The organism is Glycomyces sp. L485 (assembly GCF_022548875.1).
Lineage (GTDB): Bacteria > Actinomycetota > Actinomycetes > Mycobacteriales > Micromonosporaceae > Glycomyces.
Genome location: NZ_JAKZEW010000027.1, coordinates 4,595 through 60,738 on the forward strand (window position 1 = coordinate 4,595; position 56,144 = coordinate 60,738).

At 69.5% G+C, this 56,144-nt stretch carries 56 protein-coding genes and 2 pseudogenes (1 of these 58 cut by a window edge); 42 read left to right on the plus strand and 16 right to left on the minus strand.

Annotated features, from left to right (window positions below):
* The 16 genes and pseudogenes from L0U85_RS13700 to L0U85_RS13775 form a co-directional block, all read left to right on the plus strand.
* Positions 1–354 (plus strand): annotated as a pseudogene (locus L0U85_RS13700) (cell division protein DivIVA); the annotation flags it as partial.
* Positions 355–584: 230 nt separating this feature from the next.
* Positions 585–1,220, plus strand: coding sequence for a hypothetical protein (locus L0U85_RS13705; RefSeq protein ID WP_241378321.1), 636 nt, complete (start codon positions 585–587; stop codon positions 1,218–1,220).
* A 277-nt stretch (positions 1,221–1,497) separates the two neighbouring features.
* A complete protein-coding gene (locus L0U85_RS13710) occupies positions 1,498–2,025 on the plus strand; it encodes a TraR/DksA family transcriptional regulator (protein WP_241378322.1) in 528 nt (175 codons plus the stop codon).
* Positions 2,026–2,051: 26 nt separating this feature from the next.
* The gene (lspA, locus tag L0U85_RS13715) at positions 2,052–2,627 is read left to right on the plus strand and encodes a signal peptidase II (RefSeq protein WP_241378323.1); all 576 of its coding nucleotides are present in this window, start codon (positions 2,052–2,054) and stop codon (positions 2,625–2,627) included.
* Positions 2,627–3,568 (plus strand): RluA family pseudouridine synthase, encoded by a 942-nt coding sequence (locus L0U85_RS13720; protein WP_347177440.1) that lies wholly within the window; start codon positions 2,627–2,629, stop codon positions 3,566–3,568. The genes lspA and L0U85_RS13720 overlap by 1 nt, the downstream gene beginning before the upstream one ends.
* A 508-nt stretch (positions 3,569–4,076) precedes the next feature.
* Positions 4,077–4,850, plus strand: a pseudogene (locus L0U85_RS13725) (chromosome partitioning ATPase); the annotation flags it as partial.
* A gap of 58 nt (positions 4,851–4,908) precedes the next feature.
* Positions 4,909–5,583 (plus strand): DUF2567 domain-containing protein, encoded by a 675-nt coding sequence (locus tag L0U85_RS13730; RefSeq protein WP_241378326.1) that lies wholly within the window; start codon positions 4,909–4,911, stop codon positions 5,581–5,583.
* 45 nt (positions 5,584–5,628) lie between these two features.
* Positions 5,629–6,936, plus strand: a complete 1,308-nt coding sequence (gene hisD, locus L0U85_RS13735; RefSeq protein WP_241378327.1) for a histidinol dehydrogenase — start codon at positions 5,629–5,631, stop codon at positions 6,934–6,936.
* The gene (locus tag L0U85_RS13740; protein WP_241378328.1) at positions 6,933–8,066 is read left to right on the plus strand and encodes a histidinol-phosphate transaminase; all 1,134 of its coding nucleotides are present in this window, start codon (positions 6,933–6,935) and stop codon (positions 8,064–8,066) included. Before hisD ends, L0U85_RS13740 begins: the two co-directional genes overlap by 4 nt.
* A complete protein-coding gene (hisB, locus tag L0U85_RS13745; RefSeq protein WP_241378329.1) occupies positions 8,067–8,675 on the plus strand; it encodes an imidazoleglycerol-phosphate dehydratase HisB in 609 nt (202 codons plus the stop codon).
* Positions 8,672–8,833, plus strand: coding sequence for a hypothetical protein (locus L0U85_RS13750; protein WP_241378330.1), 162 nt, complete (start codon positions 8,672–8,674; stop codon positions 8,831–8,833). The genes hisB and L0U85_RS13750 overlap by 4 nt, the downstream gene beginning before the upstream one ends.
* A 9-nt stretch (positions 8,834–8,842) precedes the next feature.
* A complete protein-coding gene (gene hisH / locus L0U85_RS13755; RefSeq protein WP_241378331.1) occupies positions 8,843–9,460 on the plus strand; it encodes an imidazole glycerol phosphate synthase subunit HisH in 618 nt (205 codons plus the stop codon).
* Complete coding sequence (priA, locus tag L0U85_RS13760) at positions 9,457–10,185, plus strand: bifunctional 1-(5-phosphoribosyl)-5-((5-phosphoribosylamino)methylideneamino)imidazole-4-carboxamide isomerase/phosphoribosylanthranilate isomerase PriA (RefSeq protein ID WP_241378332.1); 729 nt, start codon at positions 9,457–9,459, stop codon at positions 10,183–10,185. Before hisH ends, priA begins: the two co-directional genes overlap by 4 nt.
* 35 nt (positions 10,186–10,220) lie before the next feature.
* A complete protein-coding gene (locus tag L0U85_RS13765) occupies positions 10,221–10,604 on the plus strand; it encodes a Rid family hydrolase (RefSeq protein ID WP_241378333.1) in 384 nt (127 codons plus the stop codon).
* A gap of 95 nt (positions 10,605–10,699) precedes the next feature.
* Positions 10,700–12,427 (plus strand): methylmalonyl-CoA mutase family protein, encoded by a 1,728-nt coding sequence (locus tag L0U85_RS13770; RefSeq protein ID WP_241378334.1) that lies wholly within the window; start codon positions 10,700–10,702, stop codon positions 12,425–12,427.
* A gap of 655 nt (positions 12,428–13,082) precedes the next feature.
* Positions 13,083–13,880, plus strand: coding sequence for a SigB/SigF/SigG family RNA polymerase sigma factor (locus L0U85_RS13775; RefSeq protein WP_241378335.1), 798 nt, complete (start codon positions 13,083–13,085; stop codon positions 13,878–13,880).
* 193 nt (positions 13,881–14,073) lie between these two features.
* Here the strand turns inward: L0U85_RS13775 and L0U85_RS13780 are convergent, their stop codons facing one another.
* From L0U85_RS13780 to L0U85_RS13790, 3 genes are all read right to left on the minus strand, one after another.
* On the minus strand, positions 14,074–14,640 hold the full coding sequence (locus L0U85_RS13780) for a hemerythrin domain-containing protein (protein WP_241378336.1): 567 nt from the start codon (positions 14,638–14,640) through the stop codon (positions 14,074–14,076).
* Positions 14,641–14,986: 346 nt separating this feature from the next.
* Entirely contained in the window at positions 14,987–15,403 is a 417-nt protein-coding gene (locus L0U85_RS13785; protein WP_241378337.1) for a CBS domain-containing protein, read from the minus strand.
* A gap of 103 nt (positions 15,404–15,506) precedes the next feature.
* Positions 15,507–17,351, minus strand: coding sequence for a transketolase (locus L0U85_RS13790; protein ID WP_241378338.1), 1,845 nt, complete (start codon positions 17,349–17,351; stop codon positions 15,507–15,509).
* Between the two features lie 200 nt (positions 17,352–17,551).
* On the opposite strand from L0U85_RS13790, the gene L0U85_RS13795 reads away from it, so the two are divergent.
* The 5 genes from L0U85_RS13795 to L0U85_RS13815 all read left to right on the plus strand — a co-directional run bounded on the left by L0U85_RS13795 (position 17,552) and on the right by L0U85_RS13815 (position 20,291).
* Complete coding sequence (locus L0U85_RS13795; RefSeq protein WP_241378339.1) at positions 17,552–18,034, plus strand: DUF4383 domain-containing protein; 483 nt, start codon at positions 17,552–17,554, stop codon at positions 18,032–18,034.
* A 112-nt stretch (positions 18,035–18,146) separates the two neighbouring features.
* Positions 18,147–18,569: a CBS domain-containing protein gene (locus L0U85_RS13800; RefSeq protein WP_241378340.1), complete on the plus strand. Its 423-nt coding sequence runs from the start codon at positions 18,147–18,149 to the stop codon at positions 18,567–18,569.
* 355 nt (positions 18,570–18,924) lie between these two features.
* On the plus strand, positions 18,925–19,260 hold the full coding sequence (locus L0U85_RS13805) for a plasmid stabilization protein (RefSeq protein WP_241378341.1): 336 nt from the start codon (positions 18,925–18,927) through the stop codon (positions 19,258–19,260).
* A gap of 24 nt (positions 19,261–19,284) precedes the next feature.
* Positions 19,285–19,761 carry a phage holin family protein gene (locus L0U85_RS13810; protein WP_241378342.1) on the plus strand — a complete coding sequence of 159 codons (477 nt, stop codon included), beginning with the start codon at positions 19,285–19,287 and terminating at the stop codon, positions 19,759–19,761.
* Complete coding sequence (locus tag L0U85_RS13815) at positions 19,758–20,291, plus strand: hypothetical protein (protein ID WP_241378343.1); 534 nt, start codon at positions 19,758–19,760, stop codon at positions 20,289–20,291. The genes L0U85_RS13810 and L0U85_RS13815 overlap by 4 nt, the downstream gene beginning before the upstream one ends.
* Positions 20,292–20,294: 3 nt before the next feature.
* Here L0U85_RS13815 and L0U85_RS13820 read toward each other — a convergent pair whose 3' ends face one another.
* Positions 20,295–21,140, minus strand: a complete 846-nt coding sequence (locus L0U85_RS13820) for an SDR family oxidoreductase (RefSeq protein WP_241378344.1) — start codon at positions 21,138–21,140, stop codon at positions 20,295–20,297.
* A 162-nt stretch (positions 21,141–21,302) separates the two neighbouring features.
* On the opposite strand from L0U85_RS13820, the gene L0U85_RS13825 reads away from it, so the two are divergent.
* From L0U85_RS13825 to L0U85_RS13845, 5 genes are all read left to right on the plus strand, one after another.
* Complete coding sequence (locus L0U85_RS13825; RefSeq protein ID WP_241378345.1) at positions 21,303–21,719, plus strand: DUF2267 domain-containing protein; 417 nt, start codon at positions 21,303–21,305, stop codon at positions 21,717–21,719.
* A gap of 218 nt (positions 21,720–21,937) precedes the next feature.
* Positions 21,938–23,602, plus strand: coding sequence for a ribulokinase (araB, locus tag L0U85_RS13830; protein WP_241378346.1), 1,665 nt, complete (start codon positions 21,938–21,940; stop codon positions 23,600–23,602).
* On the plus strand, positions 23,599–24,288 hold the full coding sequence (locus tag L0U85_RS13835; RefSeq protein ID WP_241378347.1) for an L-ribulose-5-phosphate 4-epimerase: 690 nt from the start codon (positions 23,599–23,601) through the stop codon (positions 24,286–24,288). The genes araB and L0U85_RS13835 overlap by 4 nt, the downstream gene beginning before the upstream one ends.
* Positions 24,289–25,785: an L-arabinose isomerase gene (gene araA / locus L0U85_RS13840; RefSeq protein WP_241378348.1), complete on the plus strand. Its 1,497-nt coding sequence runs from the start codon at positions 24,289–24,291 to the stop codon at positions 25,783–25,785.
* Positions 25,786–25,888: 103 nt separating this feature from the next.
* On the plus strand, positions 25,889–26,122 hold the full coding sequence (locus tag L0U85_RS13845) for a CsbD family protein (protein WP_241378349.1): 234 nt from the start codon (positions 25,889–25,891) through the stop codon (positions 26,120–26,122).
* A gap of 9 nt (positions 26,123–26,131) precedes the next feature.
* Here the strand turns inward: L0U85_RS13845 and L0U85_RS13850 are convergent, their stop codons facing one another.
* Positions 26,132–27,286 (minus strand): ROK family transcriptional regulator, encoded by a 1,155-nt coding sequence (locus L0U85_RS13850; protein ID WP_241378350.1) that lies wholly within the window; start codon positions 27,284–27,286, stop codon positions 26,132–26,134.
* A gap of 70 nt (positions 27,287–27,356) precedes the next feature.
* On the opposite strand from L0U85_RS13850, the gene L0U85_RS13855 reads away from it, so the two are divergent.
* The 7 genes from L0U85_RS13855 (at position 27,357) to L0U85_RS13885 (ending at position 34,225) form a co-directional block, all read left to right on the plus strand.
* Entirely contained in the window at positions 27,357–28,580 is a 1,224-nt protein-coding gene (locus L0U85_RS13855; protein WP_241378351.1) for an MFS transporter, read from the plus strand.
* Positions 28,577–29,794 (plus strand): MFS transporter, encoded by a 1,218-nt coding sequence (locus tag L0U85_RS13860; RefSeq protein WP_241378352.1) that lies wholly within the window; start codon positions 28,577–28,579, stop codon positions 29,792–29,794. The genes L0U85_RS13855 and L0U85_RS13860 overlap by 4 nt, the downstream gene beginning before the upstream one ends.
* Before the next feature lie 170 nt (positions 29,795–29,964).
* Positions 29,965–30,543: a TMEM165/GDT1 family protein gene (locus tag L0U85_RS13865; RefSeq protein WP_241378353.1), complete on the plus strand. Its 579-nt coding sequence runs from the start codon at positions 29,965–29,967 to the stop codon at positions 30,541–30,543.
* A 10-nt stretch (positions 30,544–30,553) separates the two neighbouring features.
* Entirely contained in the window at positions 30,554–31,018 is a 465-nt protein-coding gene (rnhA, locus tag L0U85_RS13870) for a ribonuclease HI (RefSeq protein WP_241378354.1), read from the plus strand.
* Positions 31,019–31,092: 74 nt separating this feature from the next.
* Positions 31,093–32,007, plus strand: a complete 915-nt coding sequence (locus tag L0U85_RS13875) for a tetratricopeptide repeat protein (RefSeq protein WP_241378355.1) — start codon at positions 31,093–31,095, stop codon at positions 32,005–32,007.
* 136 nt (positions 32,008–32,143) lie between these two features.
* On the plus strand, positions 32,144–33,052 hold the full coding sequence (locus L0U85_RS13880) for an arginase family protein (RefSeq protein WP_241378356.1): 909 nt from the start codon (positions 32,144–32,146) through the stop codon (positions 33,050–33,052).
* 84 nt (positions 33,053–33,136) lie between these two features.
* Positions 33,137–34,225, plus strand: a complete 1,089-nt coding sequence (locus tag L0U85_RS13885) for a PP2C family protein-serine/threonine phosphatase (protein ID WP_241378357.1) — start codon at positions 33,137–33,139, stop codon at positions 34,223–34,225.
* 51 nt (positions 34,226–34,276) lie between these two features.
* On the opposite strand, the gene L0U85_RS13890 is transcribed toward L0U85_RS13885, so the two are convergent.
* The gene (locus tag L0U85_RS13890) at positions 34,277–35,110 is read right to left on the minus strand and encodes a class I SAM-dependent methyltransferase (protein ID WP_241378358.1); all 834 of its coding nucleotides are present in this window, start codon (positions 35,108–35,110) and stop codon (positions 34,277–34,279) included.
* Between the two features lie 110 nt (positions 35,111–35,220).
* Here L0U85_RS13890 and L0U85_RS13895 point away from each other — a divergent pair, with 110 nt between their 5' ends.
* Together L0U85_RS13895 and L0U85_RS13900 are read left to right on the plus strand one after the other, a co-directional pair.
* Complete coding sequence (locus L0U85_RS13895) at positions 35,221–35,718, plus strand: GNAT family N-acetyltransferase (RefSeq protein WP_241378359.1); 498 nt, start codon at positions 35,221–35,223, stop codon at positions 35,716–35,718.
* A gap of 103 nt (positions 35,719–35,821) precedes the next feature.
* The gene (locus tag L0U85_RS13900; protein ID WP_241378360.1) at positions 35,822–36,346 is read left to right on the plus strand and encodes a VOC family protein; all 525 of its coding nucleotides are present in this window, start codon (positions 35,822–35,824) and stop codon (positions 36,344–36,346) included.
* A 25-nt stretch (positions 36,347–36,371) separates the two neighbouring features.
* On the opposite strand, the gene L0U85_RS13905 is transcribed toward L0U85_RS13900, so the two are convergent.
* The 6 genes from L0U85_RS13905 to L0U85_RS13930 all read right to left on the minus strand — a co-directional run bounded on the left by L0U85_RS13905 (position 36,372) and on the right by L0U85_RS13930 (position 40,504).
* Positions 36,372–36,791, minus strand: a complete 420-nt coding sequence (locus tag L0U85_RS13905; RefSeq protein WP_241378361.1) for a hypothetical protein — start codon at positions 36,789–36,791, stop codon at positions 36,372–36,374.
* A gap of 88 nt (positions 36,792–36,879) precedes the next feature.
* The gene (locus tag L0U85_RS13910) at positions 36,880–38,460 is read right to left on the minus strand and encodes a polyamine aminopropyltransferase (RefSeq protein ID WP_241378362.1); all 1,581 of its coding nucleotides are present in this window, start codon (positions 38,458–38,460) and stop codon (positions 36,880–36,882) included.
* Complete coding sequence (locus L0U85_RS13915) at positions 38,457–38,882, minus strand: DUF350 domain-containing protein (protein ID WP_241378363.1); 426 nt, start codon at positions 38,880–38,882, stop codon at positions 38,457–38,459. Before L0U85_RS13915 ends, L0U85_RS13910 begins: the two co-directional genes overlap by 4 nt.
* 28 nt (positions 38,883–38,910) lie before the next feature.
* Positions 38,911–39,372, minus strand: coding sequence for a DUF4247 domain-containing protein (locus tag L0U85_RS13920; RefSeq protein WP_241378364.1), 462 nt, complete (start codon positions 39,370–39,372; stop codon positions 38,911–38,913).
* Positions 39,373–39,401: 29 nt separating this feature from the next.
* Positions 39,402–39,902, minus strand: coding sequence for a DUF2617 family protein (locus L0U85_RS13925; protein WP_241378365.1), 501 nt, complete (start codon positions 39,900–39,902; stop codon positions 39,402–39,404).
* Complete coding sequence (locus L0U85_RS13930) at positions 39,899–40,504, minus strand: DUF4178 domain-containing protein (RefSeq protein ID WP_241378366.1); 606 nt, start codon at positions 40,502–40,504, stop codon at positions 39,899–39,901. Before L0U85_RS13930 ends, L0U85_RS13925 begins: the two co-directional genes overlap by 4 nt.
* Positions 40,505–40,750: 246 nt before the next feature.
* Between L0U85_RS13930 and L0U85_RS13935 the strand changes: the two genes are divergently transcribed.
* Positions 40,751–45,574: an NAD-glutamate dehydrogenase gene (locus L0U85_RS13935; RefSeq protein WP_241378367.1), complete on the plus strand. Its 4,824-nt coding sequence runs from the start codon at positions 40,751–40,753 to the stop codon at positions 45,572–45,574.
* Between the two features lie 65 nt (positions 45,575–45,639).
* On the opposite strand, the gene L0U85_RS13940 is transcribed toward L0U85_RS13935, so the two are convergent.
* Together L0U85_RS13940 and L0U85_RS13945 are read right to left on the minus strand one after the other, a co-directional pair.
* A complete protein-coding gene (locus tag L0U85_RS13940) occupies positions 45,640–46,650 on the minus strand; it encodes an ABC transporter permease subunit (protein ID WP_241378368.1) in 1,011 nt (336 codons plus the stop codon).
* Complete coding sequence (locus L0U85_RS13945) at positions 46,647–47,672, minus strand: ABC transporter ATP-binding protein (protein WP_241378369.1); 1,026 nt, start codon at positions 47,670–47,672, stop codon at positions 46,647–46,649. The genes L0U85_RS13940 and L0U85_RS13945 overlap by 4 nt, the downstream gene beginning before the upstream one ends.
* A gap of 131 nt (positions 47,673–47,803) precedes the next feature.
* On the opposite strand from L0U85_RS13945, the gene L0U85_RS13950 reads away from it, so the two are divergent.
* On the plus strand, positions 47,804–48,595 hold the full coding sequence (locus tag L0U85_RS13950) for an ABC transporter ATP-binding protein (protein WP_241378370.1): 792 nt from the start codon (positions 47,804–47,806) through the stop codon (positions 48,593–48,595).
* A gap of 48 nt (positions 48,596–48,643) precedes the next feature.
* Positions 48,644–50,023, plus strand: coding sequence for an alpha/beta hydrolase (locus tag L0U85_RS21360; RefSeq protein WP_241378371.1), 1,380 nt, complete (start codon positions 48,644–48,646; stop codon positions 50,021–50,023).
* Here L0U85_RS21360 and lipB read toward each other — a convergent pair.
* A complete protein-coding gene (gene lipB, locus L0U85_RS13960; RefSeq protein ID WP_241378372.1) occupies positions 50,020–50,673 on the minus strand; it encodes a lipoyl(octanoyl) transferase LipB in 654 nt (217 codons plus the stop codon). The genes L0U85_RS21360 and lipB overlap by 4 nt on opposite strands.
* Positions 50,674–50,918: 245 nt before the next feature.
* On the opposite strand from lipB, the gene L0U85_RS13965 reads away from it, so the two are divergent.
* From L0U85_RS13965 to L0U85_RS13980, 4 genes are all read left to right on the plus strand, one after another.
* Positions 50,919–51,908, plus strand: a complete 990-nt coding sequence (locus tag L0U85_RS13965) for a TAXI family TRAP transporter solute-binding subunit (RefSeq protein WP_241378373.1) — start codon at positions 50,919–50,921, stop codon at positions 51,906–51,908.
* A 140-nt stretch (positions 51,909–52,048) separates the two neighbouring features.
* Positions 52,049–54,364 (plus strand): TRAP transporter permease, encoded by a 2,316-nt coding sequence (locus L0U85_RS13970; RefSeq protein ID WP_241378374.1) that lies wholly within the window; start codon positions 52,049–52,051, stop codon positions 54,362–54,364.
* Positions 54,365–54,496: 132 nt separating this feature from the next.
* Positions 54,497–55,465, plus strand: a complete 969-nt coding sequence (locus L0U85_RS13975) for an ATP-binding protein (RefSeq protein ID WP_241378375.1) — start codon at positions 54,497–54,499, stop codon at positions 55,463–55,465.
* A gap of 98 nt (positions 55,466–55,563) precedes the next feature.
* Positions 55,564–55,974 (plus strand): SCO5389 family protein, encoded by a 411-nt coding sequence (locus L0U85_RS13980; RefSeq protein ID WP_241378376.1) that lies wholly within the window; start codon positions 55,564–55,566, stop codon positions 55,972–55,974.
* 104 nt (positions 55,975–56,078) lie between these two features.
* On the opposite strand, the gene L0U85_RS13985 is transcribed toward L0U85_RS13980, so the two are convergent.
* Positions 56,079–56,144, minus strand: the final stretch of a protein-coding gene (locus L0U85_RS13985; protein ID WP_241378377.1) for a TetR family transcriptional regulator. Its footprint extends 642 nt past the window's final position; only the last 66 of its 708 coding nucleotides appear in the window; the start codon falls outside the window, past its right edge; it ends in the stop codon at positions 56,079–56,081.

The window sequence follows — 56,144 nt, forward strand, 5'->3', positions numbered from 1 at the left end:
GCCGAGAGCACGGTCTCCGAGGCCCGCGCGCAAGCCGAGGACCTCGTCGGTCAGGCCCGAGACAAGGCCGAGCGGCTCGAGATCGAGGCCGAGAAGGAGCGCCAGAAGGTCATGGGCGCGCTGGAGAACAAGCGCGCCTCGCTGCTCAAGCACATCGAGGAGCTGAAGACGTTCGAGCGCGAGTACCGCACCCGTCTGAAGCTGTACCTGGAGAGCCAGTTGCGCGACCTCAACGGCCAGCAGGGCGTCGACGAGTCCGCGGAGGAGATCGCGGCCCAGCCGGTGGAGAACGAGCGGACGGGCAAGACCGCGGCACGCTCCGGCGGATTCGCCGGACTCCCGACGCGCGGGTGACCTCTGCCGCTCGTTTGGCCCGCCTCCAGGCCATAACCTGAACGGGCATCGCCTCGTTAGACATGAGTGAGCAGGTGAGGGCGTCCTCCGTCGTCCTCGGCGAAGCTCGCGAGCCATGAAACGGCCCGTTCGCCCTCACCGCCACGCATGCGTTCGGATTCGGCGGCCCCTCGGCCGCTCGGGACTGCGCGGGAAGGTGGAGACCGCCCGCGCTGGGGAGGCGACTCGTCGTGTTCGTCAGCAGCCTGCTGATCCTCGTCACTGCGGCGGTCTTGTTGACCATCGGCCTGACCTCGGGCAACGACCAGCTGCTGTTCTCGTCCATAGCGGCGAGCCTCGCGGCCGGCGTCGCCCTCTATATGGGGGCTCGCAGCCGCCCACCGCGCCCGCGTGTGCCCCGGCATCGCCCCGCCGCGGACGACGCCCCGCGTCGCCCCGCCGCGGACGACACCCGGCAACTCACCCGGATCGGCGTCGACGACAGGCCGACCCGTGAAATCCCCGTCGTCGCCGGACGCGTCTTCGAACCCACCGACTACGCGGTGGACCGCGAACCCGAGATCCGGTTCGAGACCCCGCCTCGGCGCGCCGCCGGCGGCTCACACGCCGCCTCCGGCCCCCTGGAGCTGCGCGACGAGCCCATCGAGCAGCACATGACCAGCGTCGAGGCCGCCGCGCTCATGCGACTCGACGCCGAGGTCGCCGTCGTGGACGGGCGCCCCCGCTTCCACCATGCGAACTGCGTCCACCTGGTCGGACGCGACTTCGAACCGCTCGCCGTGGCCGAGGCCGTAGGACTGGGCTTCACCCCTTGCGCTCTGTGCGAGCCCGCCTCGCGCCTGCTCATGGCGCCGGCCGGGCGCTGACGGGTACGCACAGTCGGGAGTCAAGTTCCCGAAGTAATTGACCTGGTTGCAGGTGTTGCGTATCCTGTGTGCTTAATTGCGCGGCGTGCGCCCGTCTCAGCGGTCGTATCCGCGCATTGTCCTCGTCTTGACGAGGTGTCATGAGGTATGCGACCTGGGGAGCCACGATGCCGAACGCCGCCGCTCTGAGCACGGCCGGGGAGGACCCGCGTTCGGCAGCGCGGTCAGCCCCGCGCCGACCGGAACCAACACCGACACACCCCTCCAGAGGCCCGTCATGAGTGCAGCCAAGAAGGTCCAGAAGCAGGCCGCCGCCAAGAAGGCGGCCAAGAAAGCGCTGAAGAAGACCACCGCGAAGGAGTCCACCGCCAAGAAGGCGGCGAAGAAGACCACCGCCAGGCAGGCCGCCGCGCCCGCCGTCGAGTCCGAGTCCGCGCCCCTGCGCACCGACTCCGAGCAGGCCGAACTGCGCGCCGCGCTCAAGGAACGCCTCGACGAGCTCGTCGATGAGCAGCAGCGTTTCGTCGAGTCGATCGCGACCGCGCAGCGCGATCGCCTGTCCGACACCGCCGGGGACGACCAGATCGACTCCGGCTCCAAGACCGTCGAGCACGAGCACGAGGTCACCGTCGCCAATGCGATCTCCGAACGGATCCGGCAGGTCAGCCACGCGCTCGACCGGCTCGACGACGGCGACTACGGCATCTGTGAGAAGTGCGGTAAACCCATCCCGGCGGCTCGTCTCGCCGCCTTCCCGTCGGCTACCCTCTGCGTCAGTTGCAAACAGCTTGAGGAGCGACGCTGAGCGAGGAAACGCAGCCCGACACCGAGATGAACGGTCGCACGGAGCGAGACGACGACACCCCTGACCGCGCCCCGAGACGCAGACCGGCGCTCATGCTGGCCTGCTATGTCATCGCGGCCGTAGCGATCGGTCTCGACCAATGGACGAAGACGCTGGCGGTGAACGGGCTCGACCCGGCCGAGCCGGTGCGGCTGTTCGGCGGCATGGTCTACCTGAGCCTGACGCGGAACCCGGGCGCCGCGTTCAGCATCGCCACCGACTACACGTGGATTCTCGCGATCGTCGCCTCGGCCGTGGTCGTGTTCCTCGCCTTCCTGGCGCGCAAGATCGTCTACCCGGCGTGGGCGATCGCACTCGGCCTGGTCCTCGGCGGCGCGGCCGGGAACCTCATCGACCGGATCTTCCGGGAACCGGGCATAGGGCTGGGCCACGTCGTCGACTTCATCAGCGTGCTCCAGCCGCACGGGAGGGCGTTCCCGATCTTCAACGTCGCAGACTCCTCGCTGGTGTGCGGCGTCATCCTCATCGTGCTGCTGGAGCTCACCGGGCACGGCTTCTCGCCGGCCGCGCGCCGGGCCGCGGGGAAAGAGGACGAGCAGTGATCGCCGAGCGCCCAACGCGCTCGCTGCCGATCCCCGAGGGCTTCGAGGGCCAGCGCGTCGACCAGGTCGTATCTCGGTTGCTGGGCCTGTCTCGCACGGTCGCGGCCGAGCTCGTCACCGCAGGGGACGTCATCGTGGACGGCCGCGCCTGCGCCACGAAGTCCGAGCGGGTGAGCTCCGGAGCCTGGCTCGAAGTGACGCTCCCGCCGCCGCCCGAGGACGTCCAGGCGGTCGCGCCCGAACCGGTCGAGGGCCTCGACGTCATCCACTCCGACGACGACATCGTCGTGGTCGACAAGCCCGTCGGCGTCGCCGCCCACTCGAGCCCGGGCTGGACCGGCCCGACCGTCACCGGCGGCCTCGCCGCCGCGGGATACCGGCTGTCCGTCCACGGCGCCGACGAGCGCCAGGGGATCGTCCACCGGCTCGACGTCGGCACCTCCGGCCTGATGGTCGTCGCCAAGAGCGAGCGCGCCTACTCAGAACTCAAGCGCGCCTTCAAGGAACGCCGCGTCTCCAAGCGCTACCGGGCTGTAGCGCAGGGCCACCCCGATCCGCTGTCGGGCACGATCGACGGGCCGATCGGGCGCCACCCGCGCCACGACTACAAGTGGGCGGTCGTCGCCGACGGCAAGCCGAGCGTCACCCACTACGACACCATCGAGGTCTTCCCGGGCGCGTCCCTGATGGACATCGTCCTGGAGACCGGTCGCACCCATCAGATCCGCGTTCACTTCTCGGCTCTCGGCCACCCGCTCGTCGGCGACGCGACCTACGGCGCCGACCCGACCATGACCGAGAAGCTGGGGCTGACCAGGCAATGGCTGCATGCCTATCGGCTGGAGTTCGTCCATCCCGGAACGGGGCGTACCGTCACCTTCGAGAGTGAATACCCCGAGGATCTCCAGTCGGCGCTGGCACGGTTGCGGGTCGAGCAATGAGAACCCACTAGACTTCAGTTGTACTGGACGCCCGGCGCAGGGTCGCGCGGGGTAACGCATGTCTCTCCGAGCCGCTCCGCGCGCCCGCGATTCACGACGGGCCTTCAGAAATCGTTGTGTTCTAATGGTCGCGGGTGGTAGTTGTAAGGCGCCGGAACGTGCGGTATTCAGAACGGCCGAGAGGAGGTTGCGCATGGGCTCACCCGAAGCTTGGAGCGAACGCCCGGATGCAGGTTCGCGATGGCGGAACTTGCTGGGACGAGGACGCGGCCGAGGTGGCGCGCAGCAGGCGCCGACACCGCCGCCGCGTGAGGCGTACGCCTCCCCTCCGGTCGCGCCGGCTCCGCCTCCGCCTCCGACCTCCGCGCCCTCCGCCGGGCGCAGGCCCGTCCCGCAGCAGATGCCGCCGCAGACCCCGCCGCGCGCGCCGCACCAGGGGCTTCCGCCCTCCTCGATCAGGCACCAGGCGCCGCCGAACGCCGGACCCAATCCGGCCACCATGGAGCGTCTGCGCCGCGACCTCGGCCGAAGCCAGGTCGTCGCGTTCATCAACCCGAAGGGCGGGGTCCACAAGACCACCGCCACCGTGCTCTCGGCCGCGGCCATGGGCACCGCCCGCGACGGCGGCGTCATCGCCTGGGACGACAACGAACTGCGCGGCACGCTCGGCCTGCGGGCCGGCTCGGCCCGGCACGGGCGCACCATCCGCCACCTCGTAGAACACCTGAACGAGGTGGAGGCGGCGGGGGTCCACCTGCCCGAGCACCTCGACGAGTTCCTCCGGCACTCGGCCGACGGCTCGTTCGACGTCCTCGCCGGCGACGAGGACCCGAAACTCCAGCGCCACCTCGACCCGACCACGGTCCTGCGGGTGCTCGACATCCTCACCCGCACCCACCAGGTCGTCTGCATCGACACCGGCAACAACGTCGAGTCCGCGAACTGGCGCACCGTCGTCTCCTCGGTCGACCGGCTCGTCGTCACCACCGTCCCGCGTGAAGACGCCGCGTTCTCCGCCGACTGGATGCTCGACCTGCTGGAGGAGAACGGCTACGGACACCTCGTCCAGAACGCGGTGACCCTCCTGTCGATGCCCACGCCGAACCAGGGGCCGCTCCTGGAGGACCTGCGCAAGCATTTCGCCTCCCGCACCCGCGCCGTCGCCGTCGTGCCCTACGACCCGGCTCTGGAGCCGGGCGCCAAGATCGAGTTCTCGGCGCTGCGCCCCGGCACCCGCACCGCCTGGTTCGAGGCCGCGGCGACCATCATCGACGGACTCTGATCCCTTATACGCCTGCGCCCCCGGGCGGTCGTTTCACCGCTGTGGCAGGATCGTGCCCGTGACTGACGAAGCCGAGCGCACCGCCGAACTGCGGCCCGCCGAGTCCGGGCAGACCCAACGCTCCGAGGGCACCGCCGGAAATCGCCGCGGCCGCACCCTCGGCCGCGACCTGCTCGCGGCCGGGACGCTCGCCTTCATCCTCACCGCGCTCGGCTTCCCGTTCGCGATGCTGTGGCAGATCATCACGCCCAGGGTCGAGTTCGTAGCGACCGAGGCCGCCTGGGTCGGCGTCGAGATCTACCCCGACGGCTATGTCCTGGCGGACCTGTACTTCGCCGGCATGGGCCTGGTCCTCGGCGTCCTCGCCGCGATCGTCTCTTGGACCGCCATGCGCGAGCGGCGCGGCCCGATCGCGCTCCTCGGCCTGGTCGTCGGCTCCGTGGGCTGCCAGGTGGTGGCCTGGCGCATCGGCCAGGCCGAATGGGAGGCGTTCTGGGACGCCATGCGGAGCGCCACGCCCGGCGTTCACATGTGGCGTCCGCCGTCGGTCCTGTTCGTCGAGCTCGACCCGGGCGCAGCCTGGGAGGCGCTCAAGGTCGGGCATTTCACAGAGGCGCTCTCCTCGCTGCAACTCGGCGCGCTCGCCGTCATGGCCCTCGCGGCGGTCTTCACCTACACCGTTTGCGCAGGTTGGTCGCGTCGGTCCAGCCTTCGGTCGGACGTTCCCGAATAGCGGTATCCCCGTCGCGCGCGAATCGGCGGCCATTACGCTTGTAGCGTGCTCAGACGCATCGATCTTTCTGGAGAAGTAGCCGATCACCCGGTCCGCGCCCTGCGTGGACTGCTGCCGCGCGCCGCCTTCGACGTGAACGCGGCCGTGCGGGAGAACCAGCCGCTCCTCGACGACATCGCCGACCGAGGCAAGGCCGCCGTCGTCGAACTCGTCGAGAAGTGGGACGGTGTGCATCTTGAGCACCTGCGCGTCCCCGAGTCCGCGATCAAGTCCGCCGTCGACGGCCTCGACGAGAGACTGCGCCGCGCCTACCAGACCTCCATCGATCGAGTCCGCGCCGCACACGAGGCCCAGCGCCTCCCCGAGGTCGTCACCGAGATCGCCCCCGGCGGGACCGTCACCGAACGCTACGTGCCGGTCGGCCGGGTCGGCCTGTACGTGCCCGGCGGCCTGGCCGTGCTCGCCTCCTCGGTGATCATGAACGCCGTCCCCGCCCAGATTGCCGGGGTCGGCTCCATCGCGCTCACCAGCCCCGCCCAGAAGACCAACGGCGGCCTTCCGGACAACGGCATCCTCGCCGTCGCCGGGATGCTCGGCATCGACGAGGTCTACGCCGTCGGCGGCCCCACCGCGATCGGCATGTTCGCCTACGGCACCGACGAGTGCGACCCGGTCGACATGATCACCGGCCCGGGCAACATCTACGTCACCGCCGCCAAGCGAGCCGTCAAGGGCCTCGTCGGCATCGACGCCGAGGCCGGAACCACTGAGATCGCCGTCATCGCCGACGGCGGCGCCGACCCCGCCCACGTCGCCGTCGACCTCATCAGCCAGGCCGAGCACGACCCGGCCGCCGCGAGCGTCCTCATCACCGACTCGGCCGAGCTGGCCGACGCGGTCGACGCCGAACTCGTCGCCCGCGTCCCCGCCACCCGCCACTCGGAGCGCATCGCCACCGCGCTGGCCGGGGAGCAGTCCGGGACGATCCTCGTCGCCGACGTCGACGAGGCCGTCACCGTCGCCGACGCCTACGCGGCCGAGCACCTGGAGATCCAGTGCGCCGACGCCCGCGCCGTCGCCGACCGCGTCCGCAACGCCGGGGCGATCTTCGTGGGCGCCTACTCGCCGGTGTCTCTCGGCGACTACTGCGCCGGGTCGAACCACGTGCTGCCCACCGGCGGGTGCGCCCGCCACTCGGCGGGGCTCAGCGTCCACACCTTCCTTCGCGGCGTCCACATCGTCGACTACTCGCGAGAGGCGCTCGAAGCCGTCGCCGCCGACGTCGTGACGTTCGCGAACTCCGAGGACCTGCCCGGCCACGGCGAGGCGGTCTCGGCGAGGTTCGCCCGATGACGGAGATCGAAGACCTGCTGCGCGAAGACCTGCGCGGCAAGACGCCCTACGGCGCGCCGCAACTCGACGTGCCGGTGCAGTTGAACACGAACGAGAACGCGTACGCGATCCCCGACGACGTCGCCGCCGTGATCGAGCAGTACCTGTCGCGCCAGGTCCGCAGCCTCAACCGCTACCCCGACCGCGACGCGGTGGCCCTCCGGGAGGACCTCGCCGCGTACCTCGGGCAAGGCCTGACCGTCGACCACGTGTGGGCCGCCAACGGCTCCAACGAGCTCCTCCAGCAGCTGCTCCAGGCGTTCGGCGGGTCCGGCCGCACCGTCCTCGGCTTCATGCCGTCCTATTCGATGCACCCGCTGCTGGCGCGCGGCACCGGCACGGCCTTCGTCGACGCCGGACGCGAGGCCGATTACACGCTCAGTCCGGCGTTCGTGCGCGACGCGATCACCGAGCACGACCCCGACGTCGTGTTCCTGGTGAGCCCGAACAACCCGACCGGGACCGCGCTCGGCGCCGACGTCATCGACGCCGCGTACGAGGCGGCTCGCGGGATCGTCGTCATCGACGAGGCCTACGCCGAGTTCGCCCGCGACCCGCGCTCGACCGCGCTGAACCGCCTCGAAGGCCGCCCGCGCCTCGTGGTCACCCGCACCATGAGCAAGGCCTTCGCCTTCGCCGGGGCCCGCGTCGGCTACCTCGCCGCCGACCCCGAGCTCATCGAGAAGCTCCTGCTCGTGCGCCTGCCGTACCACCTGTCGAGCCTCACCCAGGCCGCCGCCCGCGGCGCCCTCGCCTGCGCCGCGCAGCTCCAGGCCGAGGTCGACGAGCTCAAGCACCAGCGGGACCGCATCGTCAAGAACCTGCGCGCCAAGGGCCTGCCCGTCGCCGACTCCGACGCGAACTTCGTGCTCCTGGGCGGCCTCGCCGACGCCGCCGCCGTCTGGCGGGCCGTCCTCGAGGAGGGCGTCCTCATCCGCGATGTCGGCCTGCCCGGGCGATTGCGGATCACCGCCGGCACCGAGGAGGAGACCACCGCTCTCCTCGACGCCTTCGACACCGTCATGGGCCGACGGCCCGAGCTATTCTGCGCCAATTTATGGTTCGCAAGCTTCACCGAGAAGGAGCAGTAAATGAGCCGCACGGCCCGCATCACCCGCACGACCGGCGAGACCGCCGTGGACGTCCACGTCGACCTCGACGGCGCCGAGAGGACCGTCGAGATCGCCACCGGTGTCGGCTTCTATGACCACATGCTCCACCAGCTCGGCAAGCACGGCGGCTTCGACCTCAAGGTCGATGTCAAGGGCGACCTGCACATCGACGCCCACCACACCATGGAGGACACCGCGATCGCCCTCGGCCAGGCCTTCGCCGAGGCCCTGGGGGACAAGGCCGGCGTCGTCCGCTTCGCCGACGCCTCCGTGCCGCTCGACGAGGTCCTGGCGCGCGCCGTCGTCGACCTGTCCGGGCGGCCCTACATGGTCCACGAGGAACCGGTCGACATCGCCCCGATGATCAACACCGACTACCCGACGTCGATGACCCGCCACATCCTCGAGTCCTTCGCCTACCACGCGCGGATCTGCCTGCACGTGAGCGTGCTGCGCGCCTCGAACCCGGGCCAGAAACCCGACGCGCACCACGTTATCGAGGCCCAGTTCAAGGCCCTCGCCCGTGCGCTCAAGGCCGCGACGAGGATCGAGGGCGACGAGATCCCGTCGACCAAGGGCGTGCTGTGAACGAATACGTCGGCCCCGTCCTGCTCATGGCGCTCGCCGGGATCCTCATCGGCGGCGCGCAGAGCCTGCGCAAGAACGAGAAGTACGTCCCCGCCCTCATCTGCGCCCTCGCGGCCGCGGTCGCGTTCATCGGCGGCGTCTTCCTCATCTACGGCTAGGAGCCCGAAGTGTCCAAACCAACCGTGGCGCTGTTCGACTACGGCTCCGGCAACCTCCGGTCGGCCTTCCGCGCCCTCGAGCGCGCCGGCGGCGACGTCGAGCTCACCAGTGATCCCGACTCCGCCCGCAGCGCCGACGGCCTCGTCGTGCCCGGCGTCGGCGCCTTCGCAGCCTGCATGGACGGCGTCGTCAAGCACGGCCTCGACGTGCTCGTGCGCGAGCGCGCGGCCGCACAGGCTCCGGTGCTCGGCATCTGCGTCGGCGAGCAGGTCATGTTCGCCGAGGGCGTCGAGCACGGCGTCGAGACCGCCGGCATCGGCGTCTTCGAGGGCCGCGTCGACCACCTCAAGGCCGACCGCGTCCCCCACATGGGCTGGAACACCGTCGAGGCGGCAGAAGGCATGCGCCTGTTCGCCGGGATCGACCCCGCCGAGCGCTTCTACTTCGTCCACTCCTACGCGGCCAAGACCGCCCCGCCCGGTTCCCTGGTCGCCACGACCGTTCACGGTGAGCCGTTCATCGCCGCCGTCGAGCGCGGCCCGGTCTCGGCCACCCAGTTCCACCCCGAGAAGTCCGGCGACGCCGGAGCCGCCCTGCTCGCCAACTGGATCAAAGGATTGAAATGAGTACACTGCAACTCCTTCCCGCCGTCGACGTCACCGGAGGCAAGGCCGTCCAGCTCGTCCAGGGCGTCGCCGGCTCCGGCAAGCAGTACGGCGACCCGCTCGAAGCCGCCCTCGAATGGCAGCGCCAAGGCTCCGAATGGCTCCACCTGGTCGACCTCGACGCCGCCTTCGGGCGCGGCACCAACCACGAGCTGCTCGCCCAGGTCGTCGCGAAGGTCGACATGCAGGTCGAGATCTCCGGCGGCATCAGGGACGACGAGACCCTGAAACGCGCCTTGAACTCCGGGGCCCGCCGCGTCAACATCGGCACCGCCGCGTTGGAGAATCCCGAGTGGTGCGACCGGCTCTGCGGCGAGTACGGCGACCGCGTCGCCATCGGCCTCGACGTCAAGGGCGGGCGCCTGGCCGCGCGCGGCTGGACTCGCGAGGGCGGCGAGCTGTTCGCGACCCTGGAGCGCCTGGAGCGGGCCGGGTGCGAGCGCTACGTCGTCACCGACGTCAAGAGCGACGGGATGCTCTCCGGTCCCAACCTCGACCTGCTGCGCAGCGTCTGCGAGGCCACCGACAAGCCCGTCATCGCCTCCGGCGGCGTCTCCTCGCTCGAGGACCTGCGCGCGCTGGCGGGTCTGACGGACCTAGGCGTGGAAGGCGCCATTGTCGGAACGGCGCTGTATGAGCGTAACTTCACGGTCGCTGAGGCGTTGAACCTGCTGAAGGAGCTCTAAACCCTCAGGAGGCGCGCGTGGCTCTGGTTCATCGAGTGGAAGAAACAGGGCCGTGGGCGCAGCTCTACGGCTATTCGCGCGCGGTGGCGGTGGGGCCGCTGGTCGTCACCAGCGCCTGCACCGCCGACGTGGACGGACGTCCGAGCCTCCTCGACGACCCCGCTGCGCAGGCCAAAGAGGCGTTCCGCACCGCGCTCGACGCGATGGTCCACGCGGGGGCGAGCGTCGCCGACGTGGTGCGCTCGCGCCTGTACGTGACCGACCCCGCCCACGCCGATCCGGTCGGCCGCGTCCACGGCGAGTTCTTCGGTGTGGTGAAGCCCACGGCCACCGTCGTGACGGTCTCCCAACTGTTCCATCCGGGGCAGCTCGTCGCCGTCGAACTGGAGGCGTTCCGCGCCTGGCGCGACATCGACTGACCCCGCGGACGGACCTTAACGACCGTTCAGTATTCGAGTAGTCTGGGACTGTGCCAGTCCATGGCTCGCAAGCTTCGCAAGGTGGAGGTGCCGCAGTGGACCCTGAGGAAATCGCCCGAGCCCGCGATCGCTGGGAGAAGCGCTACGCGTCCGCCGCGAAGCGCGAAGCCGACTTCACGACGCTGTCGGGAATGGAGGTCGAGCCGGTCTACGGCCCGCCCGAAGGGGCCGCCGACCCCCGGATGGAGCGGATCGCCTGGCCCGGCGAATACCCGTACACGCGCGGGCTCTACCCCACCGGCTACCGCGGCCGGGCCTGGACCATCAGGCAGTTCTCCGGCTTCGGCAACGCCCAGCAGACCAACGAGCGCTACAAGATGCTGCTCGGAGCGGGCGGCGGCGGACTCAGCGTCGCCTTCGACATGCCCACGCTCATGGGCCGTGACTCCGACGAGCCGGCTTCGGCCGGCGAGGTCGGCCACTGCGGCGTCGCCGTCGACTCCACCGTCGACATGGACGTCCTCTTCGACGGCATCGACCTCGGCTCGACCACCACGTCCATGACGATCTCCGGTCCGGCCGTGCCGATCTTCTGCATGTACCTGGCCGCCGCCGAACGCCAGGGCGTCGACCTGTCCACCCTGGACGGCACGCTCCAGACGGACATCCACAAGGAGTACATCGCGCAGAAGGAGTGGCTGTTCCCGCCCGAGCCGCACCTGCGGCTCATCGGCGACCTCATGACCTACTGCGAGGCCAACATCCCGCGCTACAAGCCGCTGTCGGTCTCCGGCTACCACATCCGCGAGGCCGGCTCGACCGCCGCGCAGGAGCTCGCCTTCACGCTCGCCGACGGCTTCTCGTACGTCGAGCTGGGGCGCTCGCGCGGGCTCGACGTCGACCGCTTCGCGCCGGGCCTGTCGTTCTTCTTCGACGCCCACATCGACTTCTTCGAGGAGATCGCGAAATTCCGCGCGGCCCGCCGCATCTGGGCCAAGTGGATGCGGGAGGTCTACGGCGCCAAGACCGAACGCTCCCAGTGGCTCCGGTTCCACACCCAGACCGCCGGCGTCTCCCTGACGGCCCAGCAGCCGTACAACAACGTCGTGCGCACCGCCGTCGAGGCGCTCGCCGCCGTGATGGGCGGGACGAACTCGCTGCACACCAACGCGCTCGACGAGACGCTCGCGCTGCCTACCGATCAGGCCGCCGAGATCGCCCTGCGAACCCAGTCGGTGCTGCGCGACGAGACCGGCGTGACGAGCGTCGCCGACCCGCTCGGAGGATCCTGGTACGTCGAGGCCCTCACCGACAAGATCGAGGCCGCCGCCGAAGACCTCTTCATCCAGATCCTCGCGCTCGGCGGCGAGGCCGGGGACGACCCGGCCGAGACCGCCAGGGAGGCGGCCTCGCGCCACGAGATAGGCCCGATGACCACGGGGATCCTGCGGGGCATCGAGGACGGCTGGTTCACCGCCGAGATCGCCGAAGCCGCATTCGCCTACCAACGGCAGCTGGAAGAGGGCGCCAAGCACATCGTGGGCGTCACCGAGCTGACCGAGACGGTCACCCCGGAGCTGGAGATCCTGAAGATCTCCGACGAGGTCGAGCACGAGCAGCGCGCGGAGCTCGGACGCCGCCGCGCCGGGCGCGACCAGGCGGCCGTGGACGCCGCGCTGGCGCGGATGGCGGAGGTCGCCAAGGGCGAGGGGAACCTCATCGAGCCGATCCTGGACGCCGCCCGCGCAGAGGCCACGCTCGGGGAGATCTGCGAGACGCTGCGCGAGGAGTGGGGCGAGTACCGCGAGCCCGCCCGAATCTAGGTCCGCCTTTACCGCAACGGTTCGAGTAACCGTTTCTCCATGGGGTGCTCCACGACTGCGCAGGGATTTCGCCGGACGGACTCAGAGGGGAAGAGCACGTTCCGGACCCGCCGCCTCGAAATGGGTTCGACGTTCGCTGTGAATAGTTATTAGCACCTGCGGGAATTATATGTCGAATTACATCGAAGAGGATGTTTCAGTGGTTGTCGTGGAATGAAATAATCGCGTTAAGGCTGTTGCGGCAGTGAAGTGATGGGTAGTAGAGTCCCTGTTCATGACCCTGTTCGTCCGCGGACATCCCATCATGTGCCTCATTCGAATCATTTGTGTGATTGGCATCACCAAAAGGTTTGGAAGAAAATTCACTGTTGAATCCGCTGACGAGTTGATCTTGCCGTAGTACGCTGATCTAATAACGCGAACCACTCATCTGAACCAAATCACGGAGGTGGTCGACAGACACGTGAATCGGGCGGAGACCGCAGCTATCACCCAAGAGGCTCCGTTTTGCCCAATGGAAGAGATTCACAAGCTCGACCCCCACGCCAGTCCCCGGACGCACCCGAACAGTGCCGCACACGCGGCAGGCCCATGGAAGCAGGAACCGGCGCACCCGCCGGAGCAACGCAGACACAGCGGGCAGGATGGGATTCCCATGGCGGACAAGCATTCACACGAAGGACGTTTCAGTTCGAACGAGTACGGACACCTTGCGCCGCTCTTTGAGGAGCTGGAGCAACTCGAAGAAGGCGACCCACGACACTGGGAAGTCAGGGACCGCCTCGTCACCGGCTACCTGCCGCTCGCCGAACACATCGCCCAACGGTTCTCGGGCAAGGGCATAGCGAAGGAGGACCTGATCCAGGTGGCCTCGGTCGGCCTCATCCACGCGGTCGACAGGTTCGACCCGCACCAGGGCGCCGACTTCCTCTCCTACGCGGTCCCCACGGTGATGGGGGAGGTGCGCCGCCACTTCCGCGACACCAGCTGGCCGATGCGCGTCCCGCGTCGGCTCCAGGAGCTGCGGCTGTCGATCAATCAGGCGAACTCCGAGCTCGCGCAGAGACTCGGCAGACCCGCCACGCACGCGGAACTAGCCGAGCACCTCGGCATCTCCGAGAGGGAGGTCGAGGAGGGCTACGAGGCACGGCAGGCATACCGGGCGGTCTCGCTCGACGAGTCGCCGTTCGAAGACCAGGAGCGGGCACCGCTGGCCGAATCGGTCGGCCAGGAGGACAGCGCCCTCGAATTCGTTGACAACCACGAGTCGCTGGTGCCGCTCATCCACGACCTGCCCAGCCGCGAGCGCCGCATCCTGGCGCTGCGCTACTTCGGCGACATGACCCAGACGCAGATAGCCGAGGAGGTCGGCATCTCGCAGATGCACGTGTCGAGGCTGCTCAACCGAATGCTCCACGACCTCCGTGAGGGCCTGACCAGCGCCTCGACTTAAGGTCGTTCGCTCGCGGGGCCGTGGACGCTCACGGCGTCCCCCCGGCCCCGAGCGGGCCGTCCGAACTCGGGCTCGACCTCCGACTGCCGGCCCACGGCGGCCCGCCGCCTTCACCGGTCCCCTCGAGGACCCGTCGCCGCATCGGCGCAGCAGTCCGCGAATGCCCGTCCTTCCCGTAGAGGTGCGGACGGGTTCAACCGGTCCGCTGGTTCAGCGCCGTCCGGATCTTGTCGATGAACCCCTGTCCGGCATCGAGGACGCGATCCTTCGGCAGCTTCTCGGTGGCGTGCGGATTCGGCCGGGTCGGTGAGACCTCCTCGGCCCACAGCATCTTCCCTCCCAGCTCCTCCAGCTCGGATTCGGAGCAGGCCTCCTCGACCCTCGGCAGGAAGTGCTCCTCCTCGTCCCGGACGTGGTGGCGTGCGCTCTCGATCAGCTCGCGCAGCTTCTGCTCGAAATGCGGGTGCTCCGGTCCGAAGACCTCAAGGCCGCGCATGAGCACCTCGGTCTGCCCATGCTCGGTCAGCTCGTGTTCGACCAGCCGGTCGCCGTCCGGCAGTCTCTTGGACACCTCCGGGTAGACGAACCGCTCCTCGGCGGCGAAATGGCGCTCCATCTCGGCGATGGCGTGGTCGACCAGGGCCTTCCGCTCGTCGAGATGGCCCCGGTCGTTCTCCAGCTCGGTGAACACCTCCTCGACTCGGCGATGGTCCTCTGTGATGACCCTGATCAGATTTCGGTCCTGACTTTCGTGCGGCATGACGTCCCCCCAGGCATGCGGCTGAATATTCCGGTTCGGGAAGTACCCCCGGGCTCCGGCCCGAAACGCGAGGCGCCACCGGGCGCCGTACCGGGTACCCGTCGCCGAACTGCGGGAACACCCGACGAAGGAGCAAGACGATGACGCCACGCTCACTCCCACCTCGCCACCGTCCACCCCTCCGCCGTGCTGCGTCTGCGCGAGCCCGGCCGCGGGGACGCGTTCGTCGACCTGCGCAAGGCCGCCGAAGTCGTCGGCGAACGCGAGCGGCACCGCGCCCGACCCCGGACACGGCGACGGGCGCCGCGTCCCCTCCGCGCGGCGCCCGTAGGTGTTTCCTAGTACCTCACGCCGAGATCGACTCCACCAGTTCGCCGACGGTCGTCTCGGGCAGACTGCGGGCCACGTCGGCGAGCGCGATGATGCCCACCAGCCGGTGATCGTCGATCACCGGTATGCGGTGTATCTGGTGCTCCCGCATCTTCGCGATGGTGATGTCGGCGTCCTCGTTGGCGTCGGCCAGGATAAGGTGCCCCTGCGGAAGCCGGTCCACCGTGTACTTCTCGGGGTCCTTCCCGGCGGCCATCACCTTCACCACCAGGTCGCGGTCGGTGACCATGCCCTTGATCTTGTTGTCGTCGGCGCCGCAGATCGGCAGGCAGCCGACGTTCATCTCGGCCATCATCCGCGCCGCGTTCGCGGCGGTGTCATCACTGCGGACGCAGGTCACGCCCGGGTGCATGATGTCTCTCGCCGTCGCCATATCCATCAGCTCCTCTCTTCGACCCGCTCGCTCCCGGTGCGTTGGCCGGGCCGCTGCGAGTGCTGCCTGTGGGTACCCGCGCCTCCCGCATCTATGCCTTCGCTCACGCCACGAGGCGCTGCGCGGCGTGCACGATCGCCTCGGCGTCGATCCCGGCGGCCGCCAACTGCTCGGCCGGGCTCGCCGACGCGGGCATGCCCCGCACTCCCAGCTTGGCGAACCGGATCGACGGCAGCTGCCCGCATATGACGTCCATGACCGCGTCGCCCAGGCCGCCGACGGGCCAGTGGTCCTCGACGGTGAGGAGCCGGCCGGTGTCGGCCGCGGCCTGCCGCAGCGTCGAGGTGTCGATCGGCTTGATCGAGTAGGCGTCGATCACTCGCGCCGGGATGCCGAGGTCGGCCAGGCGCTCGGAGGCCGACAGCGCCTCCGAGACCGTGACCCCGGCCGCGACGATGGTGACGCGGTCGTGCCTGGAGGCCGCGAGGATCCGGCTGCCGCCGACCGGGAACAGCTCCCCGGGCTTGTAGATCACCGGTGTCTCGCCCCTGGTCGTGCGCAGATAACTGATGCCGGGAAGGTCGGCCATCGTGGAGGTCAGGTGCGCGCACTGATTCGCGTCGCACGGGTACAGGACGACGCTGCGCCACAGCGGCCGCATCATGGCGATGTCCTCCAGGCCCATCTGGCTGGGCCCGTCGCGACCTATCGACACGCCCGCGTGCGAGCCCACGATCCGCAGGTCGGCGTTGCCGATCGCGGCCATCCGCAGGAAGTCGTGCGCGCGGGTCAGGAACGCCGCGAACGTCGCCGCGTAAGGCACCCAGCCCAGCGCCTGCATGCCCACGGCGTTCGCCACCATCTGCTGCTCGGCGATGTAGCACTCGAAGAACCGGTCGGGGTGCTCGTCGGCGAAGAACTTCGTGCGCGTCGAGTCGGCGACCTCGCCGTCGAGTACGACGACGTCGGGGCTGGCCTCGCCGACAGCGGCCAGGGCCTTGCCGAACGCGTCGCGGGTCGCGACCTTGGATCCGACGTCGAACTCGGGCAGGTGGACGGACTGGCCGGGCCGCTCGGGCCGCGTGCCGCGCGGCTCCGGTTCGGCGACGCGCACCCTCAGGTTCCTCGGCCCGCCGAGCTCGGCGAGCGCGTCGTCCGGAGCCGGCAGCGGCTTGCCGTGCTTGCCCTCCTTGTCCTCCACGGCGGCCACGCCCTTGCCCTTCTTGGTGCGGGCAAGGATCGCCGTCGGCCTGTCGGGGGTCTCGGCCGCCTCGGTGTAGGCCCGGTCGATCGCGGCCGTGTCGTGGCCGTCGATCTCGATGGCGTTCCAGCCGAACGCCCGCATCTGCACGGCGTACGAGCCGGTGTCCCACCCGTAGCGAGTGGGGCCGCGCTGGCCGAGCCGGTTCACGTCGACGACCGCGGTCAGGTTGGACAGGCCTTCGTAGGCGGCGGCCGCGAAGGCCTCCCACATCGACCCTTCGGCGAGCTCGGAGTCGCCGCACAGGACCCACACGCGGTAGGACACGTCGGCGAGGCGCCGCCCGGCCAGGGCCATGCCGACGCCGATGGGGAGCCCCTGTCCGAGCGAGCCGGTGGCGACGTCGACCCACGGCAGGCGCGGGGTGGGGTGGCCTTCGAGGGTGCTGCCGAGCTTGCGGTACGTCAGGAGCTCGTCCTCGTCGATGGCGCCGGCGGCGCGCAGCATGGCGTACAGCAGCGGCGAGGCGTGCCCCTTGGAGAAGATGAGCCGGTCGTTGCCCGGCAGGCCCGGATCGGCGAAGTCGTATCTGAGGTGCTTTGCGAGCAGCACCGCCATGAGGTCGGCGGCCGACATGGAGGACGTCGGGTGTCCCGAGCCCGCCCGCGCCGAGCAGCGCACCGCGTCGGCGCGCAGCTGCTGGGCGAGTTCGGCGAGGTCGGTGATCCGGCTTTCGATTGTCGTCACGACGGGGACCCTTCGCGAGCGGTTTCGGCCTTACGGCCCTTTCAGCGGGGCTACCCGGCACGTTGCGGGTGAAACTGCATCGCCGCACTGCGGTGCAGGTGTCGCGCGCGCCCGGCGGGGTACCCGCTCGTCGGCGGCGACCGGTGCCCGCCGGGGCCCGAGCCATGGGGTCGCCGCCGCTCACTGAGGAGGCGACGACGATGGCGAAGGCACACCACCACGGCATGCACGCCCACGTCAAGAAGCGCGAGACCGCGCCCGTCCAGGATGGGGCCATCCTCGTGGCGATGCTGTTCGTGCTGGTCGGGGTGCTGGGCTTCCTGCCCGGGATAACGACCGGATTCGGCGGCATGGAGTTCGCCGGCACCGGCTCGGACGCGAAGCTGCTGGGGATCTTCGAGGTCTCGATCCTGCACAACCTCGTCCACCTGGTCTTCGGCCTGGTCGGCATGTTCATGTCCTGGTTCACCGGCGGCGCCAGGTTGTTCCTGCTCGGCGGCGGCACGATCTATCTGGTGCTCGGCGTGTACGGCTTCTTCATCGACAAGACCGATGCGGCGAACTTTCTGCCGATGAACACCGCCGACGACTGGCTGCACGTCGGCCTCGGCGTGGCGATGCTCGTGCTGGGCCTGGTGCTGCGACGGACGCCGGCGGACCGGAGCGAGGGGTATCCGACCTAGGACGGATCAGGACTCGGTTCCGTTTCCCCGCCGCATACATCCGCACGAGCCGGGTAGCCACGGGTCGAGAAGCGAGGACCTGAACGCAAGAGCCGACGGGAGGAGCTCCACCATGGCCACCGCACGCGACATCATGCATCCGAGCGCGTACTGCATCCAGACCCACGACACCGCCGCGAACGCGGCTCGGATGATGGCCGAGCACGACATCGGCGCGCTGCCGATCTGCGACGCCGAGGACCGCATCAAGGGGTTGGTCACCGACCGGGACCTGGCCATCCAGGTCATGGCGGCCGGCTACGACCCGGAGACGTACGAGATCGGCGACCTGCCGCAGCAGCACGCACTCGTCACCGCCGACGTGGCCGAGGACGCCGACCTGACCCTCGCGAAGATGTCCGAGCAGCAGGTCAGGCGTATCCCCGTCGTCGAGGACGGCCGCGTCGTCGGCATCATCGCGCAGGCCGACGTCGCCCGGTCGCTCCCCGAACCGGTCGTCGGGCAGGTCGTCAGCGCCGTCTCGGAACCGGACTAGCACCCGAATCCCGATAGGGGGAAGGGCCGCCGGCTCGGCGCAGGCGTTCGGGGTGGCGCCGCGCCGAGCCGGCGGCGCGGCGAAGGCGGGAACACCGAAATGAAGGCGGTGATCGCGACCGCCGTCGGCGTCGAAGCGGACTTCGCGGCGCCGTGATCTCCAGCACCTCCGCCCACAATGTCCCCGACGAGTACTTCGAGGCCCTGGCCAACGAGCTGCCGGCCACCGGCACTGGTCGCGCGACACCGTGGACGTCGCCGCGTAGCGAGGTTTCCCTCTCCACAGCGGGGGAACCCACCGCCCGACGGGCTCGCGCCCGAAAGCGGGCATCGGGCCCGCATGGAGGTGAGAGGCGATGCCGCGACCGAGCTGGAGCAAGAAGGAAGAGCGGCAGTACAAGCACATCAAACGGCAGGCCGTCGAGCGCGGCAGCAGTGAGGACCGCGCCGAGGAGATCGCCGCGCGCACCGTGAACAAGCAGCGGGCGCAGGCGGGTGAGACCGAGAAGGCCAGCCGCACCTCGACCGAGGACATGTCGGCCTACAAGCGTGGAGGCAGACGCTCCGGCAAAGGCACGGGTCCTCAGGGCCGCACCAAGGAGCAGCTCTACGAGGACGCCCGCCGCAAGGACGTCAAGGGCCGCTCCAAGATGAACAAGGCCGAGCTCCAGCGCGCGCTCGAGCGCAGCTAGAGACGGCGGAGAAGGAGTGAGGACATGGAGGTCCGACACGACCCCGAGACGATGAGCTTTCGAACCACCGAGAAAGACCCAGCGACCGTGAGGCGACGCGAATGGGAGGAACGGGACCGCTCCGTCACCCGGCTCGTCGGCGACCTGACCACCCACGTGGCGCACCTCGCCAAGGTCGAGGCCAAGTTGGCCGCCCGCGAGGTCACCGACAAGGCCAGGCGCGGCGCCCTCGGAGGCGGCCTGTTCGCGGTCGCCGCGGTCATCGCGATCCTGGGCGCTGCGGGACTCGGCGGCGCAGCCGTGGCCGCGCTCTCCTTGGTATGGCCGGTGTGGCTTTCGGCGCTGGTCGTCGGAGTCGGACTGCTCGCGCTGGCCGGGATCGTCGCCTTGATCGCAAGAGCGAAGCTGCGGAGGGCGATCCCGCCGGTCCCCGACGAGACCATGGAGCGCGCCCGCGAGGACGTCGCGGCGATGCACGGAAGGATGGAGGCAAGACGATGAGCGGATGGACGGTGCCACCGAACGCGGCGGTCCCTCCGGGAGCCGGACTGGAGCCGCCCCCGGGGGTGGGCCGGCCCTCCAGGCCGGAGCACGAAGAAGGCCGCGGATCGGCCGAGACGCGGGCCGAGGCGGACGCCGAGGCCGCCCAGCACCAGTCGTCCTATGAGCTGCGCAAGGACGCCGAGCACACGAGGGAGGCGCTCAACCAGGACGTGGTGGAGCTGCGCCACAAGTTCGGCATCGACGACGAGGCGAAGGCGCGGCGCCTCGCGGCCACGGGGCCGCTCGGGCCGGTGCGGCGCCACCCCTTCACGGTCGCCTTCGCGGCCGCGGGGGCGACGACCGCGACCATGATCGGCATCAAGATCGCCCGTGACCACCGCAAGGCGACGAAGCGCTACATGAAGGCCGCGAAGACCCGCCGCAAGGCCCAGCAGCGCTTCGGTGACGCCAGGGACGCGGTCCGCTCGGCCGCCGCCGAACTGCCGCACCGGCGGCGCTCCGGGCTGCGCCGCCTGGTCCACCGCTAGCGGCTAACCGGGGACGGTCTCGCCGCCGAGCGCGGACAGGATCTCCCCGGTGTAGAACGACGACAGCTGGTTCGAGGCCAGGAACACATACGAGGGGGCGAGCTCGTCGGGTTCGGCGGGCCGCCCCAGCGGCACGTTCTCGCCGAAGCCCTCCACGTGGTCCTCCGAGAGAGTCGAGGGGATCAGCGGCGTCCATACCGGACCCGGTGCGACGCAGTTGACGCGGATGCCTCTGGGCGCCAGCGCCTGCGCCATCGAGTAGGTCCAGGCGTTGATGGCGCCCTTCGTCGCCGAGTAGTCGATCAGGCCCTTGTGGCCGCGCAGGCCGTTGACCGAGGACGTGTTGATGATCGCGTCGCCCGCGCCGAGGTGGGCCAGCGCCGCCGTGGTCACCCGGAAGTAGCTGTGCATGTTCACTTCGAAGGTGCGCAGCCACTGCTCGTCGGTGATCTCCTCGGGCCGCTCCACCGGCTGCTGCGTCGCGACGTTGTTGACGAGGAGGTCGAGCCCGCCGAGGGTCTGCACCGTCTGGTCGACGACGGCCGCGCAGTGCTCGGCGGAGCCCAGGTCGCCCGGCAGCCGCGCGCACCGGCGCTGTTCGGCGTCGACCAGCTCGGCGGTGCGCTCGGCGTCCGAGTGCTCTTCGAGGTAGGCGATCGCGACGTCGGCGCCCTCCTTCGCGAACGCGACCGCGACGGCCCGGCCGATCCCCGAGTCGCCCCCGGTGATCAGCGCCCTGCGGTCCTCGAGCAGGCCGCGGCCCTCATAGCCGCGCATGTCGTCGCGGGGCTCGGGGCGCATCTTCGCGGTGTATCCGGGCGGTTTCTCCTCCTGCGCGGGCTTGCTCATCGAGACTTCCCTTCCGTGCTCGGCTCCGGCCGGTGTGCGGCCGGGCGCTCTGCGCAGCTGGATACCCCTTGTGGCGGAAGCCAATCGTCGCCCGGGGCGAGGGCGTGTAACCGCCCGAGCACCCGGGTACCCAACCGCGTGTCCAACGAGGGGGAGCGAGCTATGAAACACGACAGGTTCATCGGATACGTGCAGGACCGGGCGCACCTGCCGAGCCGCGGCGCGGCCGAGGGCGCCACCCGCGCCACGTTGGAGACGCTCGGGGAGCGACTTCCCGACCACCTCGCGGAGAAGATCGCCTCGCAGCTGCCGCCGGAGATCGGCGAACACCTGCGCCGCTACATGGCCGAGGACAAGAGCGGCACCGGCCAGCACTTCGGCTTCGACGAGTTCGCCTACCGGGTCGCCCAGCGCGAGCACACCGACGAGCCCTCTGCGATCTACCACAGCCGGGTCGTCCTCGAACTCGTCGGCCGCGCCACCACCGGCAGCGTCATGGACAAGGTCCGCGACGCCCTGCCGAGCGACTTGCGGCCCTTGGTCGACTCTGGGAGCACCGGTCACCTCCCGCACCACTGAGAGGGCGCGGCAACCGCATCACTCCCAGCGGCGTTAGCCGCCTCACAACCGACCGTTCTGCGCGGTCATTGTCCGGACGGGGCCATCCGGCTGTGGTCTGACGCGTGCGAATGCGTTAGGTTGTGGGTGATTCACCTGTGCGCACTGACCGACATGCTGCCGTATACAGGCAGTGTGATCGGTCAACTGAAATTGTGGACCACCCTGAGGAGGCCTAAATGACCGGCAGCGACAACGATGCCGTTGCTATCGGGATCGACTTCGGAACGCTCTCGGGCCGGGTCGTGGTGGCGGCGGTCGCCGACGGGCGCGAGCTCGCCAGCGCCGAGCACGTCTACCGCCACGGCGCTATCGAAGAGCGACTTCCGGGCACCGATGAGCGACTGCCCCGCAGCTGGGCTCTCCAGTCCCCCGACGACTGGCGCGACGTGCTGCGCCATGCCGTCCCCAAAGCCCTGTCCGCGGCCGGAGTGGCCGCTGACCAGGTCATCGGCGTCTCGACCGACTTCACCGCCTGCACCGTCCTGCCCACCACCGTCGACGGCACCCCGCTGTGCGAGCTCGACGAGTTCGCCGGCCGCCCCCACGCCTGGCCGAAGCTGTGGAAGCACCACGCCGCGCAGCCCCAGGCCGACCGCATCAACGCGCTCGCCGCCGAGATGGGCGAGGATTGGCTGGCCCGCTACGGCGGCAAGATCTCCAGCGAGTGGGAGTTCGCCAAGGGCCTCCAGGTCCTGGAGGAGGACGCCGAGATCTACGAGCGCGCCGAGCGCTGGATCGAGGCCGCCGACTGGATCGTGTGGCAGCTCTCCGGCGAGGAGAACCGCAACGTCTGCACCGCCGGCTACAAGGGCATCTACCAGGACGGCAAGCGGCCCGGCCGCGAGTACCTGGCGGCGCTCAACCCCGGTTTCGCGGACTTCTGCGACAAGATCGACTTCCCGCTCTCGGCCCTGGGCGACCGCGCCGGAGGCCTGAGTGCCGAGGCCGCCGCCTGGACCGGCCTGAACGAGGGCACCACCGTCGCGGTTGGCAACGTCGACGCCCACGTCACCGCCGCCAGCGCCAAGGCCGTCGGCCCCGGCCGTCTGGTCGCGATCATGGGCACCAGCACCTGCCACGTCGTCAACGGTGAGAACCTCACCGAGGCCCCCGGCATGTGCGGTGTCGTCCGCGACGGCATCACCCCCGGTCTGTGGGGCTACGAGGCCGGCCAGTCCGGCGTGGGCGACATCTTCGCCTGGTTCACCAAGAACGGCGTGCCCGGCGAGTACCAGGCGGCCGCCGAGGAGCGCGGCATCTCGATCCACGAGTACCTCACCGAGCTGGCCTCGCAGCAGGCCGTGGGCGAGCACGGCCTCGTCGCGCTCGACTGGCACTCGGGGAACCGCTCGGTCCTGGTCGACCACGACCTGCACGGCGTCATCCTCGGACTCGGCCTCCAGACCAGGCCCGAGGAGATCTACCGGGCGCTGGTCGAGTCGACCGCGTTCGGCACCCGCATGATCGTCGAGACGCTCGTCGAGTCGGGTGTCCCGATCGAGGAGTTCGTGGCGGCCGGCGGCTTGCTCAAGAACAAGTGGCTCATGCAGACCTACTCCGACGTGCTGCGCCTGCCGATCACGGTCCTCACCTCCGAGCAGGGCCCGGCACTGGGCTCGGCCATTCACGCAGCGGTCGCGGCGGGGGCCTACCCGGACATCTACGCGGCCTCGGAGGCGATGGGCAAGGTCGAGCGGAACGCCTACACACCTGACCCGGCCCGCGCTGACGCCTATGACGAGCTGTACGCGATCTACGCCGAACTGCACGACCACTTCGGCCGCGGCGGCTCCACCGCCCTGCACAAGCTCCACAAGATCGCCACGGAGGCCGCGAAATGACGTTCGAGACGACCGAGGCCGTCGAGGCCATGAAGGCCGAGGTGTGCGACCTGCACGCCGAACTCCTCCGCTGGGGCCTGGTGACCTGGACCAGCGGGAACGTCTCCGGCCGGGTGCCGGGGACCGATCTGATCGTCATCAAGCCCTCCGGCGTGTCCTACGACGACCTCGCACCGGAGCTGATGGTCGTGACCGACCTTGAGGGCAAGGTCCTCGACGGCGACCTCGCGCCGTCCTCGGATGCCGAGAGCCACAACTACGTCTACCAGCGGATGCCCGAGGTCGGCGGCGTGGTCCACACGCACAGTCCGTACGCGACGGCCTGGGCCGCCCGTGCTGAGCCGATCCCGTGCGTGCTCACCGCGATGGCCGACGAGTTCGGCGGGGAGATCCCGCTGGGTCCGTTCGCGCTCATCGGCTCCGATGCGATCGGCAAGGGCATCGTCGAGACCCTCGAAGGGCACCGGTCCCCGGCGGTCATCATGCAGAACCACGGCGTGTTCACCATCGGCAAGGGCCCGAAGGCCGCGGTCAAGGCCGCCGTCATGGCCGAGGACGTGGCCCGCACCGTCCACATCTCGCGCCAGCTCGGCGAACCCGTCCCGATCGCCCAGGCGCACGTCGACGCCCTTTTCGACCGCTACCAGAACGTCTACGGCCAGCAGCCGGCCTCTGAGGAGAACTAAATGCAAGCGAAGGAACTGTGGTTCGTCACCGGCAGCCAGCACCTGTACGGACCCGAGGCGATCGACCAGGTCGCGCAGAACTCGGCCGACATCGTCGCCGGCCTCGACGCGGCCGAGGCGGTCCCGGTGCGGATCGTCGCCAAGCCGGTGCTGACCACGCCTGACGAGATCCGGCGGGTGCTGCTGGAGGCGAACTCGAGCGACGAGTGCATCGGTGTCATCGCCTGGATGCACACGTTCTCGCCGTCGAAGATGTGGATCGCCGGGCTCGGGGTCCTGCAGAAGCCGCTGCTGCACCTGCACACCCAGCACAACCGCGACCTGCCGTGGGCCGACATCGACATGGACTTCATGAACCTGAACCAGGCCGCCCACGGCGACCGGGAGTTCGGGTACATGCTCACCCGCCTGCGCCACCACCGCAAGACGGTCGTGGGCCACTGGGCGGACGAGAAGGTCCAGACCCGCGTCGGCAACTGGGCACGCGCCGCGCTCGGCTGGAACGAGGTCCAGAACCTCAAGCTGGTGCGCTTCGGCGACAACATGCGCCAGGTCGGGGTCACCGAAGGCGACAAGGTCGAGGCGCAGATCAAGCTCGGCGTCGAGGTCAACACCTACGGTGTCGTCGAACTGGCCGAGCGGGTCGCGCAGATCGAGGACAAGGCCGTCGACGGCCTCGTCGCCGAGTACGAATCGGCCTACGACGTGGTGTCCGAGCTGCGCGCCGGCGGCGAGCGCCACGAGTCGCTGCGCGACGCCGCCCGTATCGAGCTGGGGCTGCGCTCCATCCTGGAGGAGCACGGCGCGAAGGCTTTCACCGACACCTTCGAGGACCTGGGGACGCTGAAGCAGCTGCCGGGCATCGCGGTGCAGCGCCTCATGGCCGAGGGCTACGGCTTCGGCGGCGAGGGCGACTGGAAGACCGCCGTCCTGGTGCGCCTGATGAAGGTCATGGCCGAAGGCCTCGAAGGCGGCACGTCCTTCATGGAGGACTACACCTACAACCTGGGCGCGGAGTCCCCGCAGATCCTCGGCGCGCACATGCTCGAAGTGTGCCCGACGATCGCCGCGGCCAAGCCGAGGTGCGAGATCCACCCGCTGGGCATCGGCGGCAAGGAGGACCCGGTGCGCCTGGTCTTCACCGCCCCGCCCGGGCCGGCGTACATGGTCGGTCTGATGGACCTGGGCACCCGTCTGCGCCTGGTCGCCAACGAGGCCGACACGGTCGAGCCGGAGCAGGACCTGCCGAATCTCCCGGTGGCGCGCGCCGTATGGGAGCCGAAGCCGGACCTGGAGACGTCGGCCGAGTCGTGGCTGACCGCCGGGGGCCCGCACCACACGAGCTTCACGCAGGCGTTCGGCCGCGAGGTCATGGAGGACTTCGCGGAGATCGCCGGCATCGAGCTGGTGACGATCGGCGAGGGCACCACCGCGCGCGACTTCAAGGAGCGGCTGCGCTGGAACCAGGTCTACTACCACCTAGAGGGCGGCCTGTAGAGCGGCGAGTATTGGGGGCCGGGCTTGCGCCCGGCCCTTTCTCGATTGCCGCGGCGCTCAGCGGGTACCCCGGTCTCCACCACCGATGTGCGAGGAGGAGGCCATGAGCGCTTTCGACAAGGCTAAGGACAAGGCCCAGCAGGCGAAGGGCAAGGCCAAGAAGAAGGTCGGCGAGGCGACCGACGACGAGGAGCTCGAAGCCGAAGGCCAGCGCGAGCAGATGGCCGGGGAGGCCAAGGAGGCCGCCCACGGTGCGAGAGACAAGGCCACTCGAGCCGCCCATGAAGCCAAGGAGAAGCTCCAGGGCGGCGACGAGGACGAGCGCCGCGGTCGGTGACGGCGAAGGTCAGAGCCGCCGCTTCAGCCAATCCGAAGTGAGGACCGCGTCGAAGGCGATCTCGGCCGCCCCTCGCAGGGGGCCGATCTCGCCGACGGTCCCCTCCGCGATACGCGGCGGCTCGCCTCGCCGGAACTCCATCAGTCCGGATCGGCACGCCTGCTCGACCAGGCCGCGGCGCAAACGGAGCAGGTCGATGCCGAGCCCTGAGAGGCTGATCGCCTCCGGGTCGAGCGCGTTCGCGAGCGCACCCAGGCCCCTTCCCAGTGCCGCGGCGTTCTCATCGACCGCTCTGGCCGCCTCGGGCTCGCCACGGGCGGCCCGCGCCAGCACCTCCCGGGCGAATTCGCGCCCCGCCCCGTAACCCGGCTCCTTTCCGAAGTGCCGCATCAACGCGTACGTGCCCACGTCGAGGCTCCAGCACCCCTGGACTCCGCACATGCACCGCAGGCGCGAGCCGGTGAGCGGCATGTGCCCGAACTCGCCGGCGATGTTGTGCGCGCCGGTCTGGGAGCCCCCGCCGAGCAGCAGCGTGCCGCCGATGTCGAAGTCGATGTGGAAGTGCAGGGCCGTCCCGGCCCCGCGCAGCGCTCCGCGCCGGGCCTCGGCCAGCCCGGCGAGCCTCGCGTCGTTGCCGACCTTCGTCGGCGGCCAGCCCGCTCCCATGTGCTCGTCGAGGTCCACCTCATTCCAGCCCAGGTGCGCGATGTGCAGCCACCGGCCGTCGCGGATCGGCCCGGCTACGGCGATCCCCAGGGCCGTGAGGTGCTTCGTGGCGTGCTGGTCGACTGCGGCCTTGATCTGCGCGAACACCGCCGGTGTCCGGTCGTGGTCGCCGCTGTCGACCACCGTCAGCTCGCCGCCGAGCGCGATCCGGGCCAACGTCCAGGAGTCCTCGCGGATGTCGGCGGCGAGGGCGACCGGACCGGCCTCGTGGGGGACCAGCAGCGTCGTCGGCCGCCCTCGTCCCATCGCCTCGGCCGGGACCTCGTGAAGCAGCCCGGCCTCCTCCAGTTCGCCGACGAGCGCGGCGGCGGTGTTGCGGCCGATGTCGAGTCGGCGCGCTACGGCGGCCCTGGTCAGAGGCTCGGCGGCGTCGTGGACGGCGCGTAGCAGCCGTACCTGGTTGTGGACCCGCAGGTCGGCGCTCGTCATCGTCGTCATGGGTGGCATTATTGCAGCCACCATGTTATGTTCTCACCGAGAACATAAAATTCGCGCTGCAAGGACGGACATGAATCCCGACACGACCACCCTGCGACGAGCCAGAGTCGGCGTCTTCGGCGCCTTCGCCACCTCGGGCTTCGTCATGGGAGCCTGGGCCGCCGCGCTCCCCTCGGTCGACGCCCGCCTCGGCCTCGGCGAGGCGCGCCTCGGCACCGTGCTGCTCCTCGTCCAGATCATCGGACTGGCCACCATGGTCCTCGCCGGCCGGTTGGCCGACCGGCACACGACGCGCAACGTCCTCCGCTGGACCGGGCCCGCCTCGCAGCTGCTCCTCGTCGCCCCCGCACTCGCGCCGGACTTCGCGGCGCTCCTGATATGCGGCGCGCTCTACGGCGTCGGCGTCGGCTTCACCGAGGTCGGCCTCAACGCCCACTCGGTCGAGCTGGAGCGCTACTACCGACGCCCCGTCATCTCCTCGTTCCACGGCTTCTGGAGCCTCGGCGGGGCGCTGGCCGGCGCGCTCACCGCGCTCGGTCTCACCCTCGGTCTGGGAAGCCAGTCCATGCTGATCGTCGCCGCAGTCGTCGCCGCCGCCGCGTTCGCCCTGTGCACACGTCCGCTGCTGCCGCCCCCGGGTCAAAACGCCGGCGGCTCCGGCGGTGCGCCCGCACCGGCCGTGAGCATCGGCGCGATCCTGCTCGCGGCGATGTTCCTGCTCGGACTCGGCGGACACCTCATCGAGTCCGGCGCGATCGACTGGGCCAACCTCCACGCCGCGCGCGTCCTCGACGCCGACGACGCGCTCGCCCCGCTGTCGTACACCGTCTTCGCGTGCGCCATGACCGTCTTCAGGCTCCTCGGCGACCCCATCCGCGGCCGGCTCGGCCCCGGCCGCACCCTGGTGTGGGCCGGATGGGCCGCCACCCTCGGCTACGCCCTGGTCCTCGCCTCTGGCAGCTTCGGCGGCATCGCCCTGGCGTGGACCGGCTGGATCCTGGCCGGATGCGGCATCGCCATCATGGTCCCGGTCCTGTTCAGTGCCATCGGCGAGGCCGGCGGGTCGCCGTCGAACATCGCGCTGATCTCCATGTCCGGCTCGACAGGCCTCCTGCTCGGCCCGGCCGCCATCGGCTACATCGCCGAAGCCACCGGCCTCACCGGTGGCCTCATGGTCCCCGCCCTGCTCGCCGCCTTCATCGCGATCGCGGGCCCGATCACCCTGCGCCGCCTGCTGAACCGCACCACCCCGGACGACGCCGACCGGAACGCGGAGGCCACCCTGGTGCGATGACCCCCGTTCGGTTGCGGCGCGCCAGGATCGGCGTCTTCGGATGCTTCGCCACCTCCGGCTTCGTCATGGGCGCCTGGCCCGCCGCCTACCCCTCGATCGAGGCGCGACTCGACCTCGGCGAGGCCCGATTCGGCGCCGTACTCCTCGTCGTCGAGATCGCCTGCCTCGCCGCCATGGTCGCCGCCGGGCGGCTGTGCGACAAGGTCTCCAGCCGAACCGTGATCCGCTACGGCGGCACCACCGCCCAAGCGCTCCTGTTCGTCCCCGCACTCGCGCCGAGCTACGAGACGCTCCTGGCGTGCGCCGTGGTCTATGGCATCGGCCTCGGCTTCGTGGAGGTCTCCATGCAGGCGCAATCGGTGGAGCTCGAACGCCGCTACGGACGCCCCATCGTGTCCTCCTTCCACGGCTTCTGGAGCCTCGGCGGTGCCGCCGCCGGAGCCCTCGCGATCCTCGTCTTCAGCCTCGGCGTCGACTACCGGGCCCTCCTGACCGGCACCGCCGTCGCCGCCGCGATCGTCTTCGCCTGCTTCACCATCCCGCTCCTCGAAGCCCCCGAACCGATCGCGAACGGCACCCACCTTGACGGCCGACCCGTCCGCATCGGCCTCATCCTCCTGGCCGGGTCGGCCGCGATCGTCTTCAGCGCCGCCTTCGTCGAAGCCGGCGCCGCAGACTGGGCCAATCTCCACGCCGCCCGCGTCCTCGGGGCCGCCGACTCCCACGCGCCCCTGTCCTACACCGTCTTCCTCGTCGCCATGACCGTCCTCCGCCTCGTCGGCGACCCGATCCGCGGACGCCTCGGCCCTCAAAGGTCCCTGCTCCTCGCCGGAGCCCTCGCCCTCACCGGCTACCTCCTCGTCATCGCCTCCGCCTCGTTCGGCGGTCTCGCGCTGTCCTGGACCGGCTGGGCCCTCGCCGGCATCGGCTCCGCCGTGCTCATGCCCGTCATGTTCAGCGCCATCGGCGCCGCGGGCGGCACCGGATCGGACCTCGCCGCCATGAGCATGTGCGGCTCCGCCGCCTATCTGCTGTGCCCGGCCGTCGTCGGACTCCTCGCCGAGGCCACCGGCCTCACCGTCGCACTCATAGTCCCGACCGCGCTGGCCGTCGCCATCGCCCTCGCCGGGCCGATCGCCGTGACCCGCCTGCTCGGGCATCGCGCGTCACCGCCAGAGCCGGTCGGTGCCGCCGCGCCCCGCGGCGACGTATAGTCGACTGCGCAGAAGGGGAGTAGCTCCCAACGCCGCGGTCGACACACTGGCTCCCGAGCCCGGCCGCGCGGCCTCGGTACCGGGGCGAGCGAGACCTTCGACCAAGGCAATGCGCCGGGTCGAGGTCGACGCCGCCTTCTCCCGGCCCGAACTGGGAGGATCAACCCCCGATGGACGTCTTCTTCACCGCCGCCGCGCTCAGCTTCGGCGTCGTCTTCCTCGGCGAGATGGGCGACAAGAGCCAGCTCATGGCTCTTTCCCTCGCCGCACGGTACAAGCTCAGCTCCGTCGTCGCCGGACTCGTCATCGCCACCGCGATCCTCTTCGGCGTGTCCGTCGGCATCGGCACCACCGTCGGCAGCCTGCTGCCCACCGACTGGATCAAACTCGGCGCCGCCGTCCTCTTCATCGCCTTCGGCCTCTGGAGCCTGCGCCCCGAGGACGAGGAGCAACACGAGATCAAAGAGCGCAAGTCCGGCCTCCTCACCGTCGTCGGCGCCGTCATCCTCGCCGAGATCGGCGACAAGACCATGCTCTTCGCCATCGGCCTCGGCAGCCAGTACAACCCGTGGGGCGTCTGGCTCGGCGCCACCGCCGGCATGGTCGCCGCAGACCTCCTCGCAGTCTTCGCCGGCGCCTGGATCGCCGCGCGCATCCCCGAGCGCTTCATCCGCTGGGGAGCGGCCGTGATCTTCATCGTCCTCGGCCTCGCCCTAGGCGTCGAAGCCGTCCGCGCCCTCGCGGGATAAGCTTGCCATCATGCCGAAATCGGACGATCACGAGGACACCGCCGTCATCTACACCGACGGCGCCTGCTCAGGCAACCCGGGCCCGGGAGGCTGGGGCGTCTACTTCAAGTGGGGCGAGCACGAGAAGGAGCTCTACGGCTCCGACAAGGACACCACCAACAACCGCATGGAGCTCATGGCCGCCATCCAGGCCCTGGAGACCCTCAAGCGCCCCATGAAGATCCTGCTGTACACCGATTCCTCGTACGTCCGCAACGGCATCATGACCTGGATGGCCAACTGGAAACGCAACGGCTGGATCAACTCCCAGAAACAGCCGGTCAAGAACGCCGACCTGTGGAAGCGGCTCGACGAGGCCGCCTCCCGCCACGACGTCGAATGGCGCTGGGTCCGCGGCCACTCGGGCGACATCGGCAACGAACGGGCCGACCGGCTCGCCGTCAAAGGCCGGGACGAGGCCGCCGGGCGCGGCTGAGCCGCCGCCGGACCCCGCCCACACTGCGTCATCCCCGAACGCGGGTCACCAATCGGAATGGGATTATTACGAGCATGAGCGACAACGTACCGTCACGATTCTCCGGCAGCGCCGTTGACCTGAGCGCCCTCGCCGCCCAGCAGCAGCAACAGCAGAACGCCGCGGCCCAGCAGGCGGGTGGGCAGACGCCGCCCGCCGCGCCCGCAGGCGCGGGCGCACCCGGGGTCGTCGCGCTCGACGTCACCGACGCCACCGTCCAGACCGAAGTGCTCGAACGTTCGCTGAACACGCTCGTCGTCGTCGTCTTCTGGGCCGACCAGGCTCCCGAGAGCGTCCAGACCCGCGACCTGCTCCAGCGACTCGCCCACGCCGACGGCGGCTCCTGGACCCTCGCCAAGGCCGACGTCCAGTACAACCAGCAGCTCGCCGCGGCACTCCAGCTCCAGTCGCTGCCGGCCGTCGTCGCCGTCGCCGGAGGCCGGCCCGTCGACCTCGTCCAGGGACCGCAGACCGAGCAGGGCCTGCGCCAGTGGATAGCGAAGCTCGCCCAGGCCGCGGGCGTCGACGTCCCGCAGCAGATCGACCCCGAGCTGGCCGCCGCCGAAGACCACATGGTCGAAGGCAACCTCGACGCCGCAGAGATCGCGTTCGACAAGTACCTGAAGAACAACCCCGGATCGCTCGAAGCCGAATCCGGGCTCGCGCAGGTGCGGATGCTGCGCCGCGCAGGCGCGCTCCCGCAGGACGCCGTCGGCATCGCCGACGCCGACCCGGACGATATCGACGCCGCGCTCGCCGCAGCCGACCTCCAGATGCTCTCCGGCCAGGCCGACGAGGCCTACGACCGGCTCATCAAGCAGGTCGCGAAGCTCGCCGGCGACGACCGCGAACGCGTCCGCAAGCGCCTCGTCGAGCTGTTCAGCATCGCCGGGCCCGACGACCCGAACGTCACCAAGGCTCGACGCAAGCTCAGCTCGGTCCTGTTCTAGGAGGAGACCTTCCAACCCGTGTGACATTGCGAACGCCACTTCTGGTGCGGCGGCGTCGGCTGTGATTAGCTAGCTTGGCGGCCGTACCGATTCACGGCCCGCGAGTCGCGCCGTGGCCGGGAGGTGAGCGTCGGTGGTGACCAGATCCAAGCGCGTCGCCGTACTCGACGCGCCGTCCAACCTCGGGCTCCGGCCGCCGACCCAGCACACCGTCCCCGGATGCGCCAAAGCTCCGGGGGCGTTGCGCGACCACCGGATCATCCAGCGGCTCAACGCCGTCGATGCGGGATGCCTCACCCCGCCCAGGTTCGACGCCTCGGGCTGGCGGCCCGGCGACGGGGTCGGCCAGGCCAAGGCCATCGCCGAATACACCCGGCAGCTCGCCGACCGCGTCGAACGGCTCTGGCGCGAGCGCCGCTTCCCCCTGGTGCTCGGCGGCGACTGCTCGATCCTTCTCGGCCCCGTGCTGGCCGCCCGACGCCGAACGGAACGCGACGGCAAGAGCCGGGGCCTCATATTCGTCGACGCCCACTCCGACTTCCGCCACCCCGGCAACTCCCAGTACGTAGGCGCAGCCGCGGCCGAGGAGCTCGCGCTGGCCACGGGCAGGGGACAGCCGGACCTGACCGACATCGGCGGCCTGCGCCCGTACGTCGACACCGACCACCTGGTGGTGCTCGGCCTGCGCGCCGACGACTCCCACCGCGTCGAGCTCGACGCGACCGGCGTCTCGATGCGGACCGTCCCCGAGCTGCGCGCCGGCGGCGTCGGCCGCTCGGCCGAATGGTCGCTGGACGCCGTCGGCGACGTCACGACCTTCTGGCTTCACGTCGACGCCGACGTGCTCGACCCGTCGGTGATGCCGGCGGTGGACGGGCCGGCGGCGGGAGGCATCTCCCTGGGGGAGCTGGGCCAGATCATCGCCACCTGCGCCTCCGACGAACGTTGCGCGGGGATGGAGTTGACGGTCTTCGACCCCGATTACGACCCCGACGGCGAATACGCCAGGGCCCTCGCCGACACCCTCGTCGAGGCCCTCCAGTGATCCGGTCCCGCGATCGCGGCGCCGCCGTTGAATCGGACGAGTGATTCTCCAGGTCGCGAGCCTGAATCGCCATAGAATCGGTGCATGAGCCCGCGCGTTCTCAGAGAGAAGCCGCTGAGCTCGGGCACCCGTCCCCCGCTCTGGCTTCAAATCCTGCCGATCGTGCTGTTCGCCGCCCTCCTGGCCTACCAGCTCAACCTCCCCGAACCGATCAGGGTCGGGCTCGTGACGGCGATCGTGCCGATGCTGGCGGCGTTCGTGCTGGGTCCGGTCGCGATCCTCGCCATCGGAGTGACCTTCACCGGGCTGCTGGCCGCCAACCTGCTCGAGGCCGACGTCTTCAGCGGGCGCGATATTGCGGCGATCGGTTTCGTCTGGGCCACGAGCGCCTGCGTCGCCTGGCTGCGGCAGCGGATCCAGACCCGCTTGGTGACAGTCGAGGGCGTAGCCGAGGCCGTCCAGCACGCGATCCTGCCGGAGCTGCCCGGCTGCGTCGACGAACTCGAATGCGCGGGCTTCTACCGCTCGGCCCAACGCGGCGCCTTGGTCGGCGGCGACCTGTTCGACCTCCGTGCCAGCCCCTTCGGGCCGCGCCTCATCCTCGGAGACGTCCAGGGCCACGGCCTGTCAGCCGTGGGCACCGCCGCCACGCTGCTCACGGCCTTCCACGAGGCCATACTCGACGAGCCCGACCTCGAACGAGTGGCCGCCAGGCTCGAACGGCGCCTCATCATCGACGCCGAACAGGGGCGCATCCCCGAGCTGTTCGCCTCCATCCTGCTCGTCGAATTCAACGAGGGCGCCAGCGAGGCGTGCCTGCTCTCGTACGGCCACCCGCCGCCGCTGCTGGTGCGATCAGCGCGGGTGGAAGAGATCGGCCTCAGGCCCTCCCCGCTCCTCGGGGTGCGACTCGAGACTGCGGAGAAACCGCGCGTCACCCGTATCGGCCTGCGGCCCGGTGACACGCTCCTGGCGTACTCGGACGGCGTCATCGACGCCCGTGACATCGACGGGAACTTCTACCCGCTCGCCGACCGCCTCGCGGGCCTGGCCTCGCCGACGTCCCCCGAGCGCATGGTCGACTTCGTGTGGCACGACCTGAAGGGATTCGCCCACCGCATGACCGACGACATCAGCCTGATAGCGGTCGCCCGCGGCGACGGAGCCTCGTGACGCCCCCGGTTCAGCCTGTGGGCCTGCTCGAACGGCTCCACCGCGTACCAGTCAGGCGCGTGAGGCCTTGAGCGAGTACAGCAGCGGCACTCGGGGCTGGGCCGGCGGCGGCCGGAAGCAGCCGTCCTCGCCCTGCACGAAGCTCTTGAACTGCAAGAACATCGTCTTGTCGTGCTCGTGCAGGAACTCGATGCGCAGCCCGGCCTCGATGAGCGCCGAGACGACGTCGCCCAGGCTGTGGATCCACTCGGTGGCGACGTTGTACACCGTCGGCGCCGACCTGTCGGCATACGTCCCCGGAGCCTCGCGCACCACCGGCAGGCCGCTCGCGTAGTCGCGCACGAACCGTGAACCGGTCGCGTCGTCGAGCGTGTGGGTGATCGGGTGGAACTCGCAGAGGTAGACGAAGCCGCCGGGCGCGATCAGCGAGGAGACGACTCGCGCCCAGTGCCGGATGTCCGGCAGCCAGTTGATCGTTCCGGCGCTCACGTAGACGATGTCGTAGTTCGGGTCCGGCACCGCGCCGACGGCCCCGTAGACGTCCGAGACGACGAACTCGGCCCGGTCGGTGGCGTAGCCCAGGTCGTCGGCCAGTCTTCTGGCGACCTTCACGGCCGGCTCGGAGAAGTCCAGGCCCACGACCCGCGAGGCCCCGAGCCGCGCCCACGTGAGCGCCTCCTGGCCCATGTGGCACTGGAGCTGGAGCAGGCGCCTTCCTGCGACGTCGCCGACCTCGCCGGGCTCGAAGTCCATGAGGACGTCCCCGCCCTCGATGAACCCCTCGAGGTCGTAGGAGGCACTCGCGGCGTGCACGGGGACGCGCTCGTCCCACAGGGCCCGATTCGCATCGAGCCAGCCAGGGGACCGGTTCGCTCCAGCGGCCATGCCCATAATCTTAAGGCTCCGTAGTGCAAACGCGAAGCCAACACCCGATGCGACCGGGTCGGCGGTGCGGCGTAAGTTCGGGCACGGGCCAGCGGCGAAAGGCGGCAGAGTTGAACCGAATCGAAGGCGAGCGGGTGGAGCTGGTCGAGCTCGGCACCGATCGGGCGAAGAGTCTGATCGCGGGCGCGCGCGAAATCCATTGGTCTGCGGAGTATCCGTTCGACGGCACGAAGATCGCGGCGGGGATGCTGCTGAACGCCGTCGACGACGGCCTGTGGAAGCCGGGCTTCGGGATGTACCAGATCGTGCGGAGCGAGGACGGCCTGGTGGTCGGCGACGTCGGCTTCCACGCGGCGCCCGACGAGAACGGGATGGTCGAGATCGGTTACGAGCTCGTGCCGGAGGCGCGGGGGGCGGGGCTCGCGACCGACGCGGTGCTGACGATCGTCGGCTGGGCGATGGGACAGCCCGGCGTCGCGCGGGTCGAGGCCGAGACCACGATCGTCAACACCGATTCGCAGGCGGTCCTGAACCGCTCGGGCTTCGAGATCATCTCGACGAACGGCCAGGACATCCGCTACCGGTTCAAGATCTGGCTGGGGAGGTAGACGACGCCTCATCGAGGCGCCAACAGCCCGCGTTTCGCCCGAATCGTCGGAGGGTATCCGTATCGTTGACGCCCCAGACCGCATCGAGGACGGGAACCGACCCATGGAAGAACGACTCCCGATCATCCCGGACGGCTACACGACGGTGACCCCTTGGATCATCGTCAGGGGCGCGGCCGACTTCCTCGACTTCGTCAAGACCGTTCTCGGCGGCGTGGAGACGGGCAGGGTCTCCAATGAAGACGGGACGATCGGCCATGCCGAGATGAGGATCGGCGACGCGGTGGTGATGGTCTTCGACTCGTCTGAGGGATGGCCGAACACGCCCGCCTACCTCCGGCTGTACGTGGAGGACGGCCAGGCGACCTACGACCGGATGCTGGAGGCCGGCTGCGAGCCGGTCACCGAGCCGACGCTGCTGGCCTGGGGCGACAAGGTCGGCCGGGTCGCGGACCGGTGGGGCAATGTCTGGTGGCTCCAGGAGCAGGTCGAGCAGGTGGACGAGGAGGAGGCCATCCGGCGATGGACCGAGCCGTCGTACCGCGAGGCGATGGCGTACGTCCAGGACTCGCTCAAAGACGAGATGGCCAGGCGCGGGCAGAAGCTCATGAAGTCAGAACAGCCCTGAACGGTGGTGTGCGGAGAGGCTGGGGTCAGCCCGGCTGCTGCATCGACCACAGTGTCTGCTGGAGCCGCTTGACGTCCTCGGGAGCGCCCGAGCCGATTCGGATCTTCTTCTGCTTGCCGGCGGCGGTCAGACGCATGATGTTCGTGCCGTCGAAGACGAGTTGCTCACCCTTCGCCGCGCCGTATGTCCGCACCCGGTTGCCGAGCAGGCCGTACATGTACATCGTGCTCTGTCCGGCGTCGAAGACGAGGAACGGCTTCGAGCGGGACACGATCCCCCCCGCGAGGAGGATCGCGCCGAGGATGAGCCAGAGGGAGAACGTGCCGAGAACGAGCGCGAGCACGCCGAACGCCAGGAATATCGATCCGGCGACGATGAGCAGCACGCTCGTGGAGGACTTGTACCGGACCTCGATCGCGGCTTGAGGGGCGTTTCCGGGATTCATTTCTACTCCTTCGGTGTGACCGCCGGGGGGATCGGCGGCGTCGCCGAGCATACCCGGTCCCCGCCAGGCGGTTCCGGATCCGCGCGGATCAGTAATGGCGCCACTCGGACGCGACGATGTCCACGATCACCGGGTGGATAAGGGTCGACGGCTCCATGTCCATCCGGGTCCGGTCCGGCGGGAACACCTGCGCCGCCTCCAGCAGCTCCGGAGTCAGCGACCTGAGGGGACCGACCGCCGGGTCTAGGGAGACCACAGGAGCCTCACCCGACGCCTGGACCGCGTGGAACCCCCAGTCCCCGAACGACGGTACCGAAGCCTGGTACGAGGTCGCCGCGTAACCGGCCTCCTCCAGCGTCGCGGCTATGGTCCAGTAGGTCTTCGGGGCGAAGTACGGCGAGCCGCCCTGGACCACCATGCGGCCCTGCGGGTTCAAGTGCGCGCCCGCCAGTGCGTAGAACTCCACCGAGTACAGCTTCGCCGTCTCCGTCGCGTCCGGGTCGGGCATGTCGACGACGATGGCGTCGTACGTCGAGCCCTGCTCGCGAAGCCAGGTGAAGGCGTCCTCGTTCGCGACCGCCACCCGCGGGTCCGCCAGGGCGCCTCCGTTCAGGGCCACCAGCTCGTCGAAGTCGCGGGCCAGGTTCGTCACCGTTTCGTCCAGGTCCACCAGCGTGACCGTCTCCACGTCTGGGTAGCGCAGGATCTCCCGGACAGCGAGCGCGTCGCCCCCTCCCAGGACCAGCACATCGCCCCTGGGGCCGTTCATCACCGGGTGGACCAGGGCCTCGTGGTACCGGTATTCGTCTACTGAGGAGAATTGCAGGTCTCCGTCCAGGTACAACCTGAAATCGGTGTCCCCGAACGGCGATGCGGACTCGGTCATCACTATCTGCTGGTACCGCGTGTCCTCGCTGTAGACGATCGGCGCGGAATACAGCTGCTGGCGCGCCGCCACCTCGAAGCGGTCCGTGTAGACGAACGCTCCGGCCAGGACGATCGCGATCGCCCCGGCGGCCAAGGCCAGGAGCTGCCTGCTCATCCTCGACAGGTCGTCTCGGAACAGCAGGAAGATCAGCACCACGCCCGCCACCGCGTTCACCGCCCCGACCAGCAGCGCCCCCCGAATCTGGCCGAAGACCGGCAGGAGCAGGAACGGGAAGGCCAGCCCACCGACGAGCCCGCCCAGGTAGTCGGCGGCGTTGAGGTCCGCCACCGCGGCACCCGCCGCCTGCTTCCGGATGCGTTGCAGCAGCTCCATCAGCAGCGGGATCTCCGCGCCCACCAGCAGGCCGATCAGGGACGCGACGGCGATCAGCGGCACGTTGTAAAGCGCGGTCCACGCGAACGCCGCGTAGAGCAGCAGGACGCTGAAGCCCCCCAGCGCGGCCAGCACCAGTTCGATCGCCGCGAACGACAGTGCCGGCCGCTTCTGGAGGGGCTTGGCGGCCAACGCCCCCAGCCCCATCGCGAACACCATGACGCTCAGGACGATCGACGCTTGAGTCGCCGTGTTCCCCACCAGGTAGGCGCCGAGGGTGATGAGCGCCAGCTCGTAGACCAGCCCGCAGGCCGCCACCACGAACACCGTCGCGAACAGTCCGGCTCGGGCCAGCCGGATCCGCCGTGACGGCGCCCGCTTCGCAGAGGGGACGGCCGGGGGACTCAAGACAGGGCCATCGCGATGACGCCACCGAGCGCCAGGTGCATCGCCGAGTTCACCCAGACCGCGGGCTGCAGTTCGTCCGAGGCGACGATGTCACCGAGCTTCCCGGGCGTCAACGCGTCCAGCACCATGAAGGCCACCGCCATCGCGACCAGGCCGATCACGCCGAATACGAGCGTCGACACGACGCCTTCGAGCAGATTGCCCTCCGACGCCCAGATCGCGCCGACGACGATCAGGCCCACTCCGAGCGTGTTGGACGCCAGCAGGAGCGCCGCGTTCCGGTTGCGCTGCGACCAGATCAGCTCGCCGAGCCTCCCCGGGGTGAGCCAGTCGACTATGAAGAAGCCGAGCACCATCAGCGTGATGCCGACGGCGCTGTAGGCGAGGGCGCCGGCTACGGCGTTGCCGAAGTCTTCGAACATGGAGGCTGCCTTTCAATAGGAATCGGGCTTATTTTCCGCTGCCGGGGCCGCCGCCTCGGAACGGCGACGGCGGGGACGAGGACCATCCCCACAGGAAGAACACGGACGAGTAGTGCTGGTAGCCGGCCCTGTAGCCGAACAGCAGGATCTTCGAGCCGCCCCGGTAGGGCTCGACGGACACGATGTGGTCCTTGTACTGCAGGAAGTACGTGTCGCCGTCGCGGCGCTCGTCCCGCGCGTCGTCGGCGTCGTCGATGTCGTCGGCGACCGTGGACGGCGGCAGCGACGAGGTGTAGGCCTTGCCGCGTCCCTCGTCGAGGTGCGCGGCCCGGGTGTAGTTGCCCTGGATGTGGCCGGTGGGGTTGCTGCGATCCAGGTTGGCGAAGATCGCGCTGCCGCAGCACAGAACGACCACGATGCCGATCGCCAGCCAGTGCTTCCAGTTCAGGCCGCTGGTGCGGCTGGGCTGCTGTTCACCGTGGGTGTGCATGGATGGGTCCTTATGAGTGGGGATCTCGTTCAGCCTACGGTCACGACCGTGCCGGTGGTCGTCACGACCTCGCCGTGCTGGGGATAGGTGTGGACCGTGCGCCATGTCAGCGGCTCGGTCCCGGTGATCTCCAGGGCGGTGACCGCGTCGGGCTCGCTGCCGAACACGCCGACGAGGAGGAGGTCCTCCTCGCCGCGGGCCCGGAACCCGCGGACGCGTTCGCGCAACTGCGGCACGGTCACGTGCTCGACGCCGCAGGTGTAGCGGTGGCGCCAGTTCCCGACGCGCTGGCTGAACTGTTCGGGCAGGTCCGGGACGAGGCCGTCGCGATAGGCGAGGGTCTCGGCGATGAGCCCGTCGGGGGTGGCGACCACGGCCTGGTGGCTGGCGCCCAGCAGTCGCAGCGACAGGCGCAGGGGCCCGGCGTCGCGGTCGAGCTGGTCGAGGACGGGCATGGACGGGGCGTCGGGGCGGAACGTCAGCGAACCGGCTGAGACGTCGACGTAGGGAACTTCGAGGGAGGTGATCATTCGTTCTGGTGATAGATGGTGATCTGGTTGCGGTCCAGGGTAAGGCCCTTCGCCAACTCCCACTTGGCGCCGTCGCCGAACGCCTCGAACGACAGCTTTTGACCGTCCGGGCCGTCGTAGTCGTGGTAGCGGACGGTGCCGGTCGGGGCGAGGCCCGTGGTCGCCTCGCTGGTGTAGCGCGCCTTGCCCTTCTCGTCCGAGCGGTAGGAGACGCCCTCGAAGCTCAGCTCGCGCGGCCCCGGCTGGAGGTCGGAGCCGGTGACCTCCTCCCACAGGACCAGCTCCAGGTCGGGGTCGGCCTCGACCGACAGCCACCGCTTGACGCCGGAGCCGGTGTCCAGGAAGTGCTCGGCCCAGGCGTAGTCGCCCTCGCTCAGGCGAAGGCTCCCGCGCACCGCGAGCGTCTTGCCGTAGGCCTCGACGAGGTCGCCGGCCTTGACGCGCCGCGGGTCGCCGCGCAGGACGTCCGAGTCGGAGTCGGCGAAGGGGTCGACCGGCGGCGGGGGAGCGGCGGTCTCGACGTTCCGGGCGGCGTTGCGGCGCCACAGCCACCAGGCCAGGGCCGCGAGGGCGACGAGCACGAGCACGACGACCACGAACATGGGGGTCACCTCAACGTTTGGGGGACGATTTACTTGATCACTCTACAGAGGCGCCGCACGTTCCGCTGTAACCGTGTTGGCGACCGGGGGCCGTACGATCGGGTGCGATCCGGGCCGCGGGCGGCGCTCGACGGGTTGTGCGCCGCACTTCGCACCGGGCCACTTGTGAGCGCATCGCCGTGCGATCCTATTTTGGAGCTGGTTCACAAGGACGTGGGCGAAGTCGATTTGAGCTGGAGACTAGACGTGTTGGCGTTCATCGGTGATGAAGAGTTCCATGAGACCCTGCCCGATAGGGAGGAGCTCTTCGCCGAAGCGGCCGGCCTCGCCGGAACCGACGAACCACTGGCCGGGCTGGTCGGGCTGTACTGGAGCCTCGTGGCCGACGACGACCTGGTCGGCCGCAGCGCCCAGCAGTTGTTCGACACCACCGCCCGCCACCGGAGCCTCGCGCTGCGCCGCGCGCCCGGAGAGGTCCGCCTCGAGATCGACTGCCCCTCCGACCCCGAAGGGCCCGACGCCGCCTCCAACACCCGCGTCGACATCGTCTGCGAGGACTCGCCGTTCCTTGTGGACTCCTTGACGGGCCTTTTCAATAAGCACGGCATCGACGTCAGCGTCTTCGTCCACCCGATCGTCCCCGTCGAGCGAGACGAGGACGGCGAGCTCGTCGCCGCGCCCGCCGAGAACGGCGTGCCGGAGAGCTGGATGCACGTCGAGCTCCAGCGGGTGGCGGACAAGGAGTTCCTCCAGATGCTGGAGTCGGAGATCCTCGCGGTCCTCGACGACGTCAGCGTCTGCGTCAACGACTGGCAGGCGATGCGAGACAAGGCGCTCGGCATCGCCGCCGACCTCGACGGCAAGCCGCTGCCGGTCCCGCAGAAGGACATCGAGGACACGATCGAGCTGCTGCGCTGGCTCGCCGACGGCAGGTTCACGTTCCTCGGATTCCGGCAGTACAGGCTCACCGGCTCCGGCCCCGACCGGGCGCTCACGCCGATCGAGGAGACCGGCCTCGGCCTGCTCGCCAAGGCGCCGGTCGCGCCGAGGCTCCTGTCGACGTTCAACGCCGACGCCCGCGCCCAGATTTCCACCAAGAGGCTGCTGGTCATCACCAAGTCCAACGCCCGGTCCACGGTCCATCGCACGTCCTTCATGGACTATATCGGCGTCAAGACCTTCGACGCGAGCGGCGAACCCGACGGCGAGCTGCGCTTCCTCGGCCTGTTCACCTCCGCGGCCTACCTGTCGTCGGTCACGCGCATCCCGGTGGTGCGCCGCAAGGTCGAGGAGGTCATCGAGCGCTCCGGCGTGACCTTGGCGTCGCACTCCGGCAAGGACCTCGTGACGGCCCTGGAGACCTACCCGAGGGACGAGCTGTTCCAGGCTCGCACCGACGACCTGTACCGCACCGCGATGGGTGTGCTGCGCCTCGCCGGTCGGCGCCGCCTGCGACTGTTCCTGCGCCGCGACGTCTACGGCCGCTTCTGCTCGTGCCTGGTGTACCTGCCGCGCGATCGGTACAACACCGCCAACCGGATAAAGATCCAGGAGATCCTCAACCGGCGCCTCGGCGGCATCGGCGTCGACTACGACACACGTGTCACCGAGTCGGTCCTGGCGCGCCTGCACTTCGTCATCCGCATCGACCCGTACGCCGACGCAGAACCGGTCGACGTCGACTCGATCCAGGCCGAGCTGGCCGACGCGACCCGCTCGTGGGACGCCGACCTGGCGCTCCAGCTCGACCACCATGTCGGGGAGGGACAGGCCCGTAGCCTGTTCCGGACCTACTCCGAGGCCTACCCGGCCGCGTACAAGGCCGAGCACCCGCCGATCGACGCGGCCAAGGACATCGCGAAGCTGGAGATGCTCCACGAGTACGGCGACATGGAGCTCCAGCTGTTCCGCCGCGGCGGCGACGACGCCGACGTCCACTTCAAGATCTACTCCTTCGAGGACCCGATCGGGCTCTCCGAGGCGCTCCCGGTGCTGCGGAACCTCGGCGTCACGGTCGCCGAGGAGCGGCCGTACCACATCGCCCGCGCCGACGGCATGATCAACCTGCACGACTTCGGGATCACCCTGCCCGGGCGGGTCGCCGAGTCGGTTCCGCAGATGCGGGCGCGCTTTGAGAACTCCTTCCGCGCCGTGTGGTCCGGCGAGGCCGAGTCCGACCGGTTCAACGAGCTGGTCATCGCCGCCGGTCTCACCTGGCGGCAGGTCGTCGTCCTCCGCGCGATGGCGAAGTACCTGCGCCAGTGCGGTTTCGTGTTCTCCCAGGACTTCATCGCCTCGACGCTCGGCGCCTACCCCGAGATCTCGGCCGACCTGGTGCGGCTGTTCGAGGCCCGGTTCGACCCGCGCGTAGGCGACGACCGGGACACCGCCGTCCAACGCATCGACGAGGCGCTCGCCGCGGGGCTCACCGCCGTCCCGAGCCTGGACGCCGACCGGATCCTGCGGGCCTTCCTCACCCTGATCCGCTCGACGCTGCGCACCTCCTACTTCCAACGCGGCCCCGCTGGGCGCCCGAAGAAGCACGTGTCGTTCAAGTTCAACGCCCGCCAGATCGACTTCCTGCCCAAGCCTCGCCCCATGTTCGAGGTGTTCGTGTACTCCCCGGACTTCGAGGGCGTCCACATGCGGTACGGGAAGGTCGCCCGCGGCGGCCTGCGCTGGTCCGACCGCCGCGAGGACTTCCGCACCGAGATCCTCGGCCTGGTCAAGGCCCAGGAGGTCAAGAACACCGTCATCACTCCCGTCGGCGCCAAGGGCGGCTTCGTGCTCAAGCGCGGTCCCTTCCCCGACAGGACCGCCCTCCACGCCGAGGGCGTCGCCCGCTACCGCGAGTTCATCTCGGCCCTGCTGGACATAACCGACAACCGCGACGCGGACAACACCGTCGTCCCGCCGCCGGGCGTCGTCCGTCACGACGGCGACGACCCGTACCTCGTCGTCGCCGCCGACAAGGGCACCGCCACGTTCTCCGACATAGCCAACCAGGTCGCCGCCTCATACGGCTTCTGGCTCGGCGACGCCTTCGCCTCCGGCGGCTCGGTCGGCTACGACCACAAGAAGATGGGCATCACCGCGCGCGGCGCCTGGGAGTCGGTCAAGCGCCACTTCAGGGCCATCGGCGTCGACACGCAGACGCAGGACTTCACTGTCGTCGGCATCGGCGACATGTCCGGCGACGTGTTCGGCAACGGCATGCTCCTGTCCGAGCACATCCGCCTCGTTGCCGCGTTCAACCACATGCACATCTTCATCGACCCGAACCCGGACGCCGCCACCTCGTTCGACGAGCGCCGCCGCCTGTTCGAACTGCCGCGCTCGACGTGGACCGACTACGACGCCTCCCTCATCTCGCCCGGCGGCGGCGTGTGGGACCGCTCGGCGAAGTCCATCCCGGTCTCCGCCGAGGTCCGCGCCGCGCTCGGACTCGGCGAAGAGGTCGAGGACATGACGCCTCCCGAACTCATGAGCGCCATACTCGAAGCACCGGTCGACCTGCTGTGGAACGGCGGCATCGGCACCTATGTCAAGGCCAGGCTCGAATCCCACGCGGCCGCCGGAGACAAGGCCAACGACGTGGTCCGCGTGAACGGCGCCGACCTGCGCTGCAAAGTCGTCGGCGAAGGCGGCAACCTCGGCCTCACCCAGCTGGGCCGCATCGAGTTCGCCCAGAACGGCGGGCGCCTCAACACCGACTTCATCGACAACTCCGCGGGCGTCGACACCTCTGACCACGAGGTCAACATCAAGATCCTGCTGCGCTCGGCGGCGCTGGCCGCGCGGATCGAGCCCGAGCGGCGCGACAAGCTGTTCATGGACATGGCCGACACCGTCGCCGACATGGTCCTCGGTGACAACTACGGCCAGAACATGGCTCTGGCCAACGCCTCTCATCTGGCCCCGCGGCTCTTCCCGGTCCATATCCGGCTCATGAAGTATCTGGAGAAGCGCGTCGGGCTCGACCGTGAGATCGAGGGCCTGCCCAGCGACAAGCAGCTCAAGGAGCGCATCGCCGCGGGCCAGGGCCTCACCAGCCCCGAACTGTCGGTGCTGCTGTCGTACGTGAAGATCTGGGCAAAGCGCGCCGTCCTCGACTCCGACCTGCCCGACGAGCCGTGGACGATGCCAGTCCTGCACGACTACTTCCCGAAGCCGCTGCGCAAGGCCTACGCCGACCTCATGGCCGAGCACCCGCTGCGCCGCGAGATCGTCACCACCGCCGTCGTCGGCGAGGCCGTCAACCGCGGCGGCACCACGTTCCTGTTCCGCATCTCCGACGAGACCGGCGCCGACGTCGTCGACGTCATCCGCGCCTACGTCATCATCCGCGACGCATTCGGCCTGCCGGACCTGTGGCGGCGCATCGAGGCGCTCGACAACCAGGTCCCGCATGCCGCGCAGATCTCGGCGCTGCTGGTGATCCGCCGCCTGCTCGACCGGGGCGTGCGCTGGCTCGTGCAGCACCGCCGCGGCCCGCTCGACGTCGCCGGAGAGATCGACCGGCTCCGGCCCGGCCTGGCCGTGCTCCAGCCGAAGCTGTCCGAGCTGCTCACCGACTCCGAGGCGGTCGGCTTCGAGCAGTTCTGCACCCAGCTCGCCGAGCAGGGCGTGCCCGCCGCGCTCGCCGTCGACGCCTCCTCGCCGATCTTCGGGTTCGGGCTGGTCGACGTCGTCGAATGCTCGCGCATGCTGGGCGCCAACCTGGTCGAGACCGCGCAGGTCTACTACGGCATCGCCGCGCAGCTCCACGCCGACGAGATCCTCAACCAGATATCGGCGCTGCCCAGGCGCAACCGCTGGCAGACCCTGGCGCGTTCGGCGCTGCGGTACGACCTGTACAGTGCGCTCGCGGCGCTGACCGCCACGGCCCTGCACGCCAAGCCGGGCGCGCTGCCGAGCGAGGCGGTCGAGGTGTGGGCCGAGCGCAACGCCGTCGAGATCGGGCGCATTCTTGCCGCCGTTGACGAGGCCGAGCGGAGCGATGAGAAGCTCGCGGTCCTGTCCGTCGCACTGCGCCAGATCCGGAGCCTGGTCGAGACCGAGCTGGATTGAACGGACGCTGAGCGAACTGTGGACAATGCCGGCTCGACCGGTGATTTCCGCGCCGGACCGTTCGGCTAAGTGATATCGCGCTTGGCGAACGACCAGGTGCCCAGCGCCGTGAACAGCAGGACGATCCCGCCGAGTAGCAGTCCGGCGTCGGTCGCGGTCAGCACCATGGTCTCGGGGAGCTCGCTGAGCCCGTTCCAGTGTTCGAGCGTCACTCGGCCCTCGATCCACGCGCCGATCCACGTGTAGACCGACAGCAGTTCCGGAAACCTCATGTCGATGCCGAGGCGCACGAAGGTCACCAGCATCTCGCCGACGGTGAGGTAGCCGACGATGACGCCGCCGGCGATCGCGGTGTGGCGGCCCAGCATCGCCAGCGCCGAACCGAGCACGGTCATGCCCAGCGCGAGCACGCCGGTGCGGGTGAGCCGCTCCGAGGTGTCCCCCCACCAGGGCGCGTCGAGCGTCCCGGTGTCGCCGCGGACGGCGGCGGTCAGGTACAGCAGCCCGAACGCGAGCGCGAGCATCGCGACGACCGCGAGAGCGCAGACGGTCACGACGGCGCCGAGCTTCGCGCTCCACACCCGCATCCGGTTCGGATGCCACACCAGGAGGTTCGCGATGCCGCCGCTGGACCATTCGGCGCCGATCGTCGAGGCGGCCAGCAGCATCGCCAGCAGCCCGGTGACGATCCCGACGCCGATGAGCAGCACGACGCCTTCCTCGTGGAACTTGAATGTGTAGACGTAGATGAAGTCCTCGGCCCGGGCGTCGGCCCAGAAGACCTCGGAGCACGCCTGCTCGTGCGGCATGTCCTTGAACCACTCGTCGTCGGCGACCCAGCCGTACTCCGGGTGGCCCTCGAAGAACTGCTCGTCGTCGGCGCACGCCTCGTAGCGGGCGTTGACCTCGTCGGCCTGCGACTGGGCGAAGGCCAGGTCCGCCTCGCTCGGGCCGGTGCTGGAGTTGAACCACATGATGACGGTGAGCGCCAGCAGCCCGGCGACGGCGCAGATGCCGAAGATCAGGCTCAGGCGGCGGCGCGCGATGCGGTGAAGTTCGGCTTTGAACAGGTTCATCGTCGGTCGCCTCCCGTGGCGGTCTCGAGGGCGGCTTCGGCGGCGGCGACCGGAGCGGCGGTCTGTCCGACTTGGACGGGCTGCCCGGCCTGCGGAGTGGTCCCGGTGAGCTCCAGGAACACCGATTCGAGGTTCTTGGTCTCGGTGGTGAGCTCGGAGAGGTAGATCCCGGCGTCGGCGAGGGTCTTGGTGACCCACGAGGCCTCGTGCGCTCCTGTGACCAGCAGCCGCTCCTTCTCGGCGGTGACCGTGACGCCGCCTCCGGCGGCCTGGAGCGCCTCGACGGCGTCGCGGATCCGGCCGGCGTCGTCGAAGCGGACGCTCAGCTGCGAGCCGGAGTGGCCGGCGATGATGTCGGCGACCCTGCCGTCGACGATGCGCCGTCCCCTGGAGACGATCGTCATCGAGTCGCACAGCAGCTGCACCTCGGACAGCAGGTGCGAGCTGACGACCACGGTGACGCCCTGCTCGTGTGCGAGCCACTGGAGCAGGGACCGCATGTGGTGAATCCCGGCCGGGTCGAGGCCGTTGGCCGGCTCGTCGAGGATGAGCAGCTCGGGCTGTTTGAGCAGCGCCTGCCCGACGGCGAGGCGTTGGCGCATGCCGAGCGAGTAGCCCTTGACCGACTGCTTGGCCTGGTCGCGCAGTCCGACCTGCTCGAGGACCTCGTCGACCCGCTTGGGCGGGACGCCGACGCTCTCGGCCAGCAGCTGGAGGGTGAGCCGCCCCGAGAAGTGCTTGAAGAACTGCGGCGACTCCACGACGGCGCCGACGCGTGCGGTGACGTGCGGCAGGCGCTTGGGGACCTCTTCGCCGAAGATCCGCATGGCGCCGCCGTCGGTGGCGATGAGGCCCAGCAGCGCGCGGAGCGTCGTGGTCTTGCCCGATCCGTTGGGGCCCAGGAATCCGTGGACCTGTCCTGCTGCGACCTCCATGTCGAGGCCGTCCAAAGCGTTGTGCGGCTGGCGCATGAGACGTCGATACGTCTTGCGCAGACCCGATATCTCTATGACTGGGGGCATGGACTCGCTTTCGTGAACGGAGCAAGCGGGTGGCCAGGAGAACTCCGATAATATACCCGGTATAGTGTCGCGTCACCGGCCGCCCCGCCCGCACGCGTGCCGACCGATCGGCCGCGTGGTTTCATTGACCCGTGGCTCAGTCTGAACGCGTCCTCGACCTGTCCGGCGTCACCGTCCGACGCGGCAACAACCAGCTCATCGACGGCATCGACTGGCAGGTCGATGCCGACCAGCGCTGGGTGGTCCTCGGCCCCAACGGAGCGGGGAAGACGACGCTGCTCAACATTGCGGCAGCCCGCAACCATCCCACCTCCGGCGCCGTCGACATCCTCGGCCAGCGCCTCGGCCGCATCGACGTGTTCGAACTGCGGCCCCTCATCGGCCTGACGACCACCCAGATCGCGGATTCCATCCCGAACGACGAGACCGCGCTCGACGTCGTCCGCACCGCCGCCTGGGGACGCGTCGGCCGCTGGCACGAGGACTACGACGACCTCGACGACGACCGCGCCATGTCGCTGCTGCGTTGGCTCGGCGTCGCCGCCCTCGCAGATCGCCTCTTCGGCACCCTCTCCGAAGGCGAGCGCAAGCGCGTCCAGATCGCACGCGCCCTCATGACCGACCCCGAACTCCTCCTCCTCGACGAGCCCGCCGCCGGACTCGACCTCGGCGCCCGCGAAGCGCTCGTCGCGACCCTCTCCGGGCTCGCAAAGGACACCGCGGCACCGGCGACGGTCCTGGTGACGCACCACGTCGAGGAGATCCCGCCGGGGTTCACGCACGCCCTGATCCTCTCGGCCGGCGCCGTGGTCGCCGCGGGCCCCATCGGCGAAGCGCTCACCTCCGCCACGCTCTCCAAGGCCTTCGGGCTCCCGCTCACCTTGACCGCCAACGGAAGCCGCTACACCGCGGTCGCTGCCTGACCATGCTCGAATTAGCGACTCCCGCATGCCTCGGATACGCTGATTCCCGTGAGATTTCGGTGGTGGCGAACCTCGGGCCTGCTCGCGGTCTCGTCGGTCGCGCTGGTGTACCTCGCCGGCGTCACGCAGCTCGGCGAGGCCGAGGCGGAGCCTGTCGAGGCCGTGCCCGCGGTCGCCCATGACGTCGACGAGCAGGTCCTCGCCCTCCAAGCCGACTCACCGGCCGTCGGCGCCGACCTCGATGCGGCCCTCGCGGCCGCCCTCGGCGACGCCGAACTCGCGGCCGAGCTGGTAGCAGCCGTGCCCGACCCCGACGGCGGTGAGCTGTCCGCGGCGCTGGCGGTCCTCGACGAGGCCTCGGGCGACCTCGACCCGGTCGAGGTCGGCGCTTTCTTCGACGAGGTGGGGGAGGAGAACACGGCCTGGCTGTCGGTGCTCTACCCCTCGGTCGTCGCCTATCTGCCGGGCGCGCCGTTCGAGGCGCGCATCACCGCGAACAAGCTCGTCATCGAGGCCGCCACGCGGGCCTCCACCGAGTTCGCCTCGCCCGACCGGCCCTGGACCGAGGTCTCCGACCGCCCGCCGCGCGACGAGCTGGCGGAGCTGGACGGTTCGGACCGCGAGTTCATCTCCCTCGACCCGTACAACAACGCCGGTGGCGGCTCGTGGATCGAGGTCCTCGGCGACCTGGAGACCGCCGAGGCGGTGACGGTGCTGGTTCCGGGCGGTTCGGCCGAGTTGTCGAGCGCGAACTTCAACCTCTACTACAACCGGGCCGAGACCTTCGTCGACGCCGCCGACGGCGAGCTCGCGGTCGTGGTGTGGGCGGGCGCGTCCTGGCCGTCGGGCTGGATCGAGGAGTCGTGGGCGTCCTGGTCGCAGGTCGCCGCCGAGAACCTCGCGTCATTCACCTTCGACCTGCGAGCCCAGGTCGGCTCGGGCGTCCCGATCACCCTCGCCGGGCACTCGTACGGCGGGGCGGTCATCGGCCTGGCCGAGACGAACGACGTCGTCGCCGACCGGGTCCTGCACATCGCCTCGGCCGGGATGGGCTACGACGTGTACCGGCCGGAGGATTTGAGCGAGCCGTGCCGGCCGCGCTATTCGATCACCGCGCCGGGCGACCCGATCTCGTATGTGCAGGGCATGCCGTACGTGCCGCTGCTGGGGCACGGCGCCGACCCCGACGACTTCCCCGGGACGCTCAAGCTCTCCACCGGGAGCCTGCCCGACAGCCCCGAAGCGGTCGACGACTACGGCGTGAGCCTCGTCGAGCGCGGCATCTCGGGCAAGGACGTGGAGGGCGTCCACTCGCATTCGGAGGTCTTCTACCCCGAGTCGGACTCGTGGGACAACATCCTGGCGGTGCTGCTCGGCGGCGAGCCGGAACCGGCCGACGACCAGCCGGCTCCGATCCCCGGTTGTTAGGGCTCCAACAAGAGCGCCAGGTGCTTCTCGACCACCGGCGTGACCTCTTCGACGGTGACCTCGCGGCCGAGCTCGGCCGACAGGCTCGTGACGTCGGCGTCGGTGATCGCGCACGGCGCGATCCGGTCCCAGGCGGTCATGTCAGGGTCGCAGTTGAGCGCGAAGCCGTGCATGGTCGTCGCCCACCGCACGCGCACGCCGATCGCGCAGATCTTGCGCTCGGGGCCGCGATCGTCGGCCGGGAGCCACACGCCGGTGCGGTCCCGCAGCCGTCCTCTCGCCGAGGTCACGCCGAACTCATGGCAGACGGCGCTGATCATGTCCTCCATGCGCCGCACGTAGGCGACGACATCGACCTTGTTGCGGAGCTTCATGATCGGGTAGCCGACGAGCTGCCCGGGCCCGTGCCAGGTGATCTGGCCGCCCCGGTCGACCGTGACGACGGGGGTGCCGTCCTGCGGCAGCGCCCACGTCTCGGTGCGCCTCCCGGCGGTGTAGACGCTCGGGTGCTGGAGCAGCAGGACGGTGTCGCCGATCTCGTCGTCGATGCGCCGCTGCTGGAGCTCCTTCTGATAGTCCCAGGCCTCCTGGTACTCGACCAGTCCTCGCTGCTCGACGGTGATCTGCTGGGTCTCCACTGGCACGGTCATGGCATCGACACTAATCGGCCCTCCGCCGCTGTACAACGTCAGCTGCGCAACTCACCGATGTCCCGCGAAAGTCGCCCTCATTGAGAACATAACGGTTCGGCTACTATGTGGCGTCATGACGGCGCGTATGTGTGTCTGTGTGGTTGCGGCATCGTAGAGTGCTTTCATCCCCGCACAGTGAAGCCATCGAACCGCTGTGTTGCACGGCCCGTGCCCGCTCCGATGCGGTGCATACATTTCAATGAATGGAGAAAGAGATGCTGAGGAGGATCGCCCGCTTCGTCGCGCCGATCGCCGCCACCGCGCTCCTGGCCACCGCGTGCGGCGTCGGGACCGACGGCGACGACGGCGGTGACGCCGGCGAGCCGAGGTCCGACATGGTGCTCGGCACCGGGTCTGTCGGCGGCACCTACTATCCGCTCGGCGGTGCCATCGCCCAGATGTGGAGCTCCGAGATCGACGACCTTCGGGTCTCGACCATCTCCACCGGCGCCTCCGTGGAGAACATCCGCCTGCTCCAGGCCGGCGACATCAACCTGGCGATGTCCGTCAACGGCACCGCCACCCAGGCGGTGAACGGCGAAGGCGAGTTCGCCGACAGCGATGTCGAGCTGGCGATGCTCGGCAACATCTACCCGGAGGTCATGCAGATCGTCGCGAGCGCCGACTCCGGCATCGAGACCATCGCCGACCTCGACGGCATGCGAGTCGCGATCGGCCCGGACGGCTCGGGCACCCAGATCCTGACGCAGCAGATCCTCGACGCCGCCGGCGTCACGCCCGGCGAGACCTTCGCCGACGGCTTCGGCGACGCCGCCGCGAAGCTGCGCGACGGCCAGGTCGACGCGGCCTTCGGCATTCTCGCGCTGCCCGCCGCGTCGCTGGAGGAGGCCGCCCAGAACGCCGACCTCTCGCTCGTGTCGATTCCCGACGACGTCTCGGCGACGCTCACCGAAACCGACGCCACGCTGTCCACCATGGAGATCCCCGGGGGGACCTACCCGGGCATCGACGATCCCGCCACGACCGTCACCGGCTGGGCCACGCTCTACGCGCTGCCGAGCCTGAACGAGGACCAGGTGTACGAGCTGGTCAGCACCATGTACGGGAACGCGGGCACGATCGACCACTCGGTGGCCGCCTCGATCCAGCTCGAAACCGCGCTGGAAGGCCGGGTCGACGTCGAACTGCACCCGGGCGCCGAGCGCTACTTCGAGGAGCAGGGACTGCTGTAACAGCAACCCCCGCGTAAGATTGTAATAAAGAACACACGGGCGGCGAGTCGGCCATACGCCGGCTCGCCGCTCCTGGCATACGCCCGCCTGCCGTCACCGCGAACCCCTGAGGCTGACTTCCCGAAAGGCACGAGAACCCGATGAGCGCCGAACCTTCCCGCTCCGACACGGCGGTGGCGTACGACGCCGACCAGGCCGCCGCCGACATCAAGGCCATGACCGAGGCCGAACCGATCACCACCCTCGTCGGCCCCGTGCGCACCGAGCAGCTCCACCCGGCCTGGAAGTGGGTCGTCGGGGCGATCGCGTTGTCCATGTCGATCTTCCACCTCTACACCGCCTGGCAGGGCATCCTCCCCACACCCCGGCAGCCGGTCGTCCACCTGATGTTCGGCCTGTCGCTGATCTTCCTGACCTACAACACCAAGCGCCACCTCGAGAAGGAGAAGCGCAACGGCCTGATCTGGACCGGCGTTGGCGTGGCGCTCCTCGGCTACCTCTACGCCGTCGGCGTCACCGACCCGGCGATCATCCTTCCGTCCGTGCTCATCCTTGTGCTGCTCCAGATCACCCGCTACATCAAGCTCACCGTCGGCGGCATGCCGCTGCCCGACCTCGCCCTGGCGGGCCTGGGCGTGTGGGCGAACTGGTGGGTCATCGCCAACGCCGGCGAGTTCTCCCGCTACGTCGGCGGCGACTTCCCCGCGGTCGGCATCGCCGCGGCCACCATCGGCACCCTCCTCGTCCTGGTGGCCGCAACCCGCGCGGTCGGCATGGCGCTCACCGTCGTGTGCGTCGTGATGATCTCCTACATGCTCTACGGCTCCTACATGCCGGGCTTCCTGAACTTCGGCGGCCTCGACCCCGACCGGATCCTCTCCGACGCCTTCCTCGGCACCAAGGGCATCTTCGGGATCCCGCTCGGGGTCTCCTCGACGTTCATCTTCCTGTTCATGATCTTCGCGGCCCTGCTCCAGCGCACCGGCATGGAGCGGTTCTTCACCAACCTCGCACTGGGCCTGGCCGGCGGACGCGTCGGCGGCACCGCCAAAGTCGGCGTCATCACCTCGGTCTTCTCAGGAACGATCACCGGCTCGTCGGTGGCGAACACCGTCTCCAACGGAGCGTTCACCATCCCGATGATGAAGCGCGCGGGATACAAGCGCGAGTTCGCCGGCGCCGTCGAGGCCGCCTCCTCGACCGGCGGTCAGATCATGCCGCCGGTCATGGGCGCCGCGGCGTTCATCATGCTGGAGACGATCGGCCGCGGGCTCACCTACGGCCAGATCATGATGGCCGCGCTCATCCCCGCGGCGCTGTTCTTCATCTCGCAGTACATCGTCGTCCACTTCGTCTCCAAACGCGACGGGATCCTGGGCCTGCCCAAAGACCAGCTTCCCAAGCTCGGCCCGCTCATGCTCCGCCGCGGCTACCTGCTCATCCCGCTGGTGGTGATCTTCGTGGTGCTGTCGGCCGGCATCACCCCGATGACCGCCGCGTTCTACGCGGTCCTGGCCACTGTCGGCCTCAACGTCCTCGTCCAGCTCGGCCACCTCGCCTTCAAAGGCGTCGACGGCTGGAAGCGCATGGAGGACAAGCTCACCCCGCGGACCCTGATCGGAGCCCTGATCGACGCCGCGAAGATGTCGCTGCCGATCGTCGCCGCCACGGCCGCGGCCGGCATCATCTCCGGGGCGATCAACAACACCGGCCTCGGCCTCAAGATCGCCGAAGGCCTCATCGACCTCGGCACCACGATCTCGCAGTTCCTGCCGTTCGAGAACTCCGAGCTGTACATGGTCATGTTCTTCACCATGATCGCCTGCCTCATCCTTGGCATCGGTATTCCGACCACCGCGAACTACGTGGTCATGTCGGTGGTCGCGGCACCGGCGATCGTGGGCCTGATCAACGGCACCTACACCGAGATGGGCCTGCCCGAGGCCACCGAGGGCCTCCCGGCCGACTACCGGTACATCCTCATCGCCCACATGTTCGTGCTGTACTTCGGCGTCCTGGCCGACATCACCCCACCGGTGTGCCTGGCGGCCTTCGCGGCCTCGGGAATCTCCGGCGGGAACCCGATCAAGACCGGCGTGCAGTCGGTGCGGCTGGCGATCTCGGGCTTCATCGTGCCCTACGCCTTCGTGCTCGCCCCCGAGCTGCTCATGCTCGGCGACGACTGGACGCGGATCGCGCTGGCCGGCTTCTCGGCTCTGCTGGGGGCGTTCATGCTGGGCGGCGCGGTGGCCGGGCAGCTCCAGTCCCGCCTGTACTGGTGGGAGCGGGTAGGCCTGTTCGTCGCGGCGCTGCTCATGCTGGACAGCGGCCTGCCGACGGACCTCGCCGGCCTGGTGCTCGGCGGCCTCGTCCTCTTCCTCCAGTACCGGCGGCGCGGTGGCGAACCGACCCCGTCGCCGGTCGGGACCACCGAACCGGCGGCGGAGTCCGAGTGACCCGAAACCCGTAGCGCGGCCCCGTCCGATCGATTCGGACGGGGCCGCTTTGTGTATGAGACGCAGTCACATTGCGCTTCTGCTAGCCTCCTTTTGGAACCAACAATCATTTTCAACAGGGGGACCTCCGCAATGAAACTCGCCTTCGTCGGTAAGGGCGGTTCGGGCAAGACCACTATGGCGTCGCTGTTCGCCCGGCGCGCCGCTTCCCTGGGCCACGCCGTGATGGCCGTCGACGCCGACATCAACCAGCACCTCGCCGCCGCGCTCGGGCTCGACCCCGAGGCCGCCGCGATGGGGCCGGTCCTCGGCGAGCGCCTCGGCGACATCAAGGAGTACCTGCGGGGCGACAACCCGCTGGTGCCGTCCGCCGACCTGATGCTCAAGACCACGCCGCCCGGGCCCGGCTCGCGGCTGCTCACGGTGAGCGAGTCGAACCCGGTCTACGACGAGATCTTCACCGAAGTCGACGGCATCCGCTTCGCCGCCACCGGCGGCTTCGTCGAGGACGACCTGGGCGTGTCCTGCTACCACTCGAAGGTCGGCGCGGTCGAGCTCATGCTCAACCACATGATCGACGCGGACGACGAGTTCGTCATCGTCGACATGGTTGCCGGCGCCGAGGCCTTCGCTTCGGGCATGTTCACCCGCTTCGACCACACCTTCCTGGTGTGCGAGCCGACCCTGCGCAGTGTCGGCGTCTACAAGCAGTACGTCGGTTACGCCGAGGACTACGACGTGAACATCGCCGTCATCGGCAACAAGATCGACGACGAGGACGACGTCGAGTTCCTGCGCGAGCACGTCGGCGACGCGCTCATCGGCTGGTGCACGCGCTCGCGCTACGTCAAGGCCGCCGAGCGCGGCTTGGTCGGGCCGATCGAGGAGCTGGAGGAGGCCAACCTCGCCGTCCTCGACGCCGCCCGCGAGCGGGCCGTCGGCGCCGGGAAGGACTGGGTCAAGTTCACCAGCCAGGCCCACGAGTTCCACCGCAAGGCGGCCGCTGCCTGGGGGAACGACCGCGCCGGGGTGGACCTGGCCGACCAGATCGTCGAGGACTTCGTCCTGGGGGAGCACCTGCTCCACACTCAGACTGTCTAGACGGATTGCATCTGAAACCTGGATGCGTCGATTTTCCGACAGCGGAGAGTCACATTTCCGTGCACAATGAACCGGATTCGAACCGAGAGGAGAATTGCATGTCCCTTGACGTCTCAGAGGACCTGCTCGCCAAAGCCGAGGCCGGTCAGGTCAGCGACGCTGACTTCATCGACTGCGTGAAGAACTCGCTCCCCTTCGCCTGGGAGTTGGTCAGCAAGGTCGTGGCGGACCTGAAGAACGGGGTGGCGGCGTCGACCGGCTCGACTCAGTTCGCCGACAACACCACGCCGCCGCCGGACGAGCAGGCGAGGGGCCAGCTGCTGCGGGCGCTGGCCTCGGACTCGATGCGCGGAGCGCTGGAGCGCCACTTCGGAGTGAAGCTGGCCTTCCAGAACTGCCACCGCGTTGCCGCGTTCCCCGCGTCCGAGGTCGACTCGGACACGTACCGCAAGTTCATCTCCCCGCGCGGACAGCTGCTCAACCAGTCGCCGGAACTGCGCGACTGTTAGGCCGCGTTCGACGGCTCCGCCCCGAGCCGTCGAACGCGACCAGGCCAGGTGAAAAGCGCCGGTGGGGCCGCGGTTGGCAATGTCCGCGGCCCCACCGGCCCTCGCTATCTCGGGCGCCTGGTGATCAGGAAGTCCCGAACCAGCTCCTCGCCCTGCTTCACCAGGGGCCG

What these genes read in the sequence shown, in the direction of transcription:
- L0U85_RS13710 (WP_241378322.1), top strand. Translation starts at nt 1,498, where the DNA reads ATGAGTGCAGCCAAGAAGGTCCAGAAGCAGGCCGCCGCCAAGAAGGCG.
- lspA (WP_241378323.1), top strand. Translation starts at nt 2,052, where the DNA reads ATGAACGGTCGCACGGAGCGAGACGACGACACCCCTGACCGCGCCCCG.
- L0U85_RS13740 (WP_241378328.1), top strand. Translation starts at nt 6,933, where the DNA reads ATGACGGAGATCGAAGACCTGCTGCGCGAAGACCTGCGCGGCAAGACG.
- hisB (WP_241378329.1), top strand. Translation starts at nt 8,067, where the DNA reads ATGAGCCGCACGGCCCGCATCACCCGCACGACCGGCGAGACCGCCGTG.
- priA (WP_241378332.1), top strand. Translation starts at nt 9,457, where the DNA reads ATGAGTACACTGCAACTCCTTCCCGCCGTCGACGTCACCGGAGGCAAG.
- L0U85_RS13775 (WP_241378335.1), top strand. Translation starts at nt 13,083, where the DNA reads ATGGCGGACAAGCATTCACACGAAGGACGTTTCAGTTCGAACGAGTAC.
- L0U85_RS13780 (WP_241378336.1), bottom strand. Translation starts at nt 14,640, where the DNA reads ATGCCGCACGAAAGTCAGGACCGAAATCTGATCAGGGTCATCACAGAG.
- L0U85_RS13785 (WP_241378337.1), bottom strand. Translation starts at nt 15,403, where the DNA reads ATGGCGACGGCGAGAGACATCATGCACCCGGGCGTGACCTGCGTCCGC.
- L0U85_RS13795 (WP_241378339.1), top strand. Translation starts at nt 17,552, where the DNA reads ATGGCGAAGGCACACCACCACGGCATGCACGCCCACGTCAAGAAGCGC.
- L0U85_RS13800 (WP_241378340.1), top strand. Translation starts at nt 18,147, where the DNA reads ATGGCCACCGCACGCGACATCATGCATCCGAGCGCGTACTGCATCCAG.
- L0U85_RS13805 (WP_241378341.1), top strand. Translation starts at nt 18,925, where the DNA reads ATGCCGCGACCGAGCTGGAGCAAGAAGGAAGAGCGGCAGTACAAGCAC.
- L0U85_RS13810 (WP_241378342.1), top strand. Translation starts at nt 19,285, where the DNA reads ATGGAGGTCCGACACGACCCCGAGACGATGAGCTTTCGAACCACCGAG.
- L0U85_RS13815 (WP_241378343.1), top strand. Translation starts at nt 19,758, where the DNA reads ATGAGCGGATGGACGGTGCCACCGAACGCGGCGGTCCCTCCGGGAGCC.
- L0U85_RS13820 (WP_241378344.1), bottom strand. Translation starts at nt 21,140, where the DNA reads ATGAGCAAGCCCGCGCAGGAGGAGAAACCGCCCGGATACACCGCGAAG.
- L0U85_RS13825 (WP_241378345.1), top strand. Translation starts at nt 21,303, where the DNA reads ATGAAACACGACAGGTTCATCGGATACGTGCAGGACCGGGCGCACCTG.
- araB (WP_241378346.1), top strand. Translation starts at nt 21,938, where the DNA reads ATGACCGGCAGCGACAACGATGCCGTTGCTATCGGGATCGACTTCGGA.
- L0U85_RS13835 (WP_241378347.1), top strand. Translation starts at nt 23,599, where the DNA reads ATGACGTTCGAGACGACCGAGGCCGTCGAGGCCATGAAGGCCGAGGTG.
- araA (WP_241378348.1), top strand. Translation starts at nt 24,289, where the DNA reads ATGCAAGCGAAGGAACTGTGGTTCGTCACCGGCAGCCAGCACCTGTAC.
- L0U85_RS13845 (WP_241378349.1), top strand. Translation starts at nt 25,889, where the DNA reads ATGAGCGCTTTCGACAAGGCTAAGGACAAGGCCCAGCAGGCGAAGGGC.
- L0U85_RS13850 (WP_241378350.1), bottom strand. Translation starts at nt 27,286, where the DNA reads ATGACGACGATGACGAGCGCCGACCTGCGGGTCCACAACCAGGTACGG.
- L0U85_RS13855 (WP_241378351.1), top strand. Translation starts at nt 27,357, where the DNA reads ATGAATCCCGACACGACCACCCTGCGACGAGCCAGAGTCGGCGTCTTC.
- L0U85_RS13860 (WP_241378352.1), top strand. Translation starts at nt 28,577, where the DNA reads ATGACCCCCGTTCGGTTGCGGCGCGCCAGGATCGGCGTCTTCGGATGC.
- L0U85_RS13865 (WP_241378353.1), top strand. Translation starts at nt 29,965, where the DNA reads ATGGACGTCTTCTTCACCGCCGCCGCGCTCAGCTTCGGCGTCGTCTTC.
- rnhA (WP_241378354.1), top strand. Translation starts at nt 30,554, where the DNA reads ATGCCGAAATCGGACGATCACGAGGACACCGCCGTCATCTACACCGAC.
- L0U85_RS13875 (WP_241378355.1), top strand. Translation starts at nt 31,093, where the DNA reads ATGAGCGACAACGTACCGTCACGATTCTCCGGCAGCGCCGTTGACCTG.
- L0U85_RS13885 (WP_241378357.1), top strand. Translation starts at nt 33,137, where the DNA reads ATGAGCCCGCGCGTTCTCAGAGAGAAGCCGCTGAGCTCGGGCACCCGT.
- L0U85_RS13890 (WP_241378358.1), bottom strand. Translation starts at nt 35,110, where the DNA reads ATGGCCGCTGGAGCGAACCGGTCCCCTGGCTGGCTCGATGCGAATCGG.
- L0U85_RS13900 (WP_241378360.1), top strand. Translation starts at nt 35,822, where the DNA reads ATGGAAGAACGACTCCCGATCATCCCGGACGGCTACACGACGGTGACC.
- L0U85_RS13905 (WP_241378361.1), bottom strand. Translation starts at nt 36,791, where the DNA reads ATGAATCCCGGAAACGCCCCTCAAGCCGCGATCGAGGTCCGGTACAAG.
- L0U85_RS13915 (WP_241378363.1), bottom strand. Translation starts at nt 38,882, where the DNA reads ATGTTCGAAGACTTCGGCAACGCCGTAGCCGGCGCCCTCGCCTACAGC.
- L0U85_RS13920 (WP_241378364.1), bottom strand. Translation starts at nt 39,372, where the DNA reads ATGCACACCCACGGTGAACAGCAGCCCAGCCGCACCAGCGGCCTGAAC.
- L0U85_RS13925 (WP_241378365.1), bottom strand. Translation starts at nt 39,902, where the DNA reads ATGATCACCTCCCTCGAAGTTCCCTACGTCGACGTCTCAGCCGGTTCG.
- L0U85_RS13930 (WP_241378366.1), bottom strand. Translation starts at nt 40,504, where the DNA reads ATGTTCGTGGTCGTCGTGCTCGTGCTCGTCGCCCTCGCGGCCCTGGCC.
- L0U85_RS13940 (WP_241378368.1), bottom strand. Translation starts at nt 46,650, where the DNA reads ATGAACCTGTTCAAAGCCGAACTTCACCGCATCGCGCGCCGCCGCCTG.
- L0U85_RS13945 (WP_241378369.1), bottom strand. Translation starts at nt 47,672, where the DNA reads ATGCCCCCAGTCATAGAGATATCGGGTCTGCGCAAGACGTATCGACGT.
- lipB (WP_241378372.1), bottom strand. Translation starts at nt 50,673, where the DNA reads ATGACCGTGCCAGTGGAGACCCAGCAGATCACCGTCGAGCAGCGAGGA.
- L0U85_RS13965 (WP_241378373.1), top strand. Translation starts at nt 50,919, where the DNA reads ATGGAGAAAGAGATGCTGAGGAGGATCGCCCGCTTCGTCGCGCCGATC.
- L0U85_RS13970 (WP_241378374.1), top strand. Translation starts at nt 52,049, where the DNA reads ATGAGCGCCGAACCTTCCCGCTCCGACACGGCGGTGGCGTACGACGCC.
- L0U85_RS13975 (WP_241378375.1), top strand. Translation starts at nt 54,497, where the DNA reads ATGAAACTCGCCTTCGTCGGTAAGGGCGGTTCGGGCAAGACCACTATG.
- L0U85_RS13980 (WP_241378376.1), top strand. Translation starts at nt 55,564, where the DNA reads ATGTCCCTTGACGTCTCAGAGGACCTGCTCGCCAAAGCCGAGGCCGGT.